The organism is Paenibacillus sp. B-A-8 (genome assembly GCF_048572915.1).
Taxonomy (GTDB): Bacteria; Bacillota; Bacilli; order Paenibacillales; family Paenibacillaceae; genus Paenibacillus_AQ.
The window spans coordinates 1-57,671 of the sequence record NZ_CP183882.1 but is presented as its reverse complement, the minus strand read 5'-3'; the positions used below and the strand labels follow the sequence as shown (position 1 = coordinate 57,671).

The window sequence follows — 57,671 nt, the reverse complement described above, 5'->3', positions numbered from 1 at the left end:
AGTATTCGAAGCCCACTTCCTGTTTCAAAATAGACTCCTTAAAAGCATCAATCTCTAAATATTGCGCTTGCTGTGGGGAGAGGAATTTCATGATTTTTTGATCCATCGCAAATTCCTTCTCTGTAATCGTTCCACCTTTATAAGTCGCTACTGCCTTGCTATCATCAGCACTACTACCGCATGCTGCGAGCATAGAAAAGGAAACCGCTGCTACCAATGAAACGAGCAGAACTTTCCATGATTTTTTTTTATTTAACGACATTGTGTAGTTCTCCCTTCGATTTAAAAGACTGTTTAGCTTCCTTAAGAAACTGTTCAAGCAAGTCAAGCAGCTGTTTATCACTTAAATCTTTCGATTTAACTCGGATACTGGCTTTAGCATCTCTATCGAATTGTACACGTCTTTCGAAGCTATTTCCAACTTTAGCGAGTTTTGCTGTATCCAGAGCGCCAAGACTCCCCTCGTAGAAATTCAGGGTAACATCATCACCACGTCTGATCATGGAATCAATACCATACATTTTCCCATACACTTTCAGACGAGCCACAGTTAGTAGATTAACAACTGCTTCAGGCAGTTCTCCGAACCGATCCAAAAGCTCATCCTCAAGCTCAGAAGCATCATCGAAGGATGTCACTGCCGCAACTTTTTTGTAGATTTCAATTTTCTGGATACTGTCGTAAATATACTCGGATGGCAGATACGCGTCAATCGACAAATCAATGACAGTATTGCCTTCTTTAAGGGACGTATCCTCCTCACCAAGTACAGTAACCTTACGCTTGCGAATTTCCTCCGCCAGCATTTGTGAGTATAGATCAAATCCTACGGATGCAATAAAACCATGCTGTTCTGCGCCAAGTAAGTTGCCGGCACCGCGAATAGATAAATCTCGCATCGCTATTTTGAAACCAGAACCGAGTTCCGTAAATTCCTTAATAGACTGCAGCCGCTTCTCTGCCACTTCCGTCAGAACCTTGTCCCGTTGATACGTGAAATAGGCGTACGCAATCCGGTTGGACCGGCCTACACGTCCACGCAACTGATACAGCTGAGACAAGCCCATCTTATCCGCATCATGCACAATAAGTGTATTTACGTTAGGAATATCTACACCCGTCTCAATAATACTTGTGCTGACCAGCACATCGTATTCTCCATCAAGAAAATCAAGGATCGTCTTCTCGAGCTCAGCTTCCGACATTTGACCATGTCCGATGCCTACCCTAGCCTCAGGAACTAGCATGGAAATTTGAGCGGCCATTTCTTGAATGCCCTGCACACGATTATAGAGATAGTAAACTTGACCGCCACGAGCTAATTCGCGCTCTACAGCTTCCCGCGTAAGTGTCTGACTATGCTCAACCACATAAGTCTGCACGGGAAAACGGTTCTCTGGTGGCGTCTCAATGACAGACAAATCACGCACTCCCAGCATCGACATATGCAGTGTACGAGGAATTGGAGTTGCTGTTAGGGTAAGAACATCTACATTCGTTTTTAACTTTTTCAGCTTCTCTTTATGAGTCACACCAAACCGCTGTTCTTCATCCACAATCAATAAACCGAGGTCCTTGAATACAAGATCCTGAGACAATAAACGGTGGGTACCGATAACCACATCAACCGTTCCCGCCCGAACGCCTTTAATCGTCTCATTCTGCTCCTTACGGCTGCGGAAACGACTTAGAACTTGAATATTCAGCGGATAATTAGCGAAGCGTTCCCGGAAGGTCTCATAATGCTGCTGAGCCAAAATCGTTGTCGGTACCAGCACAGCTACCTGTTTACCTTCAATCGCTGATTTAAAAGCTGCTCGGATAGCTACCTCCGTCTTCCCATAACCAACGTCTCCACAGAGGAGCCGGTCCATCGGACGATTCTGCTCCATATCCTTCTTAATTTCTTCAATCGCTCTAAGCTGATCCCTTGTCTCCTCATATGGGAACATCTCTTCAAATTCACGCTGCTCCTGCGTATCCTTCTCAAAACCATATCCTGCAGCACTTTGGCGTTCAGCATACAATTTTATTAGATCATCAGCAATATCCTGAACGGAAGAGCGGACCTTATTAGTCACCCGTGTCCATTCATTACCGCCTAGTTTATATACTTTCGGCTCTTTATCTTCTGAACCGACATATTTCTGAATCAAGTCAATTTGCTCAATCGGCACGGAGAGCTTATCGCCGCCCGCATATAAAATATGCATGTAGTCGCGATGAATCCCGCTGACCTCCAGCGTACCGATCCCCATATACTTACCGATACCGTGGTTCTGGTGAACGACATAATCGCCGATTTTCAGCTCAGTATAACTCTTAATCCGTTCAGCATTATCTATTCCCTTGGAGATCTTACGTGCCTTCCGCTGCTTCTGAGAGAACAGCTCTCCTTCCGTGATAACGGCTAAATGAATAGAAGGCAGTTCAAAGCCAGAACCCAGATTTCCTTGTACGATCGTTGGCTCATCAATACCGTAGTCATAGAGGACTCTGCGCACACGTTCAATCCGTTCTTCACTGCTCGCAAGCATCATTACCTTTACACCGGACTTCTGCCAACGCTCCATTTCTGATTTAAGCACGTTCATCTGACCATGGAAATCCTGCATCCCACGGCTAATAAACCCAAGAATGTTTTGTGGTTGAATATGCGGGACCTGACGCAAAAAGATCGACATAAACAGGCTTTGAAACGGACGTTTGTACATCACAACATCTGTTTCGACAGAGAGATCCAGATCCGGCAATGTTTTGCCATTTTGCATCAAATGCAGGTTCCATTCCGACTCATCTCGTTCGAGTTGTTTCGCTGTTTCAAGCAGTCTTGTCGGCTCATCGAGAATAAGGATCGTATCCTCCACCATGTAATCAAATAAATGAGAACGTTCAGGATATAAAAGACTGATATATTTATAGATTTCAGGGAAATAAGTCCCTTCACGCAACATCTCCAGCTCACGGCCTATTTCTTCCTTAAGTCGCAGCTTAGCCTGCCGATCCGCCATCTTCTCGAGCTGTCGCTCCAGCCTAACTGATGCTTCAGCGGAAGCAGCTTCTTGGCGAAACCTACTCGCTATGATCTCTTTAGCCGGTGTAATCTTCACACTACGTACCTTATCAATAGAACGCTGGTCCACTGGATCAAAAGTTCTTATGGAATCAACCTCATCATCAAATAACTCAACCCGATAAGCCAAGGGAGAAGTCATTGGATAAAAATCAATAATTCCGCCACGTACGCTTAGCTCACCACGGTTCTCAACCCGCTCTACTCTTTCATAACCCATCTCGATCATGGACATCAAGAATTCATCCAGAGCGAGCGTTCCATCCTGGGAAACCGTAACCTGCGCTTCTGCCATAACCTCTGGAGCAGGAAGCAGTCTGCGCACTCCTGAGTAAGGAACTACAACAATACCACGGAAGCCCTGAGCACATTTGGTCAGTACATCAATACGCTGAGCCAGAGTCTCGGGGCTTGATACAGCTGCTTCCGCAGCCACAAGTTCATTAGCTGGATAGAGCAGAACTCGTTCCGGCGAAAGCGCTTCCTGTAAATCATCGGCCATTTTCTGAGCCGAAAACATATTATGAGTCACCACAAGCAAAGGACGAGCCGTCTCTTCATGCAGTGCTGCAAGCATAATCTGTCTAGCAGAACCTGTAAGCCCCGATATGAGCTGCTCTTTCATACCTGCAGCGACACCTTGGGTGATAGACTGGAAATCGGGATCCTTGGAAAAAGCTTCTATAATACCTTGTAACAACAGGCGCACCTCTCTTACTAAACAGGCTAACGGAAGCCAAAGCCGCCGTCACCTATTATGATTGGAATCGAAAAGAAGCCTCAGCTGTAACGCCAAGGCTTGCGGATGACGATAGAGACAGGCGCTTCCACCTACTGAAGCGGACTTGTCAGCAGGCTAAGCTCCGGATTGTGCTCTAAAGCCTCCTTGCAATAGTCGCAAGTCACCTTTACCGTGATCTCACCTTCTGAATTATACGCTATTATATCTCTGCGCTCCGCAGGGGTCAAGGAATGAAGGCCCAACTGCACTTCTGTAACATCACTTCTATTAATGCTGCCTAGAGATGTCTTGCAGTGCCTACAAACATAGTTTATTGCCATCTATATGCCTCCTGAAGGTACTATATACCTTCAGTATGTCCGGCGAACATCATCTTTAGCCTTAATCACAAACAGAGTTTACAGATCAACCATTGAATTTAGCCATCGTCTGTTCGAATGAATTATGCAAGCTGAACTCCAGTGCATCACAAGTATTAAGGATCATTTGCTTCAGTGGATCGCCTTCTTTTTTAGGAAAAGACGAGAGAACATAATCCACTATGGCAAAACCCGGTTCAGGACGAGAAATACCCATTCGTACCCGATTAAAGCTTTGTGTACCTACATGCTGAATGATCGATTTAATTCCGTTATGTCCACCAGCACTTCCTTGATAGCGCAATCGGATTTTTCCAATTTCGGTATCCAGATCATCGTAAACAACGATCATATCTTCAAGTTTAACTTTGTAATAATCCATATAAGCACGAACGGCCTCACCGGATAAATTCATAAAGGTCATCGGTTTAATCAATACCGTTTTGACTCCACCAATCACGCCTTCACCGATTACGGATTTACATTTGCTTTGGTTGAAAGAAATTCCGTTTTGGGCCGCAAGCTCATCCAATGCCATAAAGCCAACATTATGCCTTGTTTTCGCATATTGTGTTCCCGGATTTCCCAATCCGACAATCCATTTCATTATCGAACCTTTCCTTTCCATTCGGGCTCCCAGCAAGAGAAGTCCGTTTTTGGTACAATAGATCTTATCTACATATCTCTGTGCAACCAGAGCGAAATTATACTCCGAAGACAGGTGATAACCAATGTTACAACCAGGTGGAATCTTAACACATCAACGTGATTTCCAGTACCATATCCAATATGCTGTGCCTGTGGAAATATACAGAGGCGACGTGCACATTGACATCGGTGTATTGACAGCAGTGGACGAAGGATTTGTGGAGCTGCAAGGGACTCTCTATAACCGCAGCATATTCACCTTTGTCTCCCGCGCCGGATATTGAAACCAGCGCTTCCACCTGCATCACGCCGATAAGGGTTACATCTCCGACTACGGAGGTGTAACCCTTTTGTACTATATCATTGATTTATATTTATTCAATCTCAAACAATTTACTAATCGACAACTCTTCATGGACGCGGATAATTGCCTCACCCATAAGTGGAGCCACGGACAACACTTTGAGCTTAGAGGTTGGGTTCGCGCTGCGAATTGGAATGGTATCCGTCACGATAATTTCTTTAATCGGAGAATTCTCCAGACGTTCATGAGCAGGACCAGACAATACTGGGTGTGTACAGCAAGCGTATACTTCCTTCACGCCGCCTTCCATCAAAGCATTAGCACCAAGTACGATGGTTCCGGCAGTATCGATAATATCATCAATCAAAATGGCTGTTTTGCCTTCAATATTACCGATAATGTTCATGACTTCGCTGACATTCGGCTCTGGACGACGCTTGTCTATAATTGCAAGCGGAGCGTTCAGGAAATCAGCAAGCTTTCTTGCACGTACTACACCGCCGTGATCTGGTGATACGACAACTGGGTTCTCAATTTGTTTGGAACGGAAATATTGAGCCAGAATTGGTACTCCCAGCAAGTGATCCACTGGAATATCAAAGAATCCCTGAATCTGCATAGCATGGAGGTCCATCGTAATTACACGGTGAGCGCCGGCTTTTTCAATCAAATTTGCTACCAGCTTGGCCGTAATAGGGTCACGGGAACGAGCTTTACGATCTTGGCGAGCGTAACCATAGTAAGGGATAACCACATTGATGCTTTTTGCGGAGGCGCGTTTGAGTGCATCTACCATAACTAAAAGCTCCATTAGGTTGTCATTAACTGGGCCGCAGGTGGATTGAACAATATACACATGACAACCCCGAACGCTTTCTGACAGCTTGACCTGAATTTCCCCATCGCTAAAGCTTGTAGTATGCGATTCACCCATCGGAATTCCGATGTAATCAGCAATTTGACTAGCTAGCTTAGGATTGGAGTTACAAGTGAAAATCTTTAATTTGGAATCACAATAAGTCATAAAATTTAAACCCTCCGTGACGGAATTTAGCTTTCCAAAGGCGCCGGCGCGGAAATATAAGTCCGTCCGGCGCTTCTTAGCAACGCTTTACGATGGACTCGAGTGGTCTTTCTTCGCTTTTGCACGGGAACGTATCTTCTCAGCATATCCCGGTTTGTTCTCTTGTCTTACTCTAGCAACAGCAAGATCGTTCTCTGAAACGGAACGCGTAATTGTCGAACCAGCTACAACAAAAGCCCCTTTGCCCACAGTAACTGGTGCAATAAGGTTAACGTTACTGCCGATAAAGGCATCGTCTTCAATTGTTGTCGTAGATTTATTATACCCGTCATAGTTAACAGTAATCGCACCGCAACCGACGTTTACATTCTTACCCACAGATGCATCGCCAATATAGCTAAGATGTGACACCTTAGAGCCGTCACCAATCGTAGCATTTTTGATCTCGACGAAATCTCCAACTTTCACTTCTTCTCCAAGTATAGAACCTGGACGCAAATAGGCAAAAGGCCCAACGGTAGTCCGTGCGCCGACTTGTGCTTGATTCAATACAGACTGCTTAATCGTTGCGTCGTCCATGATCTGACAATCCTCGATTTCGCTTGCCGGTCCGATCACACAATTCTCACCGATTACAGTTTTCCCCTTCAAGATGGTTCCTGGATAGATCGTTGTATCAGAACCAATGACCACATCTGCTCCGATATAAGTGGAGGCAGGATCGATTATGGTTACGCCACCCAGCATATGTTTGCGGTTGATACGTTGACGCATAATTGCTTCCGCATCTGACAAAGCTAGACGGTCATTAACACCAATAGACTCGTTAGCATCCTCAGTCTGAAAAGCTAGAACAAGATCACCTTGCTCACGCAGAATACTGATAACATCTGTTAAATAATATTCTTGTTGATTATTGCTGTTAGTAACCTTCTCTAACGCTGAAAATAACTTAATGTTATCAAAGCAATAAATTCCTGTATTAATTTCATGAATAGCAGCCTGTTCGGCATTACAATCTTTCTGTTCTACAATCTTCAATAAACCGCCATCTTCACTACGAATAATCCGTCCTAACCCGGATGGATCATCCATTACTGCAGTTAATACAGTCGCTGCTGCCTGACGTTCCTCATGCAGAGCCATTAATCCTATCAGCGTCTCCGATGTAATAAGCGGAGTGTCGCCATAGGCAACAATCGTTGTTCCCTCTTCACTACCGAGCAAATCCTTAGCCTGTTTGACAGCGTGACCAGTACCGAGCTGAGTTTCCTGCAGCACGTATTCCGCACCTTGCCCTACAAAGGCCTTAACTTTCTCTGCGCCATGCCCAACAACAACAACGGTGCGCTGGCATCCGGTAGCTTTTACTGTATCAAGCACGTGCCCTACCATTGGCTTACCGCAAACGGGGTGCAGCACCTTATATAATTTAGATTTCATTCGCTTGCCTTGACCTGCGGCAAGAACTATAGCCATTCTTTTCAAGAATGCCAACCTCCTACTCTTGAACTCACTACTGAATATATCTCATTCCGGGCAAAAAGAAAAGAGAACCATGAAGTCATGGTTCCCTTTTCTATAAACCCCATGTTAGAAAAGCATTTATCGCTGCCTTTCGAAGATGTCGTCAAATCCTTCACTAGCGGTAGCTTTTCTTGCAAGATCAAGCTGCTTAAGTCCTGAAGTGTATTCGGTATGATCTTATCAAAAACGGCGGATCCTACGCCACCCAAAAGGTAGCCGTCTTCCGAGGCAGCCTAAGCTCCCTCTTCAATAACTTCTTCTTCTTCAGTAGCGGCGCGATCGTACTCGGCTAAAACCGCGGATTGAATCTTCTCGCGTGTTCCCGAAGAGATCGGGTGAGCGATATCGCGGAATTCGCCATCCGGTGTACGCTTGCTGGGCATTGCAACAAACATCCCGTTATTACCATCGATGACGCGAATGTCATGAACAACAAACTCGTTATCGATTGTAATGGATGCGATTGCTTTCATTCTCCCCTCAGAGTTAACGCGGCGGAGTCTGACATCCGTAATTTGCATGTGTGTGTTCACCACCTTTTTCCATCAGAGACTTGGTGTATAATTCCACACAGCAAAGCGAATTCCTTCTTTTTGATTCCATAAAATACCTAAAAAAGAAATATATTTTTTAGGATCTGTTGTTTTCGACATGCATCGGGTGATTTTCTTAATATTCCTTACGTTTTCGACAATTTCCACGCTTTTTGAAAACGTAGAAACGTCAAACCATCAAGAGGAAAAATAGTTACCCGGATGCGCTGAAATCCGCCGCTCTTTCGAATCGACCTCGCTCAGCTTTACTAAAGACACATAGTCATGCAACAGGCGTTCTTCCGACTCTACTGCGCCTGACTCAACTAATACACCCACTCCAGCAACCTCGGCATTAAACTCTCCCAGTAAGTCGACCATCCCTCGAACGGTTCCGCCTGCCTTCATGAAGTCATCTACAATGAGTACCCGCGATTTCTCCTTGAGTGCACGTCTGGAGAGAGACATGGTGTGTATGCTCTTATGTGATCCAGATACATAGTTAATACTTACTGCCGAGCCTTCTGTAACCTGATGGTCACGTCGTACCAGTACTACTGGCAAGCCGAGCTGTGCTGCCGTTGCATAGGCTAACGGAATCCCCTTAGTTTCTACTGTCATCACCACATCGATTTCCGATCCATAAAAGGCCGTTGCGATGATCTTCCCCGCCTGCTCCATCAAAGATGGCAGTCCAAGCAGATCCGACATATACAAATAACCACCGGGCAGTATCCGATCTGTCTGTTCTAGCTGCACACATAAACGTTTAACAAAAGAGAGCGCCATTTCTTTAGGCATAACAGGAATATAACGTACTCCACCTGCTGCGCCGGCTAAGGTCTGAAGCTCACCGATGCCTTCACCTTCAAATACTTCTTTTATGATTGCCAAATCTTCACTGATGGAGGACTTAGCCGCTCCATACCGATCGGCAAATATAGACAGCGGCAGTAGGTCATGTGGCCGCTCAAGTAAAAACTGAGTCATGTCTACCAAACGTTGGCTTCTTTTTAATTTCTTCACGGAATGCTCCTCGCCAAAACCGAATATTTTATGAAAAATATATCACTTTTGTACGGGTTTACACAAGAGAAGCATATTAATTGAGTGATCTCACTGCATAGACTTCCTTGCAGAACCCTCGCAGTCCATTATAAATTCTTGCTACTTTAGACTGCTTGGACACTAAACCGAACACTGTAGGACCGCTGCCGGACATTAAGACTCCGTCTGCTCCGAGCTTAACCATCGCCTCTTTGAGCTGCTGTACCTCTGGATGCAGCTTTAAAGTAACATCCTCAAGCACATTACCCAGATGATTACACACGCCCCCAAAATCTCCAGCTTCGATCGCGTCCTGCATCTTTCTAGCCGAAGGATGAACAGCTATATTATTGCTCCGAACGCGTCCGTATACTTCCGCAGTCGATACATTGATAGGTGGCTTAGCCAATACTACCCAGCATTGCGGAGGGTTCTTAATCGGCGTCAGCTTTTCGCCACGACCTGTTGCCAAGGCAGTACCGCCTGTAACGCAGAACGGCACATCTGAACCAAGCTCAGCACCAAGCTCCTGTAGCTCCTGTGAAGGTATGCCTAGACGCCACAGCCGATTAAGGCCGCGTAGCGTAGCTGCTGCATCGCTGCTTCCGCCAGCCAGGCCAGCAGCGACCGGTATTCTTTTGTCCAGATGGATATGTACACCACTCTTCACGTTATAACGCTCTTTAATAAGCCTAGCCGCCTGAAAGGCCAGGTTCTTCTCATCTAGAGGAATATAACCCGCTTGACTTGATATTATAATAGTATCCCTTGGCAGCTCAGACAGCTCTAAGCGGTCTGCTAGATCCACCATGGTCATAATCATTTCCACCTCATGAAAACCGTCAGCACGCTTGTGCAGCACATCCAGCATCAAATTAATTTTCGCTGGTGCCTTTTCATACATTTTCAAGGCGTTCACCCACCTTCAGCTTTTCCCGTAAAAACAACTTAACATATTATATGAAAAACTTCTAATGAAGTCCAATAATAAAAGGGTGTCGCCAGTTGGACGCACCCTTATTCGTTAAATAAATGTTCACACCCTAAAGATTAAGATTTCCGGGCAGCTTGTTCAGCGAGCTGAATTGCTCTTTTTACCATATTGCCGGCATCCTTTGCCCGGATTCCTCCCCAGCCTTCACGTTCTACAGTTTCGTAAAAACCAAGCTCCTTGGCTAACTCCGTCTTTAGTTCTTCCGACATCGTGCCTCGTTTTCTTCGGCTCATTACGGAATTCCTCCCTTATGAAAGTAAATGATAAACCCATTGCTCAATTAGTATGCTTGCTAAGAACAAGGATCATTCACCGGACATGTTAACCGCCAAAAAGAACCGGCCGTCCTTTATCAAGGACAACCGGTTCTCGTAGAAATAAAAAACAGCCTCCAAAGGAAGCTGCCTGTGAGACATTAAGCTTTAATATACATAATCCGCATCTGCCCATCGTCTTCACAAACTGTGATTTCCACAGATTCAGTAAGGATATCGGCATAGCTATAGGAGACTCGCTTGAATGTTTGCTGCTCCTGATCCAGTTTGACAATAAATACAGAAGGGTACGTTTCTTCCAGGACACCGGTGCGTTCAACGGTTTTACGACGACCTCCGTTTGCACGCAACGTGATCTTATGACCGACGTGAGCTTCGAGACTGCGTTTAATTTCCAACAGCGCGTTATTAGCCATTGCCTGACGACCACCTCTTTTCTTGTCCATTATACAACTTTCTCAGGCGTTTGTCAAAGCAAATAAATAATTATAGATGATGAATATTTGGTTGTCAACGGAATTTTTTTGCGGGCAATCAGAGGCGAACTAATATCCTTGTTATCTGTAATGCGATTGCTACTAAGCAAGAAAACATATCCTTGTAGTTCTTTAAAGATAGCAGCTATTTCACGTAATAAATCCCCCAAAGTGGGGGGCTTCGATCCGTGCCCAGGTACTTTGCGGGTGCCCCAATATATATGCTCTGAACATAAAAAAAGGGTCAAGCATATCGCTCACCCTCTCTTCACATTATTCTATTTGGCCACTCCAAATTACCAATTAGCCTTGGAAAATAGACCTACCCCTGTCGATTAAATCGCAGAAGGTGTCACTTTTAGTGCTGACAGGTTCTGCAGACGCGGCATCCCAATACGGAAGCTGCCACGGGTCTCAATACCGCCGATTCCCTGATTACCACTAATGGTGTTGTTCAAAACATCACTCAGATTCACCGTATCCCTAATGGGCGTGAACGACGATTTTGCCGCTACGTATACTGGGTCTAAGGCATGGATCAATATCCGTCCAGGGGAACTGGCAAAGTTCGCCCCTGCCCCCAGCAGCGCTTCAAAATGTGACTGGCAAGCACCTGCAACAATCGTCAACGCATCAAAATTTCGCTCATAATCCCTAGCTACCCTAATAGCAGCTACGAAGTTTTGCGAATTTTTATAGCTGCTCAGACTGTGAAGATCGTAAGTATGCTGTTGCTTCAGCACCCCGTCATGACCGGTAATCACCACAATATCTGGACGCACGCGGGGCAGCAGCCGGTATAAAGTGTCAGCCATTGCGGACTCATGAACATGATGACCTTCAGCAGGGATCCGCAATTGCTCATATAAGCTTAGACTCTTATTCAAGTACGCCGGATCGCCATCCAGATGTAGTACTTTCCCCGGCACTTCAAAATAGGCAGCTTCCTTGGGCGATGGAGCCCATGCCCCCTCTGATAGAGCGCTCCCGCTCCGCTGACTTTGCTCCTGTCGGTCTTTCCGCAGCTGTGTCAGTGATTCATTCGCTTTAATCTGTGCTTGTTGTCCTCGTTCCGTAATTCGGGTAGGAGGCACTTGAACCAAGTCATTCAGAGGAGAATCCGCCAACAGACGGAAATCTGTGCCTTTAATGACGGCTCTGTCCTGCACAATATGATCTACACGAAAAGTCAAATCACCGCCATACGATTTACGAACGACCAAGTCTCCTAAATTCATTACAACCACCACCTCTACCCCATCGTATGGGCAAAGGCCTCAGTTGGTTCATAACTAGCCGTGTTTTTACTTATACGATTCCAGCAGCCAACAGAACACCGCTCAATCGGGCGTATTCTTCTAAACTTAACGTTTCTCCACGGCGGGTTGGTTCAATACCAGCTTCTGCAAGTAAAGCCTCCAGACGTTCACGTCCCTCTTCAGGGAAGTAACGAGCCTTGAGATTGTTAGCAATCGTTTTGCGACGCTGTGTGAAAGAAGCTTGGACGACCTCAAAGAAATGCTTCTCACTCTCAACTTCTACCGGTGGACGCTCTCTTACCTTTAGACGGATTACAGCCGACTCCACATTAGGTTGAGGAATGAATACTGTACGCGGTACAATGCAGACGAGCTCAGGCTCACTGTAATACTGCACGGCAATGCTAAGGCTTCCGTATTCCTTCCCTCCCGGAGAAGCAGCCATACGCTCCGCAACCTCTTTCTGAATCATTACAACGATGTTATCAAGCGGAAGCTTCTCTTCGAGCAGCTTCATTAGGATCGGTGTAGTCACATAATACGGCAAATTGGCAACTACGCTTACCTTGTTCACGGATGAAAAGTCTTCCTTGAACAGCTCCTGCAGGTTTACATTCAGAACATCATCATTACGAACCTTAACATGCGGGTAAGGGGAAAGCACGTCCCTTAAAATAGGGATCAACCTACGGTCGATCTCCACAGCGGTTATCGCACCGGCTGTTAGCGCCAAACGCTCCGTCAGTGCTCCAATCCCAGGACCGATCTCTAGAGCCCCTGAGTCGCTATCTAGCCCAGCAGCGTCTACAATCTTGTCCAATATATTTTGATCAATCAAAAAATTCTGTCCTAAGCTCTTCTTGAACTTAAATCCATAACGTTGAATAATCTCTTTTGTCCGTTTTGGAGTTGAAATTTCCTCTCTACCACTCATGAAGTAATGCCCCCCTGATCAATTTGGGCGAGAGCTCCGGCAAATTCCTCCCGCGTAATTCCAAACATCGCCAGCCGCTTGTACAGCTGCTTGCCATTACAATATCCGATTCCAAGCAAATTACCAAGTGCCATACGTCTTTCAGCTGCCCGAGGGTGTACAAGCATTCCAGCGGCCATTAGATCGTCAATTCCAATTATTGCAGGTGCTCCTTCAAAAGAGGTATGTACGTTTCGCAGCGCATGACGAATCGCCTCTGGAGAGGCGTTCTCCACACCGATATCTCCCTTACGGGTTGCGTCCTTCTCCGGAATGAAAGCATGCTTACAGCCCGGCACCTTTGCGGACACAATCTTACGAATTCGTTCACCCGCGTGATCCGGATCTGTAAGAATAATCACCCCTCTACGCTCCATAGCAAGCGCGATCTTCGCAATTACGGTCCGGTCTACCGCCGAGCCCCCTGTTTCGATCGTATCTGCTTCTACAGCGCGTTTAACAGCGACGGTATCACTCTTACCTTCAACGACAATTAATTCCTTAATCATATCTATTGACTCCTTCCAAAAAAAGCAAAAAAGAAGAGGTTTCGCTCCTCTTCTTTTGGTTAAAGAATTTATAAGTGATGAGCGGTTGCTCTGCGATCAACGAAATGATCATCTGGCGTTCCTTAACGGTTATCATCACTATAGCTTATCAAAGAATAATTTGCAAAAGCTTCCGAACTAATTTAACTCCGGCTTCACAGGTCCAATCACATAAACGGTACGTGATTTACGACCGAAATTACGCACATGGCTCAGTGAATCGTAATAGACGTCTACTTTATTGCCTTTAATGGCACCGCCAGTATCTTCAGCTCGGCGGAATCCAAGCCCCTCAATATATACCCACCAGCCAATAGGGATTACATTCGGGTCTACTGCAATTGTACGACCTTCCGTTACGCGTGTTCCGGAGGCAGTTTTGGTACCTATACCTGGCTCTTCTGATGAATAAGCTGTCATGGAGACGTTCTTAATCATCTTCTTGTACTCAAAGTCTACGCCAGCCTTGCTTGTGACGTTATTAGTCTTGGCGCTAACCTTAGCCGTTTTGGAAGTAGTGTTTGAATTGGAAGTTGTTGTAGTCTTAGCTACAGCCGGCTTAGGAAGTGGTTTGGTACCAACGGCAATAACTTTATCTTTCGTTACCGTTTGTACTTCCTTACCAATCATGCGCATAGAGGCCAGTTCTCCGTCTTGGTAGATCTTTTCAATATGCTGAATCATGACGCCTGGTTTGCCTGCCTGTGCCACTCTAACTGTTCCCACAGTAAGGGAGGGGTCTGCTGTCTTGATGACTCTGAAGGGTAAGTTAGTTGTCCGCTGTACAGTCTGTTTGTTGATGCGAACAATCTTAATCTCCATGTTGGCAGAAATGGCGGTGTCTAACGAAGGGAAAATCTTATCATGACCTTCTAGGGTGATGCCCATTTTGTCAATTGCTTTACCGATTGTATCCTCGGTTGTATATAACGTTTTTGTTGCTCCGTCCGCAGTAAGGCTAATTTTCTGCGCACGATTGATAACGACACGGTCACCGTCTTTTATTTCATCACTCAGTCCTAAAGATAGTTCATCATGCGGCTGCAGCGAAATTTGCTCTTTCTCCAGCACATCACCAAGAAGCGCTTCTCGCGTTTCAAGCGTCTGTGTCTGCCCGTCTATTACTAAAAATAATTGTTTGTTACTTTGACCGTGTACGTACAGCAGAATAAGTAGCGCGATAGCGACTGAAATCACGCCTGCAAGTAAAAGTACGCGAGTATTTACTTGCTCCCACCGTAGTGCGAAAGACCTGCTGGATGACTGCGAATCATGGGATACTTCTGGTTGGAATACGCCCATTCTCTCCATCCTCCTTACATAGCCCCGTCGTCAATTGTATATCATGAGGACTGAATTCCTTTGACGAAACTATTTGAGATTGTCACAGGACACGCACTTAATAACTTAGCGTCTCCTGCTCATGGATCGCCTGCTCGGCACAGCTACTCCCACCCCTGTTATATAACAGTATGTGGGCAACATTCTATTTATTCAAAAATAAAAAAGCCTAAAAAGAGTTCAATTGAGGACTCTTTCGTGGCTTCTCCAAATTCAGAATAGAGAATGCTTGTGCACGAGGTTGCCTCTCTTACTTGCGCTTACGGGGTTAGCTGTCGGGTTCGGACGAAAGAGAGACGCCCTATTTCAGGTCACCCGCTCATGGCGGTTGCCCTTAAATTCACCCCAAAGACCACGTGAAGAAATCAAATACTGTCCTGTGGCACGTCGAAGCCGTATTCAAAATACAGGCATGCGACAGGTCAATATTGGTTCCCCCGTTCTCCATACGGAGACTCAGCGAGACGATCCATGAATCAGTGGCTGTCACTATAACACAGCTCACATCACTGAAAAGATGATATCCTGTTTTGATGCATGTTGTAAAGGACGATTCAACCACGTTTAAGCAAAAATTTGGTTAAAATATTGTAATATTCAGCCGTTTTTATATTAAAAAAGTTTAATATATCGGCCATTCTCTATTTTTCGCCTGTTTTACTCCCGTTTTCACTCAATCCCAAATCGTTCCAGTGCGTTCGCATACGTTATTTTAGCCAATTCTTCCCATGTTAGCCCTTTAATTTCAGCTGCCGCCTCTGCTACCAACTTCACATGAGCACTCTCATTTCGCTTCCCGCGGAAGGGATGAGGAGTCAAATATGGAGCATCCGTTTCGATCAATAATCGGTCTAACGGGGTCTGCGCAAGCACTTCTTTTGGCACTCGTGCATTTTTGAACGTAATGGGTCCTCCAAACGATAAATGAAAACCAAGATTCAAGCACATTTTTGCTGTTTCCCAGCTTCCTGAGAATGAGTGCATTACGCCTCCAACCTCATTTGCCTTTTCTTCCCGCAAAATCCGTACAACATCTTCATGGGCATCACGGTCATGAATACAAATCGGCATCTTTAGTTCACGGGCTAGTCCGATTTGCTTGCGAAAAACCTCATGTTGCACATCCTTGGGAGAGGTATCCCAGTAATAATCCAGTCCAATTTCCCCAATAGCCACCACTTTTTTATGACTGCACAGAGAAGCGATCCAATCGAGATCTCCTTCTTTCATATCTATCGCATCCTGTGGATGCCAGCCCACTGCAGCATAAATATAATCATAAGATTCTGCCAGCTTCATCGTAGAGGGAATCGTCTCCCGATTAAATCCGATATTAATCATCTTACTAACGCCAGCCTCTACAGCACGAGCGATAACTTCTTCGCGATCCTCGTCGAATTGAGGTGCATCCAGATGCGTATGTGTGTCAAACAGAAACATTTTTGCCGTCACTCCTTGTTGTTTTTTAACATAAGACAGTGTGAATTTCACGCCATCTATTGTATCGTCTATTTCTACGAGAAGCAGTTATTGATTTCAAAAGACGAAAACATCGTTTCTTCTTGTCAAAAATCCCATATTTTCTTGTATTATTTTGCAAAAATCACTGCTATTGAAGATGGCAATCGTGTAAGCGCTTGTCTCAACTTATCTTGAGGAAAATACAAATGATACCTGCCACGATGAATGCCGCTAATAGAGCGTACAATATCCGACACCTCTGAAATTTCCCTCAGCTGATCATGTCGATCAAGCAGCAAGATTTGCTTATTGTCAAAGGCTTCTCCCGGACGGAACACATCATAGGGTAAATCTGTCGGAAAATCAATCTCCAAGTCATATTCCGGGTGAAGTCCCGCTGCCGCAAAACTGCTGCGAATTTCAGTAATCATATCTGTATCAAGATTCTCCATCTCAACATATTTATACAGTTTACGATGAATAAAACGGGTACACAAGTCGCTTAATAGCTCATCTTTTTCAAGCGTCCACTGCATAAAAGCCGTCTGTACCAGCGCCTCATCTAACATTAAATATTGCTTCACTGTCACCTCTCCACGGAACAAATCCTCCAGCGGATTAATCATAAAACTAAAATGGTACCCCTCTTGGAAAAGCTCCTTAGCTCTACGGAAAATTTGTCGCAAAATAATCTCAGAGCTGCGTGTCACCGGATGAAAATATACTTGCCAGTACATTTGATAACGCGACATTAAATAATCCTCAATCGCATGCATTCCCGATTCTTTTACCACAACCCGACCATTATAAGGACGCAGCATTCTCAAAATCCGATCAATATCGATCGTTCCATAGTTTACACCTGTATAGTACGCATCACGCAACAAATAATCCATGCGATCAGCATCTAGCGGACTGGAAACCAGATTAACAACGATTTCATGCTCATAAGTTTTGGAGATCACTGAAGCTACTTTACGAGGAAAATCCTCCTCCACATCACGCAAGATTTCAGTTATTTCTGTGTCCTCCAGAATAATACGACAAGTCCAATCCTCATGGTTCATTTCAAAAGCTTCTTCTATAGAATGAGAAAATGGACCATGCCCCAGATCATGAAGCAAAGCCGCACACAAGGTTAGCAGACTTTCTTCAGGAATCCAATCCTTATACCCGCTTCGTTCAAATTGCGAAATGATTCTACGTGTAATTTCGTATACCCCAAGGGAATGAGAAAACCGACTATGCTCTGCACCATGAAAAGTCAGATACGAGGTACCCAGCTGGCGGATTCGGCGTAGACGCTGAAACTCCTTTGTATTTATTAGTCGCCAAATAATAGTATCCTGCACGTGGATATAGTTGTGAACCGGATCTTTGAAAACCTTTTCTTCTGTAAGCGGCTGCTTCATGAGATCAACTCCTTTTTTAAATTTAATATGATTTTAACCAATTTAAGTATATAATAAGTAATTATGTCGTACTTTGTCGAATGATGACGATTTTAGTCTTGGTAAATCGACAAAGTTTATTTTTACACTTTTTTTAGAATTCGTGATTATGATAGGCAATTCAAAGTTTTTGTGAAAAAGTTCTTAATTAGCATATGAAAAAAGGTTGACTGTTTTGGGAATCGTTGGTATTATGAATATCATAAAACAGTGAACAATGTCGAATAATGGCGTTTTTGGGACATTGAGAGGAGTAACGATTGTTATGATGAAATCAACAGGAATTGTAAGAAAAGTAGACGAACTTGGTCGGGTAGTTATTCCCATTGAATTGCGCCGTACTCTTGGTATTGGTGAAAAAGACGCACTTGAAATTTACGTTGATGGTGAGCGCATTATGCTTAAGAAATATGAGCCTGCCTGCATTTTCTGTGGCAACGCTGAGAACGTAACTTACTTTAAAGGAAAAATAGTTTGTCATGAATGCATTTCTACTATTCCTACCCCTGTGACAAACTAAAATAAATAGTATATAATAGAACTAATCAAATTGTTAATTCTAACCTTTTCATATCTCCTTGACCTCCCGTGACCGCGGGAGGTATTTTTTTTCTGCTTTTACTTCAGTTTCCCGCCTCAAAAGGGTGTCTAAAAGGACTTATTCCCCTCTTTGTACAAAGTACATTAACCTACATGTAAATCTCTTAAGCACAATTAAACTTTGTATTCTTAGCCTCTCAGCATAAGAACCGGTCTATAACACTTACTGCTCAGCTTTATCAAGAAGCGCGTTATAAATATCCCGCTTTGCAACACCACGATCAGAAGCTGCTTTTTTCATAGCTTCTTTACGTGGTAAATCTGCCGCTTCGTAATGTGCAACATGCTCCTCAATACTTAACTGGCGCCACCAAGCCGATTCTGCCAATTCGGCATCTTCCTTACTCTCACCTTCAACAACGATTACATACTCGCCAAGCGGTGGATGTTCAGCAAGCCAATCCGCACATTCCTCAATCGTCCCACGTAAAAACTCTTCATATCTCTTCGTCAATTCACGAGCCAGTACAATTCGTCGATTGCCGAATGCTTCTTGGAGATGAGCCAGCGTCTTCACCACTCGATGTGGAGACTCATAGAACAGTATGGTCCCTTGTGCCGAACGAAGAGGACTTAATACCGCACGGATATCTTTACGTTCACGTGGTAAGAAACCGATAAAAGTGAACGTAGTCGTAGGCAAACCAGAAGCAATTAAAGCTGACAAAGCTGCGTTAGCTCCAGGTATAGGAATCACTGGTATACCGTGACTTATGGCAAGGGCTACAAGGTCTGCACCAGGATCAGAAATGGCTGGTAATCCGGCATCGCTGACGAGAGCCAAATTTTTTCCTTCTATTATATAGCGGATAAGTTCAGGTCCACTGGCAGCCTTATTATGCTCATGGTAACTGAACAGCATAGAAGGTGTAATTTCAAAATGGCTTAACAATTTTCGAGTTTGTCTTGTATCCTCAGCAGCTATAATATCGCATTCCTGCAATGTGCGAACAGCGCGATAGGTCATATCCTCTAAATTACCGATGGGTGTTGCCACCAAAAAGAGTGAACCTGTTGATTCCTGCTTATGTGTATTGTTATTGTTTTGGAAACTGCTTTGGCATGATATCGTCATGATTTACCCTCTTTAGCACCGTAGTAGATGTCCATAATTTCTGGACAGTATTGATTGTCCTCATTATATACAATGAGTGGTGGCTGTAAACGAACCTCTGGTTTGCCGTCACGAATCGCTTCAATTAATACCATGTTGGCTTCCAGATGCGCACGTGGATGTACAAAGCGAATAATCTTAGGCTCTAGCCTATATTTTCTCATAAGACTAATAATATCCACCAACCGTTGTGGCTTGTGAACCATACTTACCTTTCCTCCGGTCCGAACTAGTCGCACACAGGCTTGAATGACCTCCTCCAGTGTACACCCTATTTCGTGACGAGCCATAGCTTGATGCGTGTTCAGCTTTAGGTCACTACCGTTAAGCGGCATATAAGGAGGATTAACAGTTATCGCATCATATACGCCATGCCCTGCTACTTTATATAACTCACGTAAATCACCTTCATGGATCACAACCTGATCCTGAAGTCCATTCAAAGCCACACTACGCCGAGCCATATCCGCTAAACGAGGCTGAATTTCAATCCCTTCTATAGAAGCTTTTGTTCGGGTTGTCATCAGAATAGGTATTACACCGTTTCCAGTACAAAGATCCAGGACTCTCCCGCGTGGCGGGACGCTGGCGAAACGTGCAAGAAGTACAGCATCCATAGAAAAGCTAAATACTTCATCGCTTTGAATAATTCGTAAATCATGCGTTAGTAAATCATCCACCCGCTCCGTTGGTAACAAAGGAACAGGTATATCGTTATAAGAATTAGTCATGTAATAATCTCCTAAAAGTTTTGTTGAGCTAAGTTTCATTGAATATATCACTGAGATAAAACTTGCTTGGGAAGCATATGCTTTGTTTTGTTGAGTCTAGCTCCATTGAATTCGTTAACCTCATTTAGCCTAAATTCAAAAAAAACCGTAGGATCAATCTCCTACGGCTGGATATCCTCATTTATTAAGAAAAGAAAGACAGAACAGACAATCACCTTCCGTGCGTAAATGTCCAAAATAAACATTACAGATGTGAAAGCCTTCATGGTAAAGCCGGGCCAAGTTGTCATAACCTTCCCCGACAACCTCTTCTGTTCCCTCTCCGGCAGCTAAAAGAGCTTCCGCCTCCGCAGAATCTACGGTAGGATCCAAAGGTGCATCCCGCTTTAAAATTTTGCGAAGCTGTTCATTCTCCAGAGTTAACCTCTGATTAGCTTCCATCAGCTCTTTTACCGTCTGTTTCCATTCTCCAAGATTGGCGCGCATCGTTTCCATCTGTGCTTCCATATCCTGCATGTGTGCAAATATATTTTTCTTCTCCAAGTTTCCACCCCGAAAGTAACCTTATAATGGTTTACTTGACGACAACATCATCCATTGGAAGTTCCTTAACTTTGCCCACTTCAAACAACTGTACATGAACCGTACGGCTTCCGGCATTAAGTCCTACTACTTTGCCATCACCCAATGAGGTCACGACAATCTTGCCGACCGCTGGCATTTCTTCCTTTACACTCTCATAATTGTCATGCTCAAACTTCAAACAACACATCAGACGTCCACAAAGTCCTGAAATCTTCGTCGGATTAAGTGATAGGTTCTGATCCTTGGCCATTTTTATGGATACGGGTTCAAAATCCCCTAACCAAGATGAACAACAAAGCACTCGTCCACAAGGTCCAAGTCCACCAAGCATTTTGGCCTCATCACGCACCCCAATTTGCCGTAGCTCAATGCGGGTCCGGAAGATACTTGCTAGATCTTTAACCAATTCTCTAAAGTCGACCCGTCCTTCGGCCGTAAAGTAAAATATAATCTTATTACGGTCAAAAGTAAACTCTACATCGACGAGCTTCATTTTGAGACCATGGTCGCGTATTTTATTTAAACAGGTGGTAAACGCCTCTTTAGCGGCCCCTTTGTTCTCTTCAACCACGCGTGCGTCGGTTTCTCCGGCAATACGCATCACTTTTTTGAGGGGCAACACTACGTCGGATTCTTCCACCTCTTTTTTGCCTACGACAACTTTACCGTATTCAACCCCACGTGCTGTCTCCACAATAACATATTGATCCCGTTCAATCGGAAAATCAAGTGGATCGAAATAATATATTTTACCCGCTTTTTTAAAACGGACACCTACTACGCTGTACAAAAATTAACCCCCTTGTTTGCCGGTAAAAGGAACCTATGGGCATGTCCGCTCCCTGATGATTCATGCTTGTCCTTCCTCGTCGGTTAAAACGATACTTCCAGGTAAAGCGACATCCGGAGGATATATCATAACTAATCCTTTAACTTTCCAGTCGGATTAAAAACTGCTCCAGACACAACTGGGCATTGGCATTGGATCGCAGCTTCTTAGTACTCTCTGCGGCAAATCCCATATAAGCCACCCATTGTTCCGCACTCCGCTCACGGGCATGCCTGGAAATAAAGTCTAACTGATCTATGAAAACGATACTCTCATGCTTACGGTACAGGAAGTAGAGCATATCTTTAAACCACAGATGGAACATGCTGAAGAAGATATCCAAATGTTCAGCGAGCCCGGTCTTGAACAGCTTCTGCCCAGCAGTTGCTACCGCGGAGCTGCCCTTGCCTAAGGACTCCTTAGCTAATTGTAACATTACATTTCTCATTTCTGCAAACCAATTCTGTTCCAAAAGTTTCCTGCAACCATCAAGTCCTGAACTAAGTGATACTGCACATCGAGCTAAGGGTATAGGAACGCCCTCACTTGCCAGAGCTTGCAGCATAATATCCGGATTTAACGGACTAAATGGAATCCGCTGAGTCCGCGACTGAATCGTTGGCAATAAGGAACGGCTATTATCAGAAATTAAGATTCCAACAGCCGGAGCCGGTGGCTCCTCCAGAAATTTCAGCAGACTATTGGCAGCTTGTACTGTCATTTTGTCTGCTCCATCTATAATATATACTTTCGGATTCACACCCTCTGACCGATAGGAAAAGACGCGCTGCAGCTCACGGATTTGATCTATTTTAATACTTGCTCCATCTGGCTGCAGCAGTGACAAATCAGGGTGGTTTCCATGCTCTACTTTCCGGCACTCCAGGCATTCCCCACAGGCATCGTCCTTGCTCTGGGTACAAAATATTGCTTGGGCAAACATCAGCGCCGTTTTCATTTGTCCACTGCCTGCCGGTCCTGTAAATAAATAAGCATGACTCACAGCTTCTTTGCGCAAGGCATTTTGGAGAAGCCGCTTAGCGTTCTCCTGGCCTACTATATCATGAAAAGGCATAATTTCCTCCCAAAACTTTAAAAAGAAAGGTTGATTAACAACCCGCGAATTTCTCCAACACGTCCCAACAGATCTATCCGGCCTTGCTCACTATTCAGCAAATCATCTGCCATAGATAGCAAAGCCGAATCAATTTCCTCAAGCAGCTTGTAACGCTTGCCACGGCCACGTCGATCCCAACCGCGTGTTTCTTTCAGAGTAACGCCTCTTCGAGCCGTTTCTTCCAGAAACCTTTTGATCATCATCCGGTAAATGGTAAGTTCACGAATCGTCATAGACTTAGATAAACGATCCCCTTGAGACTGTATTTCTTTGATCTGGCGGTTTAGTTCATCTTTGGTTTTCTGCTCACTTTGCTGCTGAAAAACGTCAGAGAACGTTTTTTGCTGAACGGGTTTGTTAGCCCCTTCTGTATTTGTCATCTCACTCTTTAAGGGCCTATACCCCGGATTGATCTTCAAAGGTTATCTACCGCCCTTTTTGTAAATGACTTGCTAATTTATATTATACTTAATAATGTTCAAAACGATCTACAGGAAGTACGAATACAGTAGCTCCACCGACTTGCACCTCGACAGGAAGCGGCAAATACGAATCCGTTGTACCACTCATCGGTGTTACCGGAGTGACCAACTGCTCACGCACTTTACAGCTGTTACGGATTACGGTCAATACGGATTCAATCTGACCGTCTTCTACCCCGATCATAAATGTCGTATTACCCGCCCGTAAAAAGCCACCAGTACTTGCAAGTTTAGTAGCACGGAAATTGGCTTTGACTAGCTCGCTGGACAACCGGTTACTGTCCTTATCCTGGATAATTGCAATGATCAACTTCATCTTCGCATTCCCTCCCAATACTTTTATGGTGTATTACTACATAGAGTTTCTCGTAGTAACCCTTGCTTGATAAACAAACGCCTAGTTATATGTCACTTCTCTTAGTATATTAGACAAAACACCCTAAAAACCCTTTAATACTCTCTCTTCAAGTGTTCTCACGATATCTTGTTCTACCATATGAATAGGGCGATTAGCATCTAGAACTACTATTCTGTCCGGATTTGCTTCAACTAATAATTGATAGCCTTCGCGAACCTTCTGATGAAAGGAAAGACTCTCCAGATCCAGACGATTTACTTCCCGTTCTTGATTTGCTGCAATCCGTGACAGCCCTATCTCTGGATCTACATCCAGATAAAAGGTTAGATCCGGCATACGGTTTCCAATCGCAAAGCGATTAATACTCCATACTTCTTCAATTCCAAGCCCTCTCGCATGTCCTTGATAAACAAGGCTGCTGTCCACAAAACGGTCACAGAGCACTGTTAGCCCTTCTCTAAGAGCCGGCTCAACGACTTCGGCGAGATGTTGGCTTCTTGATGCAGCGTATAGCAATGCCTCTGTGCGCGCATCCATTGCTGTATGGGCAGGATCTAGAATAATAGAGCGAATCTTCTCGGCAATTTCAACGCCACCGGGTTCACGTGTTATTCGATAAGGCATGGACCGATTCTGTAAATAGGCTGCTACTCTACCTAATACCGTTGTTTTGCCGGAGCCATCGCCCCCTTCTAATGTAATGAAGAAACCTTCTTTTCCCACTTATGCTTCTCCGCCCTTCTGAATGTTGTATACCTTAATACGCTGTAAGACCGGATCAGCACAAGCCTGAAATTTGGCGCCTCCTTTGGCTAAACCAGCCAGCCTTCTTTGTATCTGATTTGTGATCACTTCACCCGGATATAATATCGGGATCCCCGGCGGATATGGAATAACCATCTCCGCCGCCACTCTCCCCACGCTACATTCAAGATCAATGCTTTCAATCTCACTAGCTAACACTGGCTTCAATGAAAAGGAGACAGGCTCCGAGATTTGTAAAGAATCGAAATTGTTCCACGTGGAAATATTACGAGCGTCTGGTTTGCTAAGCGTATGCGGTGATTCGGAAGGTTGTTCCGAATCTATTTCCCGCAGCGCCAGCAGCAATTGCTCTGCATCTTCAGCCCTTGATCCAAGGCTGAACAGCAGCACTACGTGCCGGTCATCACTCATCTCCGGCACACAGCCCTTAGCCTCGAGCTTGCGCTGCAGCTCGAAGCCGCTCAGGACCCCGGTGGCGTCATAAATGACGACTTTGAAGGGGTCCTGTGTCACGTACGCCGCCATAGAATCAGGCGGCGTATTTGGGTGCAGCGGCTCTGCCGGCTGCACCTGCCCATAGCGCGGCAGCTCCGCGAGCCCGCGCCGCAGGACGTCCACGGCGGCCAGCCCCGCCGTGAAGGCATCCTTGCCCCGGCTGTGCAGCAGCCGCCGGGCAAGATCCAGCGACGCCATCATAGGATATGATGGGCTGGAGCTCTGCACCATGGCGAGCCGCTGCCGGAGCAGGGCGCGGTCGAGCCGCGGCCCTTGAACATGCAGCATAGCGCCCATGGTCATCGCTGTGAGCATCTTGTGCGTGGACTGCACGACACCGTCCGCGCCACAAGCTAGTGCCCCGGCAGGCAGCGCCGGGTGCTGCCCGTAATGCGCCCCATGCGCCTCATCCACAAGCAGCGGTACACCGCTGTCGTGACAGATACGCGCGAGGGGCGCAAGATCACTGCCCATGCCGTAATAATTTGGCATGGTTACAAGTACGGCTGCGGCTTCAGGGTAGGCTGTAAGTGCAGCCTTAACAGCTTCTGCCGCCGGCGCCACTGCTAAGCCGCTAAGAGGGTCAATCAGCGGCTCCAGAAAAACAGCACGCACTCCAGCCAACATCAGCCCATGAATGACTGACTTATGCACATTGCGTTGAAGGATCATAAGCATTCCAGGCTCGGGACAAGCGGTTAGAATAAGAGCCAGATTGCCGGCTGTACTCCCACCCACTAGAAAAAAACTTTCCTCTGCTCCAAAGCAATCTGCTGCCAGCTCTTGCGCTTCCTTGATAACTCCCTCAGGATGATGAAGATCATCCGTTCCGGAAATTTCCGTAACATCATACTTCATTACCTCATCTAAAAAGCCAGCGCCTTCAACGCCATCATATGCCTTTCCATTTTTATGACCTGGCACATGATATGATCTATTACCCATAATTCTATATTGTTCCAGCATTTCGTATATAGGCGCCCTACAACGTTGTAATTTATTCATATTAAATTCCTTCCCATAGGGTTCCTTCTATTTTAACGTAAATATTCATAAACGCCTATGCTTCAGTACAAAAGCAACCCCACGGACAACAAAACGGCTTCTCCCGCCTGAAGAACGAGGAAGCCGTATACTAAATATCACTAATGCAGCCATCGTATCTTTCATCCAGACTGCTCTCTTAACCGCATCATTTAACAGAGTTACTCTACTTAAGCGTTCTTTTGCAATCCGATCTTCTTCATCCGGCCGATAAAAAAACGGTACTTGGCATCCTCAGCCTCGGTACGTATCATCTCAGCCTCACATTCCTCACAAATAAAATGCGAGACAATCACAATACCTTCCTCTTTTACCTGTCCACAAATGATACAAGCTTGCCCGGTTTGCTGTTCCATAACCATCCCACCTTGACTCTTTTAAGAACAGTATGATACACCTTCTATCATTTTAAACCTTTTCATAGTTTTTTCATATCCTTTGTATCGTGCTTTATATATATTCCGTTGCCGTTATATCGGTGAATTTCCGCACCAGTTTAATAAAATACAGCTAATCGCCGATATTAAGAACATACGAATTCACGAGGAGGTTAGACTATTATCTATGGAACCCACTACCAAAGGTGCAGCTACATTCTATCAATATAAACTAATTAAAAAAATCAATCTAACGGCACGCCTGCTGCCTATTTATATTATGCTTCCCCTATTAGTCCTTGTGCTTGAAACCGTATTTCTTTCCTGGTGGAGCATTCTCTACATCGTCATAGCAGCGCCTGTAGCCTTTTGGGTTCAATATGTCATTTCACGCTCGGTTCTTTTAATCTCAGGGCATCCCATTTCAAAAAGGTGGTCTGTCTCATTTAAACTGCCTTGGCTGGGGTTCATGCCTGATCAGCACATTAGTTACCGTATATTCCGAAAAGTACAACTACATAACTTCTATATCGGCCTTTGTATTGCAGCACTCTTTATTTTTTGGTCACCACCAGCATTTACAGTATCTCTGATCACTTGCCACTTATGGCTCTTACTGCCCCGTCTTTATACACTACTAAGATTGAATAAACAGGGTCAGGGAGGCATGCTGAAATTCAATCCAACCGATGTATCCTATTACTCTCAGTAAAGGGCAGTCCCTAATATAGCTCATACCATTTTCATATTAAAAAATAAATCGCCATCCTTAAAGGATGGCGATTGTTTATTTGGTCTTAAGGCCTTTAATAGAGGTCTTCTTTTCTTTAGGAATCATCACTACAAAATAATCATCATGCACTGTTAAATGAACCGTTAACCCATCCTTTAAAAAAACACCTGAAGAGTCACTATCATCATCTTCCTCTTCGGTCCAGCCCCAAGCTTTAATAGCCTCCATATAAGGATCCGGAATACCGTTCTTCTCCTTTAGGCCAGGTAAAGAATAACGTACATAATCCATAGCAACATTAGTAGTAGTCTGGTCGGGCGAGTTGGCCTCATGGGGGACAGGGAAGCTTTTCTCATTCAGTGCACCCTCAAAAGTATCCCACGTAGGTTCTTTGGTCCCGCAACTTGCTAGTATTAAAGTTAAAATACAAGAAATCATTATTAAACTAAATATTTTAAATTGTTTCATGCCTTAAATCCTCCTTACCTCTACAATGCATCTAAAGACACAAGAAAATTCAAAGTTAGAATTTATGAGTAGTTCCTTCGTATTAAAGATTTGCTAACTATTAGCACTTTTCTATTATACTTGTATCCAACGCGGCGTCGGTAACAAAAATGTCATTCCACAGTAACCTATTCTAATACTATTACTAGCCTTAAACAGTCGCATAATAAAAAAATAAAAAAGCCACTGCTGATATTATCAACAATGGCTTAATCTGCTTGGCAACGTCCTACTCTCCCAGGACCCTTCGGTCCAAGTACCATCGGCGCTGGAGGGCTTAACGGTCGTGTTCGGGATGGGTACGCGTGGAACCCCTCCGCTATCGCCACCAAACGGGCATTACAGCGTAATGCTCAGACTTCATCGCCTGAAAACTGAATCCGAATTGAATTTGCGTTTTAAGTATAGGATAAGCCCTCGACCGATTAGTATTGGTCAGCTCCATGCATTACTGCACTTCCACCTCCAACCTATCTACCTCGTCGTCTTCAAGGGGTCTTACTAATTGGGAAATCTCATCTTGAGGGGGGCTTCACGCTTAGATGCTTTCAGCGCTTATCCCGTCCGTACGTAGCTACCCAGCCATGCTTCTGGCGAAACAACTGGTGCACCAGCGGTACGTCCATCCCGGTCCTCTCGTACTAAGGACAGCTCCTCTCAAATTTCCTGCGCCCACGACAGATAGGGACCGAACTGTCTCACGACGTTCTGAACCCAGCTCGCGTACCGCTTTAATGGGCGAACAGCCCAACCCTTGGGACCTACTTCAGCCCCAGGATGCGATGAGCCGACATCGAGGTGCCAAACCTCCCCGTCGATGTGGACTCTTGGGGGAGATAAGCCTGTTATCCCCAGGGTAGCTTTTATCCGTTGAGCGATGGCCCTTCCATGCGGTACCACCGGATCACTAAGTCCGACTTTCGTCCCTGCTCGACTTGTAGGTCTCGCAGTCAAGCTCCCTTATGCCTTTGCACTCTTCGAATGATTTCCAACCATTCTGAGGGAACCTTGGAACGCCTCCGTTACTCTTTAGGAGGCGACCGCCCCAGTCAAACTGCCCGCCTGACACGGTCCCCGTACCCGATTAGGGCACTAGGTTAGAACCTAGATACGATCAGGGTGGTATCCCAACGGCGCCTCCACCGAAGCTTGCGCTCCGATTTCTACGGCTCCCACCTATCCTGTACAGATCGTACCCAAATTCAATATCAAGCTGCAGTAAAGCTCCATGGGGTCTTTCCGTCTTGTCGCGGGTAACCTGCATCTTCACAGGTATTAAAATTTCACCGGATCTCTCGTTGAGACAGCGCCCAAGTCGTTACGCCATTCGTGCGGGTCAGAATTTACCTGACAAGGAATTTCGCTACCTTAGGACCGTTATAGTTACGGCCGCCGTTTACTGGGGCTTCGGTTCATAGCTTCGGGTTACCCCTAACCACTCCCCTTAACCTTCCAGCACCGGGCAGGCGTCAGCCCGTATACTTCGCCTTGCGGCTTCGCACAGACCTGTGTTTTTGCTAAACAGTCGCTTGGGCCTTTTCACTGCGGCCCCCTCGTGCTATTCACACTACCGGGGCACCCCTTCTCCCGAAGTTACGGGGTCATTTTGCCGAGTTCCTTAACGAGAGTTCTTCCGCGCGCCTTAGAATTCTCTTCTCGCCTACCTGTGTCGGTTTGCGGTACGGGCACCTTCTCCTGGCTAGAGGCTTTTCTTGGCAGTGTGAGATCATGACCTTCGCTACTACAATTTTCGCTCCCCATCACAGCCCAGCCTTAATGATGTGCGGATTTGCCTACACATCAGCCTCACTGCTTAGACGGACATATCCATCAGTCCGCGTCACTACCCTCCTGCGTCACCCCATCGCTCATAGCGGATTACGGTGGTACAGTAATTTCAAACTGTTGTCCTTCGACTACGCCTTTCGGCCTCGCCTTAGGTCCCGACTTACCCTGAGCGGACGAGCCTTCCTCAGGAAACCTTGGGCTTTCGGCGGATCAGATTCTCACTGATCTTTTCGTTACTCATACCGGCATTCTCACTTGTATGCTGTCCAGCGCTCCTTACGGTACACCTTCAACCCACATACAACGCTCCCCTACCCCAGATACATTCGTATCTAGCCATAGCTTCGGTGGTGTGTTTAGCCCCGTTACATTTTCGGCGCAGAGTCACTCGACCAGTGAGCTATTACGCACTCTTTCAATGGTGGCTGCTTCTAAGCCAACATCCTGGTTGTCTGTGCAACTCCACATCCTTTCCCACTTAACACACACTTGGGGACCTTAGCTGATGGTCTGGGCTGTTTCCCTTTTGACAATGGATCTTAGCACTCACTGTCTGACTCCCGGCAATAAGTATATGGCATTCGGAGTTTGACTGAGCTTGGTAATCCTTGCGGACCCCGCACCCAATCAGTGCTCTACCTCCACTACTCTTATACCGAGGCTAGCCCTAAAGCTATTTCGGGGAGAACCAGCTATCTCCGAGTTCGATTGGAATTTCTCCGCTACCCCCACCTCATCCCCGCACTTTTCAACGTGCGTGGGTTCGGGCCTCCAGTGCGTGTTACCGCACCTTCACCCTGGACAGGGGTAGATCACACGGTTTCGGGTCTACGTCCACATACTGAGTCGCCCTATTCAGACTCGCTTTCGCTGCGGCTCCGTCTTCTCGACTTAACCTTGCATGTTAAACGTAACTCGCCGGTTCATTCTACAAAAGGCACGCCATCACCCATAGATAGGGCTCTGACTTTTTGTAAGCACACGGTTTCAGGTTCTATTTCACTCCCCTTCCGGGGTGCTTTTCACCTTTCCCTCACGGTACTGTTTCACTATCGGTCGCCAGGTAGTATTTAGCCTTAGCAGATGGTCCTGCTGGATTCATACGGGGTTTCACGTGCCCCGCACTACTCGGGATCCGTCTCGGAGAGAACACAGTTTAGGTTACAGGGCTTTTACCTCTATCGCGGGCCTTTCCAGACCTCTTCACCTACCATATTCCTTTGTAACTCCATGTGAGACGTCCCACAACCCCTAAGAGCAAGCTCTTAGGTTTAGGCTGTTCCGCGTTCGCTCGCCGCTACTGACGGAATCACTATTGTTTTCTCTTCCTCAGGGTACTTAGATGTTTCAGTTCCCCTGGTCTGCCTCTACATACCCTATGTATTCAGGTATGAGTAACTGCGAATTACCACAGCTGGGTTTCCCCATTCGGACACCCCCGGATCAAAGCTTGCTTACAGCTCCCCGAGGCAGTTTCGTTGTTCGCCACGTCCTTCGTCGGCTCCTGGCGCCTAGGCATCCTCCGTGTGCTCTTATTAGCTTAACCTTGATTTTTCCTAAGAAAAATCTCACTAATAACATTTACTTGTTTGCACAAGTTGCTAAAAGATGTTCTAAAACGCAAATTCGTTTCGGTATCCAGTTTTCAAGGATCAAGTCTTACTTGAGAGCTTAAACTCTCAAAACTGAGCAACGAGTGAGTAACAGGCCTAAACCTGAGATTGTGGAAGTTTAACTTCCGATTTGAATGTCTTCATTGCAGAAGACGATTCTCCATAGAAAGGAGGTGATCCAGCCGCACCTTCCGATACGGCTACCTTGTTACGACTTCACCCCAATCATCTACCCCACCTTCGGCGGCTGGCTCCCTTGCGGGTTACCCCACCGACTTCGGGTGTTGTAAACTCTCGTGGTGTGACGGGCGGTGTGTACAAGACCCGGGAACGTATTCACCGCGGCATGCTGATCCGCGATTACTAGCAATTCCGACTTCATGCAGGCGAGTTGCAGCCTGCAATCCGAACTGAGACCGGCTTTGATGGGATTGGCTCCACCTCGCGGCTTCGCTTCCCGTTGTACCGGCCATTGTAGTACGTGTGTAGCCCAGGTCATAAGGGGCATGATGATTTGACGTCATCCCCACCTTCCTCCGGTTTGTCACCGGCAGTCACTCTAGAGTGCCCAGCCTTACCTGCTGGCAACTAAAGTTAAGGGTTGCGCTCGTTGCGGGACTTAACCCAACATCTCACGACACGAGCTGACGACAACCATGCACCACCTGTCTCCTCTGTCCCGAAGGCCGCTGCTATCTCTAGCAGATTCAGAGGGATGTCAAGACCTGGTAAGGTTCTTCGCGTTGCTTCGAATTAAACCACATACTCCACTGCTTGTGCGGGTCCCCGTCAATTCCTTTGAGTTTCAGTCTTGCGACCGTACTCCCCAGGCGGAGTGCTTACTGTGTTAACTTCGGCACCAAGGGTATCGAAACCCCTAACACCTAGCACTCATCGTTTACGGCGTGGACTACCAGGGTATCTAATCCTGTTTGCTCCCCACGCTTTCGCGCCTCAGCGTCAGTTACAGCCCAGAAAGTCGCCTTCGCCACTGGTGTTCCTCCACATATCTACGCATTTCACCGCTACACGTGGAATTCCACTTTCCTCTTCTGTACTCAAGTCACCCAGTTTCCAGTGCGACCTTAGGTTGAGCCCAAGGTTTAAACACCAGACTTAAATGACCGCCTGCGCGCGCTTTACGCCCAATAATTCCGGACAACGCTTGCCCCCTACGTATTACCGCGGCTGCTGGCACGTAGTTAGCCGGGGCTTTCTTCTCAGGTACCGTCACTCCGATAGCAGTTACTCTACCGGACGTTCTTCCCTGGCAACAGAGCTTTACGATCCGAAAACCTTCATCACTCACGCGGCGTTGCTCCGTCAGACTTTCGTCCATTGCGGAAGATTCCCTACTGCTGCCTCCCGTAGGAGTCTGGGCCGTGTCTCAGTCCCAGTGTGGCCGTTCACCCTCTCAGGTCGGCTACGCATCGTCGCCTTGGTGGGCCGTTACCCCACCAACTAGCTAATGCGCCGCAGGCCCATCCCTCAGTGACAGATTGCTCCGTCTTTCATTCTTTCTTCAGGAGAAAAAAGAAATTATCCGGTATTAGCTACCGTTTCCGGTAGTTATCCCAGTCTAAGGGGCAGGTTGCCTACGTGTTACTCACCCGTCCGCCGCTAAGTTATTTTGAAAGCAAGCTTTCAAAATAACTCCGCTCGACTTGCATGTATTAGGCACGCCGCCAGCGTTCGTCCTGAGCCAGGATCAAACTCTCCAATTAGTATTGAAAAGAGCGATATGCTCATTTTGAAACATCTGACGAGAAAATTAATTCTCTAATTTGGATTTCACTTTCGTGATTTCCCACTCACTCGTTGTTCAGTTTTCAAAGATCAAGTTCTCGTTGGCGCCGTTTAATGTCTCAGCAGCAACTCTTATACTATATCATGTTCGGCTATTTAATGTCAAGCTCTTTTTTTAACTTCTTTTTCGAGCTCGGCATGTATATTTCTTGGCCGGACTTAGAATATATCATGTATAGAGATTGATTGCAACACTTTTTTTATAAAACTTTTACAGGTACATCATGTATTAAAGAATCCACTCACCCTTCTATTCTGCCGCCTTACATACATTCCTTACTTAGCGGCATAAGAAAGAATGTATACCCTATATATGAAATATGAAAAGGCAATTATATTTTTCTATAAACTACAAAGAAAAACAACTGCAAGGTTATCAGTTGTTTTAGAAAATAGCTTAGACGAATCTAGATTAAATCTGCTTCCTTCGCTCCAGTAACCACGGAAACGATACTCTTTCGAAGTACCTCTGCATTGTGAGCCTCGTACGGATTCACTTTGAAAATAACAGCATCTGCAATAAACCCCTCTGCAATTTGCCCCAGCTCGTTGCCACTACCTAGAATGTCAGCAGCGGTTTTTGTTGCAGACTGCCACGCTTCTCTTCGAGATAAACCATAATCAATCAACGTATCCAGTTCTTGAAGATTATAACCATGTAGTGCAGGTGTGGCATAATCTGTGCCGAATCCAATGCTTACACCTTCTCTTTTGGCATAATTAATAGCTTTGGAATGTGATTCGGCAGCACGGGCAGCTCGTTCGCAAATGATAGGGTTCAATGCTAGAACACCTTTCGGATCTGCAGCAATACGATAGATGGATGTTGTAGGTACAAAAGCTACCCCCGAGTTAGCAAGTCTTCCCGCCTGATCCTCTGTTAGAAACATCCCGTGCTCTATAGATTCCACGCCAGACTGGATGGACCAGTCTATCGTCACTCCTCCCCAGGTATGGACCAACACCTTTTTATCATGGGCATGTGCATTACGAACAATAAATGAGAACTCTTCTTCGGAAAAGATCGGATCAACGACTTTCTCAGTAGGTGCTCCAAGACCGCCTGTGGCCATGATTTTTATCCAGCCCGCTCCTGTTGCAAAGATTTCCGCCATCCGTTGTTCCAAATGCTTAAGACCAAGGGCATCTGCTGCACCAAGCATTTCGCTGCTGGTTTCCACTCTTAAAGGCTGTTGATACTGATGAACAAGATGCTGCACTGTGCTTGGCAGAATTCCACCTGCATCCCGTACAGTCGTTACACCCGTCCTAAGAGTAGCTTCAAAAGCCTGCGCCTGCATGGTTTCAATCTCGCGGGTATCGCGCTTCAATTGGTCCGCATGATCAAAGTCTGTCCAAGCAAGATGCGTATGAAGATCAATAATACCTGGACTTATCCATAGATCTGTATCTTTAAGCGTTGAGTTACCTTTATGTGGCTCCGCTTCAGTTATAGATGAAAAACGCCCATCTTTGATTACAACATCAAAACGTCTGCCTTCGATACCTGCTATATAAATATCCTTAAATGTCTGTAACTCTGGATGCTTATGAATCATCTTCATTCCCCCCAAGCCTGCCTAACAGCCTGTAATGCCTGATCAGGGTCTTCTTTCAACAACTCAGCAAGCGTTAATATAGCTTCCTCCACACTTTGCCGAGCAGCATTTGTTCCAAAATGATTAATTCGTAGAAGAAGCCCAAATAATTCTCCGTCTCCGGGAGCTACAATTCCTATGGGCTGTTCGATCTGCAAATCTTGCTTTCCAGAAATCCGTACCGTTGTAGTCAGTGTAGAATAATGTCTGCTATCCTTCTGCCAAGGTTCAAGCCCCAAGGATTGGATACCAGCTACAGCAGCTGCAGCAGCTCTCTCATGGCGTTTGATTACTTGATCCAATCCTTCTTCTTCAATTCGCATCAAAGCTTGAATCAAGGCTCTAGCCTCCAGTGTAGGAATATTTGGAGCAACTCGTATTGGCGCGGCCCCATCCAACGAAGGTTTGAGATCCAGCAAGGACAGAATGGAGTTACGCGGTGCATTTTTATTAGACTCAAGAAATTCCCAGCCACGTGGTGAAATACTGACGGCGCTAACACCGTTAGGTCCAGCCAAAGCTTTTTGCGCGCCTATCACAGCAAAATCAATTCCCCATTCATCGACCAGTAACGCCTCTCCCCCAACCGCAGAAACCGAGTCCGTTACAGTAATGAGATTGAACTCCTTTGCAATCTTAAATATTTCTTTAGCCGGATTAGATCCACCTGTAACCACTTCAGCCTGAACAAAGGAAAGGGCACAAGGGCTAAACTCTTTAATTGCGGAAGCAACCTGGTTGCCAGTGACCACTTCATCAAAAGGAACCTTTACTTCAACAACCGATGCTCCTCCCCGTTCAAGCCATTTTCCAAATAAACTTCCATAGGGACCTGTTACTATATTTACAATGGTTCGACCAGGTGCGGCTATTCCGGCAGCCACGGCCTCGATCCCCAAAATTGCCTCAGCTGGGATAATAACCGGTGGATGATCAGTAAACAAGATGTCGGAAATCAAATGTGTAAGCTTATTGTACTCAGCCATTGAAAGTGGCACATATCCTTTATGTTCTTGTTCTGGGCTCATAAGAAACCTCCTGATGTACTTGATTTTGGCATTTTGGGAACCGCCGACAACAGCTCGTAACTGTATTCATGTTTAGGTCGGATGAAGAATTGATCTTTCGGACTCTGCTCCACAAGCTTCCCATGCCGCATGACTGCAACTGTATCACTAATTGCATTGATTACTCCTAAGTCATGAGAAATAAAAAGCATGGTGAGATCAAGTTCAGCTTTTAGTGCATTGAACAGTTCGAGCATACTTAGCTGCACAGATACATCCAACGCGCTTGTAGGTTCATCTGCGATCAGGATGTTGGGCTCAACGCTTAATGCGCGGGCGATCGCTATCCGTTGACGCTGCCCCCCAGAAAATTCGTGTGGGAATTTGTCTAATGCCTTTTGCTCCAAATGAACTTGGTTCAGTAACTCTTTACATCTCTGCTCGACACCCGTACGTCCCACAATTTTATGAAACAATAAGGGCTCAGAAAGAATCTCTCTAATCGAATGTTTGGGATTCAGCGACGCATCCGGATTTTGAAAGATCATTTGGATTATTTTTCGCTGCTCACGGCTTCTTTTCTTTTTTAACTCTTGGGTACCTAACAGGATCTTTCCCTCATGCGGGGCAATCAGTCCAGCAATTACTCGTGCCAGCGTAGATTTTCCTGATCCAGATTCTCCAACAAGCCCAAGAGTGGTATGCTGCTCAAGATTCAGATTAATACAATCCAGCGCAGTAAAGCCGCCATAATGAACAGTTAAATCTTTGATTTGCAAGGCTAGTTCCATGAGTCTCTACTCCCTTCAAGCTCTGGCAAAGGAAGCACCGAATTAATCAGCATCTGTGTGTAAGGGTCGGATGGATTTTGCAAAATATCAAGGGTAGCGCCATGCTCAACAATCTGCCCTTGTTTCATTACACATAGGCGTGAGCACAAGTTGGCTGCAATCGCGAGATTATGCGTAACAAAAACCATGGCAAATCCCAGCTCCTGCTGGAGGTTGGTGATCGTTTCAATAATTTGTCGTTGAACCGTGACATCCAGCGCCGTCGTCGGCTCATCACAGAGAAGAATACCTGGCTTACATGCCAGTGCCAAAGCGATGACTACCCGTTGACATTGACCGCCTGACAGCTGGCTCGGATACCGGTCCTTTTTCTTTAAAGATTCGGGGAGACCAAGCCTTTCGAGCAGTTCCAGCGCAATCATTCGGGAAGCCTTTCGGCTTACTCTCTGTCTGTAATACACGACTTCAGCCAGCTGATTAACAACCATACAGAGCGGATCAAGCGCACCTCTTGGATCTTGAAAAACCATCGCACTGCTTACATCACTCTTAATGGTGCCGCCTATCTGCTCAACACCGTTTGGAAGTAGTCTCAGAATTGCACGCAGCGTAAGCGATTTTCCCGAGCCCGACTCACCTACTAATCCTAGACTCTCTCCTTTGCCCAGCGAAAAGCTAACATTGTTGACTAATCTCTCATTTGTCTTCGCTGCCAGTGTTAGTTGCTCTATTTCTAAAATGGGTTGTGTAGACATCATTTTTTCCTCCATAAGTCTGCCAGACCATCACCTAGGAGCGACAAAGCTATTCCTGTATACACCACTGCTAATCCTGGAACAGCCGATAGCCACCAAGCTGTAGTGATGAAGGGCTGTCCATCCGAGATCATTGTCCCCCAGTCTGGAGTTGGCGGTGTAATGCCGATCCCAAGATACCCGAGCGTCACAATGGCGACAAGCAATCCAATCATATCTGTCATAAGAACCACTACGGCTTGAGGAAGTACATTGGGAAGCAGATGACGCAAAATAATTCTTACTCCGGGTAGCCCTAATGTTTGAGCAGACGCCACCCATTCCTGATTGCGGAAAGATGCGCTGAGACCTCTGACGACACGGGCAAAGACAATCCAACCTACAAGGATAAACGTAATATAAATACCTCGTTCTCCTGCTCCACTGGCAAAAGCAACGATAATAACGATCAGATAAAAAGGAAAAGCGATAAATGTATCTGACAACAGCGAAATAACTGCATCAACCCATTTTCCGTAATACCCTGCTAGCATTCCTAGGAATACACCTGTGCAAAAGGGAATGATTTCTGCCAAGACCATGATTTTCAGATCAGTCCTCGCTGCATAGATCAGTCTAGTAAACAGATCACGCCCAAGTTGATCGGTTCCTAGCCAATGTTCAGCCGACGGAGGCTGCAGAAAGGCACTCAAATTTTGCTCGGATGGATCATAGGAACTTATATACGGTATAAACACAGTTAAGAGAATAAGGGCTGCAAACATAATCATTCCTACTAACAAAGAAGGGGTATTCCATATGCGCTTTAAGCCGCTTGTCATCTTGTTGCCTTCATACAATTGTGGCTCTAGTCTTATCGTTTTCATTGTTTTCCCTTCGTTCTGGGATCAAGCCACCAAGAAATGATTTCAATCAAGAGACTGATGATCACAACAGATAGCGCACAATAAAGTGCTATTCCTTGAATAACTGGAAAGTCCCGTTTCGAAATTGAAGTAAACAGCAAACTGCCAATTCCCTTAATTCCAAATACCTGTTCAACGACCAATGTGCCGCCGATTAGATAAGAAATATTCACACCCATCAGCATCAGTGTAGGAAGAGCAGAATTGCGCAACACATGTTTTAATAGAATAACCCTGTTTGGTATTCCCGCGGCTTTAAGGGTGACTACAAAATCCGATTCTAACACTTCAAGCATCTGCGCTCTTAAGGAACGGACCAGGGTAGGAATCTGTGAAAAAGCAACGGTGATTGCCGGAAGTGCAAGACTGTGCAAGGTTCCAACCCACCCTTCACTAACTCCCCCAACGGGAAACCAGCCAAGCCGGACGCTAAAGAGCAAAATTAAAAGTAAGCCAACCCAGAAGATTGGCATACCCAAAGTTATTGTAGGAAATATACGTATTAAATGGTCCAGCAGTTTATCCTTATGCGTAGCAGCTACCGTAGCAAGCAGAAGTGATACGACAATTGCCAACACACAGGCCATCACTATGAGCAACAAAGTAACAGGAGCCCGCTGCGTAATCAATTCTCTTGTTGATGTCCCCATAATAATGGAGTTTCCAGTATCTCCTTGCGTAAACAGCGTCTTCACAAATCGCATGAACTGCTCCCATAAAGGGAGGTCGAGCCCAAGAGTATGATGCATACTCTTGAGCGCCTCAGGGGTACTGTATTCTCCCAAGATCATTTTCGCTGGATCTCCGGGCACAATTCGGATGATGAAAAAGACGGCTATCATTACGCAGCAGATCACTGCCAATGCTTTTATAAGCGATATTACAAGCCAGTTGTAAGAGTCCTTACTTCCTCTAGGTTGATTTAACACCTGCTTAAGATTCATCATTGGCTGATGCGGACATCTTCGAAACGGGCGCTACCATTAGGTAGCACAACTAGACCATCCACTGAAGAACGAATACCTTTCAAAACATCTGGATAATAAAGCGGAATATAAGGTACTTCATCAGCAAGTGTCTGCAGCAGCTTGGTATAAATTTGCGCACGAGCATCGCCATCCGCTGTTTTTTGGCCCTCATATAGAAGCTTCGTTACTTCATCATTCGTATAATGGGTCCAATACGATTTGCTGAAGCCTTCCGGATCGGTTTGGAAGGCAATAATCGAATTCGCTTCCGGGGAATCAGCTTGACCGCTATTCAACATTGCGGCGAAATCATAAGCAAAGAATCGTTCACGGAAAGTGGCAAGCTCAATCGATTCAATCTCAATTTTAATCCCGATGGTTTGACCGGCTGCCTGAATAATTTGTGCCTCTTGCGCTCTTGTACTATTACCGGAGGCTACAAGTAACTTGGTAGTAAAACCATTAGGGAAAGCCGATTTAGCAAGCTCTTCCTTGGCTGCCTCGACATTGAAGTTCAGAGCCTTGATTGTATCATTGGCGTTATAAGGAATCGTTGTTGGCAGTAATGAGTTTGCTGTTTGTGCATATCCAAAGGTTAACGCTTTGGTCAAGCCTTCACGGTCAAGCGCCAGAGCCAGTGCACGGCGGACATGTACATCCGAAAAATGCTCATCCAGCGTATTAAAGAATAATTGCTCTGTCACCCAACTACCGTTAGTAATTACTTTAGTGTCGGCTCCATCTTTGATCTCATTAGCATTTTGCAAGGCCAAAGATTCAATAGCATTAACTTCCCCAGCCTTCAGCTGGTTGATCGCTTGGCTATCGTCCTCAATCAACTTATAAACAAGCTTATCAATATATGGTTTACCTTCTTGCCAGTAGAATTTGTTCTTAGTGAAAGTCAAATCACCCGCAGTGTCCCATGTTTCAACGACAAAAGGTCCCGTTCCGATTGGTTTCTTGAAGAATTCTTCTTCGGAAACTCCACCAAAATTATTAGGAACGATGCCATTGGAGAAATTGGACAGCTCTGAGATAAATGGTGTATAAGGTTCTTTAAGCGTAATAACAAGCGTTTTGTTATCTTGTGCTTTGATTGAATCAACCTTAGCGGATATTGCCAGCGGGCCGCCAACCTTCAAGTGCCGCTCAAGGGAGAATACGGCATCTTCCGCAGTCACATCCGTACCGTTTGAAAACTTCAGACCCTCACGAAGTTCAAAAGTATACGTCAATCCATCCTCACTGATACTATGTGACTTCGCAAGCCAATCTACAATTTCGCCCTTGCTGTCAAAAGCAACTAATGATTCAAATACTTTATCGATAGCAAAAGCATTGTTGGATGTAATCTGATTATGCAAATCCAGCGAGGTTACAGAAGCAGGGCGTCCATAGACGAAGGTTCCTCCTACTGCCGGCTCTGCTGTTTGAGGACTCTGAGTTGCTGTTGCTGGACTCGCACTTTCCTGCACATCTTTATTTGAAGCAGCCTTATTATTAGATCCAGAGCAACCTGCAATTACCATCAATAGCAAAATAGATATTGCCCCAAACAGAATCGGCTTCTTAAAAGATAAATTAAAATATGACATAATCCGCTCCCCCTACAATTCTTATATGTTTAGTATGAATTGTATTATGGGTTAAACACTGTAGTCTGTCAAACAAAATTTAAATCGTACCAACCCTTTAAGCAAATAGATACAACAAAAAGACCACTGTCGATGACTCAACAGTGGTCTTGCGTGCTTGGCAACGTCCTACTCTCCCAGGACCCTTCGGTCCAAGTACCATCGGCGCTGGAGGGCTTAACGGTCGTGTTCGGGATGGGTACGCGTGGAACCCCTCCGCTATCGCCACCAAACGGGCATTACAGCGTAATGCTCAGACTTCATCGCCTGAAAACTGAATCCGAATTGAATTTGCGTTTTAAGTATAGGATAAGCCCTCGACCGATTAGTATTGGTCAGCTCCATGCATTACTGCACTTCCACCTCCAACCTATCTACCTCGTCGTCTTCAAGGGGTCTTACTAATTGGGAAATCTCATCTTGAGGGGGGCTTCACGCTTAGATGCTTTCAGCGCTTATCCCGTCCGTACGTAGCTACCCAGCCATGCTTCTGGCGAAACAACTGGTGCACCAGCGGTACGTCCATCCCGGTCCTCTCGTACTAAGGACAGCTCCTCTCAAATTTCCTGCGCCCACGACAGATAGGGACCGAACTGTCTCACGACGTTCTGAACCCAGCTCGCGTACCGCTTTAATGGGCGAACAGCCCAACCCTTGGGACCTACTTCAGCCCCAGGATGCGATGAGCCGACATCGAGGTGCCAAACCTCCCCGTCGATGTGGACTCTTGGGGGAGATAAGCCTGTTATCCCCAGGGTAGCTTTTATCCGTTGAGCGATGGCCCTTCCATGCGGTACCACCGGATCACTAAGTCCGACTTTCGTCCCTGCTCGACTTGTAGGTCTCGCAGTCAAGCTCCCTTATGCCTTTGCACTCTTCGAATGATTTCCAACCATTCTGAGGGAACCTTGGAACGCCTCCGTTACTCTTTAGGAGGCGACCGCCCCAGTCAAACTGCCCGCCTGACACGGTCCCCGTACCCGATTAGGGCACTAGGTTAGAACCTAGATACGATCAGGGTGGTATCCCAACGGCGCCTCCACCGAAGCTTGCGCTCCGATTTCTACGGCTCCCACCTATCCTGTACAGATCGTACCCAAATTCAATATCAAGCTGCAGTAAAGCTCCATGGGGTCTTTCCGTCTTGTCGCGGGTAACCTGCATCTTCACAGGTATTAAAATTTCACCGGATCTCTCGTTGAGACAGCGCCCAAGTCGTTACGCCATTCGTGCGGGTCAGAATTTACCTGACAAGGAATTTCGCTACCTTAGGACCGTTATAGTTACGGCCGCCGTTTACTGGGGCTTCGGTTCATAGCTTCGGGTTACCCCTAACCACTCCCCTTAACCTTCCAGCACCGGGCAGGCGTCAGCCCGTATACTTCGCCTTGCGGCTTCGCACAGACCTGTGTTTTTGCTAAACAGTCGCTTGGGCCTTTTCACTGCGGCCCCCTCGTGCTATTCACACTACCGGGGCACCCCTTCTCCCGAAGTTACGGGGTCATTTTGCCGAGTTCCTTAACGAGAGTTCTTCCGCGCGCCTTAGAATTCTCTTCTCGCCTACCTGTGTCGGTTTGCGGTACGGGCACCTTCTCCTGGCTAGAGGCTTTTCTTGGCAGTGTGAGATCATGACCTTCGCTACTATAATTTTCGCTCCCCATCACAGCCCAGCCTTAACGATGTGCGGATTTGCCTACACATCAGCCTCACTGCTTAGACGGACATATCCATCAGTCCGCGTCACTACCCTCCTGCGTCACCCCATCGCTCATAGCGGATTACGGTGGTACAGTAATTTCAAACTGTTGTCCTTCGACTACGCCTTTCGGCCTCGCCTTAGGTCCCGACTTACCCTGAGCGGACGAGCCTTCCTCAGGAAACCTTGGGCTTTCGGCGGATCAGATTCTCACTGATCTTTTCGTTACTCATACCGGCATTCTCACTTGTATGCTGTCCAGCGCTCCTTACGGTACACCTTCAACCCACATACAACGCTCCCCTACCCCAGATACATAGTATCTAGCCATAGCTTCGGTGGTGTGTTTAGCCCCGTTACATTTTCGGCGCAGAGTCACTCGACCAGTGAGCTATTACGCACTCTTTCAATGGTGGCTGCTTCTAAGCCAACATCCTGGTTGTCTGTGCAACTCCACATCCTTTCCCACTTAACACACACTTGGGGACCTTAGCTGATGGTCTGGGCTGTTTCCCTTTTGACAATGGATCTTAGCACTCACTGTCTGACTCCCGGCAATAAGTATATGGCATTCGGAGTTTGACTGAGCTTGGTAATCCTTGCGGACCCCGCACCCAATCAGTGCTCTACCTCCACTACTCTTATACCGAGGCTAGCCCTAAAGCTATTTCGGGGAGAACCAGCTATCTCCGAGTTCGATTGGAATTTCTCCGCTACCCCCACCTCATCCCCGCACTTTTCAACGTGCGTGGGTTCGGGCCTCCAGTGCGTGTTACCGCACCTTCACCCTGGACAGGGGTAGATCACACGGTTTCGGGTCTACGTCCACATACTGAGTCGCCCTATTCAGACTCGCTTTCGCTGCGGCTCCGTCTTCTCGACTTAACCTTGCATGTTAAACGTAACTCGCCGGTTCATTCTACAAAAGGCACGCCATCACCCATAAATAGGGCTCTGACTTTTTGTAAGCACACGGTTTCAGGTTCTATTTCACTCCCCTTCCGGGGTGCTTTTCACCTTTCCCTCACGGTACTGTTTCACTATCGGTCGCCAGGTAGTATTTAGCCTTAGCAGATGGTCCTGCTGGATTCATACGGGGTTTCACGTGCCCCGCACTACTCGGGATCCGTCTCGGAGAGAACACAGTTTAGGTTACAGGGCTTTTACCTCTATCGCGGGCCTTTCCAGACCTCTTCACCTACCATATTCCTTTGTAACTCCATGTGAGACGTCCCACAACCCCAAGAGGCAAGCCCCTTGGTTTAGGCTGTTCCGCGTTCGCTCGCCGCTACTGACGGAATCACTATTGTTTTCTCTTCCTCAGGGTACTTAGATGTTTCAGTTCCCCTGGTCTGCCTCTACATCTCCTATGTGTTCAGAGATGAGTAACTGCGAATTACCACAGCTGGGTTTCCCCATTCGGACACCCCCGGATCAAAGCTTGCTTACAGCTCCCCGAGGCAGTTTCGTTGTTCGCCACGTCCTTCGTCGGCTCCTGGCGCCTAGGCATCCTCCGTGTGCTCTTATTAGCTTAACCTTGATTTTCCCGCAGGAAAATATCATACGATATCTCTCTTGGAATCATCTCACTAATAACATTTACTTGTTTGCACAAGTTGCTAAAAGATGTTCTAAAACGCAAATTCGTTTCGGTATCCAGTTTTCAAGGATCAAGTCTTACTTGAGAGCTTAAACTCTCAAAACTGAGCAACGAGTGAGTAACAGGCCTAAACCTGAGATTTGGAAGTTTAACTTCCGATTTGAATGTCTTCATTGCAGAAGACGATTCTCCATAGAAAGGAGGTGATCCAGCCGCACCTTCCGATACGGCTACCTTGTTACGACTTCACCCCAATCATCTACCCCACCTTCGGCGGCTGGCTCCCTTGCGGGTTACCCCACCGACTTCGGGTGTTGTAAACTCTCGTGGTGTGACGGGCGGTGTGTACAAGACCCGGGAACGTATTCACCGCGGCATGCTGATCCGCGATTACTAGCAATTCCGACTTCATGCAGGCGAGTTGCAGCCTGCAATCCGAACTGAGACCGGCTTTGATGGGATTGGCTCCACCTCGCGGCTTCGCTTCCCGTTGTACCGGCCATTGTAGTACGTGTGTAGCCCAGGTCATAAGGGGCATGATGATTTGACGTCATCCCCACCTTCCTCCGGTTTGTCACCGGCAGTCACTCTAGAGTGCCCAACATTACTTGCTGGCAACTAAAGTTAAGGGTTGCGCTCGTTGCGGGACTTAACCCAACATCTCACGACACGAGCTGACGACAACCATGCACCACCTGTCTCCTCTGTCCCGAAGGCCGCCACTATCTCTAGTGGATTCAGAGGGATGTCAAGACCTGGTAAGGTTCTTCGCGTTGCTTCGAATTAAACCACATACTCCACTGCTTGTGCGGGTCCCCGTCAATTCCTTTGAGTTTCAGTCTTGCGACCGTACTCCCCAGGCGGAGTGCTTACTGTGTTAACTTCGGCACCAAGGGTATCGAAACCCCTAACACCTAGCACTCATCGTTTACGGCGTGGACTACCAGGGTATCTAATCCTGTTTGCTCCCCACGCTTTCGCGCCTCAGCGTCAGTTACAGCCCAGAAAGTCGCCTTCGCCACTGGTGTTCCTCCACATATCTACGCATTTCACCGCTACACGTGGAATTCCACTTTCCTCTTCTGTACTCAAGTCACCCAGTTTCCAGTGCGACCTTAGGTTGAGCCCAAGGTTTAAACACCAGACTTAAATGACCGCCTGCGCGCGCTTTACGCCCAATAATTCCGGACAACGCTTGCCCCCTACGTATTACCGCGGCTGCTGGCACGTAGTTAGCCGGGGCTTTCTTCTCAGGTACCGTCACTCCGATAGCAGTTACTCTACCGGACGTTCTTCCCTGGCAACAGAGCTTTACGATCCGAAAACCTTCATCACTCACGCGGCGTTGCTCCGTCAGACTTTCGTCCATTGCGGAAGATTCCCTACTGCTGCCTCCCGTAGGAGTCTGGGCCGTGTCTCAGTCCCAGTGTGGCCGTTCACCCTCTCAGGTCGGCTACGCATCGTCGCCTTGGTGGGCCGTTACCCCACCAACTAGCTAATGCGCCGCAGGCCCATCCCTCAGTGACAGATTGCTCCGTCTTTCATTCTTTCTTCAGGAGAAAAAAGAAATTATCCGGTATTAGCTACCGTTTCCGGTAGTTATCCCAGTCTAAGGGGCAGGTTGCCTACGTGTTACTCACCCGTCCGCCGCTAAGTTATTTTGAAAGCAAGCTTTCAAAATAACTCCGCTCGACTTGCATGTATTAGGCACGCCGCCAGCGTTCGTCCTGAGCCAGGATCAAACTCTCCAATTAGTATTGAAAAGAGCGATATGCTCATTTTGAAACATCTGACGAGAAAATTAATTCTCTAATTTTGGATTTCACTTTCGTGATTTCCTACTCACTCGTTGTTCAGTTTTCAAAGATCAAGTTCTCGTTGGCGCCGTTTAATGTCTCAGCAGCAACTCTTATACTATATCATGTTCGGCTATTTAATGTCAAGCTCTTTTTTCAACTTCTTTTTCGAGCTCGGCATGTGTATTTCTTGGCCGGACTTAGAATATATCATGTATAGAGATTGATTGCAACACTTTTTTTAATATAATCTATAAATAAGAGACTGTGCTACTAATCATACTAAATATACTCGTATGCACTAAGCAGCACAGCCTCAGCTCTGAAGTCTTTCAATACTTACTACACTAAGAAATAATCTCTTGAATATATAGATCCCGCTCCAACATTAAGTTAACAATTGTACCCTCTACCTTAATCATAGGACGTGTAGGATTCGCACGATCAGTGAATATGATCTCCCCGTGACGCCCATCGCTCAAACGTATTCTGGTTCCATTAAATAAATCAGTGCTCTTCTGTATAAAGGTCTGTACAACGACTGGGTCGAGCTTACCAAAGCTTTCTGTCATAATCTGCTCTAATACTAGATAAGGGGACTGTGCCTTTCTATAAGCTCTTTCCAAAGTCATAGCATGGAATATATCTGCAACCGCAACTACTTTAGCGTAAAAGTGAATCTGGCTACCTTCTAGCTTAAGTGGATAACCAGACCCATCAACCTTCTCATGATGCTGCAACGCCGTTAGTCTTACCCCTTCATTAATCGCTGTGACATTACGTAATAATTGATAGCCATATGTAGTATGTCTTCGAACCTCTTCTATCTCAGCACTATTAAGTGACTCCGGCTTATGTAAAAGAGAACTATCTACTTTTGCGTTTCCGATATCATGCAGCAATCCAGCAAAAGCGATCTGCATCCAATCCTTTTGCGGATACCCGCACCACTGAGCAATCTTATATGATGTTAACGCGGACAATACGGCATTGTGATAGTTGTAATCCTCGTCTTTTAGCGTACGTGGAGAAAACTTCAAGACATGATAATCCTTCAAATGACTAATTAGTACCTCTAACTGACTCCGTAACTCAAAAATAGGAAGAGAGGCTGCCGTTACCGAACGATAGCTTGTCCTAATAAGTCCGATCATTTTGTCATATTCATCGTGTAGTGGGGAATTGTTCTTAATCAGCATTGATTCATTTATAATGGCTCCGGCTTTAAGTGATGTTTGCTTCGAGTTTTTTTTGGCAGCATCAGAGTTGCCCTCTCCTTGAACACCCTCGATCTCCACTTGCCCAACTAAGAAAGCTTCCAAAATTTCTAGATCACGGGGGAGTAGTATTTTTCCCTTGGTAAACAAAATCCCACCCAAAGGTGTAATTACATCTTTGATTATCTTTGAGCCCGCTTTAACTTCTCCAACCAATACATTTGGCATATACTCAGCCCCTTAATTTCTATAACAATAAGCTCAGGATTACCCAAATCTAATATGACAGATAATTTCTGAGAAAACAGTACTTTATATACTGATTTATACTCTATCGGCTAATTATAGTACGGATAAAAGGAAGCGACTAGTGCAATGAAAACTATTCTTTTAAAAATTACTCATTACATTTCATAAAATAACTAACTATTAATTAATCACAGTAAAAAGAGCAAGGGGTTCTGTAATAGAACCCCTTGCTCTTTATTGAATATAAACTATTCTAAGTTATCCTCTTGATCTTCAACGATTGTTTCCGGCTGATCTATATCGCCAGATTCATCAACTGTTACTTGGTCCTCGAGGCCTTCTATATCTTCAGACATTTCGTCCTCTTCATTCTTATCGGCTCTGCACAGGGTAGCCACAGCATCATCCTCGCGGATGTTAATTAGCTTAACCCCTTGCGCATAACGACCCATAGTAGAAATTCCATCCATGCTGGTACGAATCAAGGTACCGCTTGTAGTAATGATCATTAAGTCTTCGTCGTTCTTAACAACTTTAAGACCAACTACAGGTCCATTCTTCTCAGTGAGATTAATGGTCTTGATTCCTTTACCGCCACGAGTCTGGGAACGATAGTCGCCGGCTGGTGTCCGTTTACCATAACCCTTGCTAGTAACAATCAGAACCTCAAGCTCCTTATCGACACAGTCCATACCAATGACATGGTCATTACTATCGAGTGTAATACCCTTCACGCCAGTTGCGCTACGACCCATAGAACGAACATCATTCTCTGAGAACGTAATCGACATTCCGCGTGCTGTACCGATAATAAGATTTTGCTGGCCATCTGTCAGCTTAACCTCAATCAGGGAATCCTCTTCCCGAAGATTAATAGCGATAAGTCCGCCTTTGCGGATGTTATTGTAATCCTCAAGTGGCGTCTTCTTCACGATACCTTCGCGGGTAGCAAAGAACAAGTACTTGTCACTATCGCTCTCTTCCACCTGGATAACGGCACTAATCTTCTCACCTTGTTCAATTTGAATTAGGTTGATGATTGGTGTCCCACGCGCAGTACGTCCCAGCTCTGGGATCTCATAAGCCTTAATCCGGTACACCTTACCCTTATCGGTAAAGAACATCAGATAGTTATGAGAGTTACTCACGAAGAGATGCTCCACAAAATCTTGGTCCTTGGTGTCCATCCCCATTACTCCGCGGCCCCCACGCTTCTGGCTGCGGTAAGTGCTGACAGGCAGACGTTTGATGTATCCAGTATGCGTAATAGTGATAACAACCTCTTCACGTGGAATAAGGTCTTCATCGAGAATACTTTCTTCACCAACCGTAATCTCTGTCCGGCGATCATCAGAATATCTATCACGAATATCCTGCAACTCGTTGCTGATGATTTCCAGTACGAGATGCTCATTGGCCAAAATTTCACGGTACTCTGCAATTTTAGCTAACAATTCGTTATATTCATTCTCGATTTTTTCCCGTTCCAGACCGGTCAGACGCTGCATCCGCATGTCGAGGATTGCTTGAGCCTGCTCTACACTGAGGCTAAAGGTGCTCATCAATCCGTCACGAGCTATATCCGTTGTCCGCGAAGCGCGGATTAACGCAATAACTTCATCCAGATGATCCAGCGCAATACGCAGACCTTCTAAAATATGAGCGCGTGCTTCAGCTTTTTTAAGATCAAATATTGTACGACGACGAATAACTTCAATCTGGTGCTGCAAATAATGATAGAGCACATCACGCAGATTAAGAATTTTCGGCTCATTGTTGACGATGGCAAGCATGTTGATCCCAAATGTGGATTGCATTGAAGTATGTTTATATAGATTGTTCAACACAACATTTGGATTCACATCACGTCTCATCTCAACAACTACACGCATACCGTTACGGTCAGACTCATCTCGAAGATCCGTTATACCCTCGATCCGTTTCTCACGTACTAATTCTGCGATTTTTTCAACCAGTCTTGCCTTGTTTACCTGATATGGCAGCTCATGTACAATGATGCGAGCCTTACCGTTGTTCTCTTCAATTGTTGCCTTGGCACGCATGGTCACGGAACCACGCCCCGTACGATAAGCCTGACGAATGCCCTCACGACCCAAAATATATCCAGCCGTAGGGAAGTCAGGGCCTTGGATATACTCCATCAATTCCATAGGTGTGATATCGGGATTCTTAATCATCGCCTGCACACCATCGATAACTTCACCTAGGTTATGCGGTGGGATATTAGTAGCCATACCTACAGCAATACCAGATACCCCGTTCACGAGCAGGTTCGGATAACGAGCTGGCAATACAACTGGCTCATGCTCTTCACCATCATAGTTGGGTGCGAAATCAACTGTTTCTTTGTTCAAATCTCGAAGCATTTCGCCTGCAATCTTGGAAAGACGGGCTTCTGTATAACGCATCGCTGCAGCCATATCACCATCAATCGAACCAAAGTTCCCGTGACCGTCCACAAGCATATAGCGCATAGAGAAATCCTGAGCCATCCTTACCATTGTTTCATAGACGGCTGAGTCACCGTGAGGGTGGTACTTACCGATAACCTCACCGACGATTCTTGCCGATTTCTTATGAGGCTTATCCGCAGACATTCCAAGTTCCGACATCGCAAACAAAATGCGTCGGTGAACCGGCTTGAGTCCGTCCCGCACATCTGGCAAAGCCCGACTAACAATGATGCTCATTGCGTAATCCATAAAGGATTCACGCATTTCCACGCCAATGTCCCGATCTTTGACTTGTGGGTTATTTTGTTCAGCCATGAATTGCTGGACCTCCTTCAGTTAAAAAACCGCTACCCTTAATTATATTACTTTCACAAAAGTAGCACAATTAAACATGATAGCCTTTTATCTTCTAATATTGATTTCTTTTGCGTTGGTTAGGGTATTCGCCCTTTCCGCAAATGTCTTTAGTACATAGACTGTAAAGACAAGAAACACGGTTTTATTATCCTAGTATCGTTCGATAAGGCATAACCCCATATCCTTATATTATACCATTGTTTAGGTAGCTTGTCCTGATTTTCAGCCGTCAAAGATTATGCTTCCAAAGCAAGTTTTGTACAAAGGAATTCAAAAGACCAAATGCTGCAAAAAATTGTTAAGGAGGAAGATAATGAAGATTCAACGTGTCCCAAGTAAATGGGCAAAAACAAAAGTCATTCTTCAAAATCAATCTCTATCTCTATATGTACCGGATACTCGTAAATACGATTTAAGTGTTCTTAAAGAAATGCTTGCGTTATATACAATGGTCTATATTAAACCTGACCGCGGAAGCTTTGGCATTGGTGTAATGAGAGCCGAGCAGCGTACGGTGATTTTGAGCCCTAGCCAGCGGAAGTCTGAAAAAAATGCCACCACCGATAACGAGGAGATAGAACAACAAGAAGCACAGCTTCTATATATTTTAAGATATGCAAAAACGGCAGAAGTTTTCTTCTCCCCCGAAGAGCTGCATGAAGCCTTACAGAAACGAATTCAGAACCGTACCTACCTGATCCAAAAGGGAATTGACCTTCTACGTTATCAAGACCGCCCCTTCGACCTTCGAGTTCTTGCCCAAAAAAGTCCGTCAGGCGCATGGGAAACGACAGGAATGCTCGGAAGAGTGGCTGCCCCTCAGAAAATCGTCACCAATTATCATAACGGAGGCAGTATTGTGTCAGTAAATACATTATTAAAAAGTCATATGAACCCTTCTGAAACACTCTCCACCGTTAATCAATTAAAATCTTTAGGCGTACAAATTGCAGGCCAATTGGAAACTACTTATCCAGGGATTAAAGAAATCGGTCTGGATATTGCCATGGATCAGCATATGGATATGTGGCTGCTTGAGGTCAACACCCTTCCATCCATAGTTATATTTAAGTTATTTCCTGATAAATCTATCTATCGTAGAATACACCGCTATGCTGTAGCATACGGGCGTGTAAAAGCTAGAAAATCTCCATACACTACCCGCAACAAACAAATCACCAAGGCCTAAAAAAACAGCTCTGAAATAAAAAAACCTCCAGCATTCTAATTCCATTAGGAACAGAAGCCGGAGGTTTTGTTAAAAATATAAGTAGGTATAAGTTTCACGTTATACATTATCCTTATATTTTATTCTTACACATCAAGATATCTGACGTCTTTCGCATGCTCATGGATAAAGTCACGTCTTGGTTCAACATTATCGCCCATCAGCGTATCAAAAATACTATCAGCGAGCATCGCATCTTCAATCGTTACTTGCAACATCATACGCGCTTCAGGATCCATCGTCGTGTCCCACAGCTGGGTAGCATTCATTTCACCCAAACCTTTGTAGCGCTGGACATTGACCTTAACATTTTCTCCAAAAGAAGCGATAATCTCATCGCGTTCCTTCTCGCTTCCTGCATAACGGATCACTTTGTTGCGCTCTATCTTGAACAATGGCGGTTGTGCGATATAGATATAACCTGCATCTACTAGCTTCCGCATGTAACGGTAGAAGAATGTCAACAACAGAGTTCTAATATGAGCTCCATCGACGTCGGCATCCGTCATAATAACGACTTTATGGTAACGAGCCTTTGATAGATCAAAATCATCACTGATCCCTGTACCCAGAGCCGTAATGATCGCCCGAATTTCCGCGTTGGATAGAATACGGTCTAAGCGAGCTTTTTCTACGTTTAGGATCTTACCACGCAGTGGTAGAATCGCTTGGAAATGACGATCCCGGCCTTGCTTGGCCGATCCCCCCGCAGAGTCACCTTCGACGATATACAATTCGCTGATAGACGCATCCTTGGATGAACAGTCTGCAAGTTTACCAGGTAGTGCACTGACTTCAAGCGCACTCTTACGGCGTGTTAACTCACGAGCCTTACGAGCAGCTTCTCGTGCACGTGAAGCTGAAAGCGACTTTTCAAGGACACGGCGAGATACTGCTGGATTCTCTTCTAGGAATTCCTGCAATTTCTCTCCGAACAGTGATTCTACAATTCCGCGTACTTCACTATTTCCGAGCTTAGTCTTCGTTTGACCTTCGAACTGAGGCTCTGGAATTTTGACAGAAATAATCGCTGTCAATCCTTCGCGCACGTCGTCACCAGTCAGATTTGAATTACCATCCTTCAGCACACCCGCTTTACGGGCATAATCGTTGATGATACGTGTTAGCGCACTTTTGAAGCCGGATTCATGCGTTCCGCCCTCATGAGTATTAATATTATTCGCAAAAGAGTAGATGTTCTCTGTATACGAATCATTGTATTGGAGAGCTACTTCAACCTGGATCATATCTCGTGAGCCTTCCACGTAGATTGGTTCCTCGTGCAGCGCTTCTTTTTTCTCATTCAAATATTTCACATATTCAACGATACCACCCTCGTATTTGAACACGTTGGTAACATCGGTCCGCTCATCATGCAGTGAAAGCTCGATTCCTTTGTTAAGAAAAGCTAGCTCACGAATACGTGTAAGCAATGTCGCATATTCAAAGACCGTGGTTTCAGTAAAGATTTCAGGGTCTGGATGAAAAGTTGTAGTCGTACCTGTCTCGTCCGTATCTCCAACAACCTTGATCTCATACTGTGGTGCACCACGTCTGTATTCCTGCTGATAAACATGCCCATCACGCTTAACATTAACAACAACCTTCTCAGACAAGGCATTTACTACGGAGATACCCACACCGTGTAAGCCGCCTGATACTTTATATCCGCCGCCGCCGAATTTACCGCCTGCATGCAGTACTGTCATTACAACTTCAAGCGTCGACTTTTTAAGTTTTTCATTTTCACCTACAGGTATGCCACGTCCATTATCGATAACAGTAATCCCGTTATCCTCATGAATAATCACTTGAATCCGGTCACAATAACCTGCTAGGGCTTCATCGATACTATTATCTACGACCTCCCACACCAAGTGATGGAGACCTTTAGAACTAGTGGAACCAATATACATGCCCGGACGTTTCCGGACAGCTTCTAGCCCTTCTAGTACCTGAATCTGGCTCTCATCATATGTCGGTTGATTCATTGACATGCCTTCACCTACTTCTTTCAGATTATCTCTTTGTTACTAAACGCAAGTTATATCTCGAGCAAAATTTTGGCTCTTTTTTTGAGAGTGGAGGAGGAAATGGGGGAGTAATACACGATATTTTTAGTTACGACAATAGATTTTGCTTCCTCTTCACCAATCCGCTCAAGCTTCTTGTCCTGCTCAGAGTGAATGACGAATTGCTTAGACACCTTGGAAGATTTCTCAATCGAAATATCAAATATTGCAATTAACTCCGAAGAGCGAATAATCTTCTCCCCGCCCAAATGAATATACATGATCTTCCTCCGCTCTTTATAACTCCACTTTTCCATCATGAACATGATATAGGCTGGCGCCTTTTAATTTATCGGCATTCAGACCCTCAATTCCGGTAGCGGTAATGAATGTCTGTACCTTGCTTTGAAAGGTTTCAATAAGCTGGGTCTGTCGGTAAGGATCAAGCTCGGATAAAACATCATCAAGAAGCAGCACAGGATATTCTCCGATTTCTTCATGGATCAGCTCGATTTCCGCCAGCTTGAGCGATAAAGCCGTGGTACGCTGCTGTCCCTGAGAACCGTAGACCTGAGCTTCCCTTCCGTTGATAAAAAAGGACAGGTCATCCCGATGGGGACCCGTCAGCGTCATGCCGCGCCTGATTTCTTGTTCTCTCGTTTGTGATAACTTTAACATAAAATTGTCTAATAAGACAGCTTCATCTTCCTCATCACGATCGCCGAAAGAGGGGACATAGAGCAATTTCAGTTCTTCTCCGCCGTTCGTAATCCCCCGGTGTATGCTTTCAGCCCATATTTGCAGCTTCTTTATGAATTGTTTCCTTTTTTTTACGATTTTAACACCGTGCTCCACAAGTTGAGCATCCCAGATTTCCAAAAGATCTTTTCCCGCTGCCTCTTTCCCCCACAACTGCTTCAGCAAATTGCCCCTTTGTAAGAGAATCTTTTGATACTGCTGGAGGTGAAATAGATAACTGGGCTGGACTTGGCCAATCTCCATATCAAGAAAACGCCGTCTGATGCCAGGTGTGCCTTTTACAATCTCTAAATCTTCCGGTGCAAACATGACCACATTAAGTGATCCTACAAACTCACTAAGGCGCCGTTGTTCTAAACCGTTAATCTTAGCTTTTTTACCTTTGGCAGAAAGGGTGAGCTCTAGCTTGAGATCGCCGTACTTACGTTCTACCTCGGCAATGATCTGAGCAGCGTCTCCAGGGGCATCGAATGAAATAAGTTCGCGATCTTTCGAGGTGCGGTGGCTTTTGGTCATCGCCAGGACGAACAATGCCTCCATGAGGTTTGTTTTGCCTTGGGCGTTCTGACCCAGAATCAGATTGACATCGCCCAGGCTCTCCAGACGCAGCAGCCCGTAATTTCGATAATGCTGCAGACCGATATTTTTAACAAACACGAAATGGTTCCTCCCCTAGCCTACTCCTCTTTAACTCCTCCACCTTCAACCTGAAAGGTGCCGTTATCCTGCACTTCAATTTGGTCACCCGGATACAGCTTTCTTCCACGTCGTTCCTCTACTTCTCCGTTAACCAGTACATGTCCTTCTTGCAGTAAAGCTTTAGCCATTCCACCTGTGGATACACAATCAGAAAGTTTCAGGAATTGATCCAGCTTAATATATCCACTGTGGATAAGTATTTTTTTCATGGTTTTTATCCTTTCAGCCACTTATCCACATGTTCATGAATGTTGGCATTAATTTGTTGTACGGTAAGGCAAAATGATATACAAGCTATTCGTTTGGTCAAGTGGCTTCAAAATGATCGGACTCATCATCCCTGTAAATGCTATGACAAGCTGCTCACTCTCAATAACTTTTAAGACATCGAGCATATATTTGGAGTTGAAAGATATTTTGAGAGGTTCACCTTTGAAATCAATGACTTCAAGTTCCTCACGAACTTTACCAAGCTCAGAAGAGCTAGAAGAAATTTCAATGCCGCCTTGTTCAAGCGTCTGCATGCGCACTATATTGGTTTTTTCTTCACGGGACAGCAAATAAGCGCGATCAATTGATTCGCTTAATTTTTTTGTGTCCAAAGTTAGTTCTGTTTTGTAGGTTGTTGGAATAATTCTAGAAGTATCCGGATAAATTCCATCAAGGATCCGTGAATAGAACAGTACTTTGTCGATTTTAAAGAGAACTTGATTGTCCGCAACCACAATATCAACGAGCATATTTTGATCAGGGATAATTTTACTTAGCTCATTAAGGGTTTTACCGGCGATTACGATATTTGCAAATTGGACATTCTCCGTACCTTCTAGTCTTGCTGCTCTTGTAGCTAAGCGGTGACGGTCTGTCGCTGTAAACTTAAACTCATTATCAGCCAGATTCCACAGTATACCTGTTAAAATCGGAGTTGTCTCTTGGGTAGAAATAGAAAAAGCGGTTTGTTTAATCATATTTTTCAGCAAATCACCTGGCAGGGAGATGGTATCGTTCTCCTCAATACTCGGTAACACCGGGAATTCTTCAGGGTCTAAACCTACGATCTGAATCTCCGTGGATCCAGAAGAAATATACGTTTGGAATCCTTCTTTAACTTCCATGTGAATCTCTTTGGAGGGCAGCTTCTTAATAATCTCGACGAAAAACTTAGCGGGAAGAACTACACTTCCTGGCTGGTCTATCTTCACGATCGTATGGCTGTCATTCTCTGCTGGAATAAACGATTGGATGGAAATATCGGTGTCGCTTGCAGTTAGTGTGACGCCTTGATGGCTAACTTCCAGCTTAATACCGGTCAGAATTGGGATCGTCGTTCTACTGGAGATAGCTTTGGATACGTGTTGAATGGATTCGTTGAGCTCGTTTTTAAGAATGCTTATTTTCATGATTTCACTCCTAGCTGAAAAATTGGGGATTTCGTTGAATTTGCTGTTCTTTATTACGCGTCTTTACATGATGAATTATTATAGTTATTTAATAGTATTAGTAGTAGGGGCGTCTAATATGTGGATAACCCTATCAAATAGCATAAAATTAAGCCTACCCACATGTGTATAGATTGTGTATAGGCTCTTTGTTCCTCTTAGGAAGGATTTTTAATTTTCTCCGCAAGATTATTTACCACTTTGTACAACTCCTGATCGACCTTTAATGACTGTGTAATTTTATCATGCGCATGAATTACGGTCGTATGGTCACGTCCACCGAATGCCTCGCCAATCTTAGGAAGCGAATAATCCGTTAGTTCACGGGAGAGATACATTGCGATTTGACGTGGAAATGCTACGGCTTTCGTACGTTTTCGTGCTTTGAAGTCTTCAAGGCGTAAATTGTAGTATTCACCGACTTTTTGCTGAATATCAGCGATGGTAATCATCTTAGGCCGGCTGGAAGGAATAATATCCTTGAGTGCTTCAGCTGCCAAATGAGTGGTTACATCCTGGTTGGTTAGCGATGAGTAAGCAACAACCCGGATTAATGCACCCTCGAGTTCACGAATATTGGTGTCAATCTGGTTAGCAATATACATCATGGCCTCATTAGGGATATCAAGGTTCTCTGCTTTCGCCTTTTTGCGCAAAATCGCAATTCGGGTCTCTAGATCAGGTGGTTGAATATCCGTAATCAAGCCCCATTCAAACCGGGAACGTAGGCGTTCTTCCAGTGTGGGAATTTCCTTTGGCGGTCGGTCGCTGGAGATGATAATTTGCTTGCGTTCTTCGTGGAGCGCATTGAACGTATGGAAAAACTCCTCCTGCGTGGACTCTTTTCCAGCGAGGAATTGAATATCGTCAATAAGCAAAATGTCAACGTTACGATACTTATTGCGGAAGCTTTCACCGCGGTTATCACGGATTGAATTGATAAATTCATTCGTGAATTTCTCTGAAGAGATGTAAATAACCTTGTTATTTGGGTTATGTTCCAGAACATAGTGCCCAATGGCGTGCATTAAATGGGTTTTGCCCAGTCCTACACCACCGTATAAAAACAAGGGATTGTATGCTTTGGCGGGTGCCTCGGCTACTGCCAGTGAGGCTGCATGCGCAAAACGGTTGCCGGAGCCGATTACAAAAGTGTCAAAAGTGTACTTGGGATTGAGTAGATGCGTTTGCGCTTCTTCTCGTGATACTACGGGAGTGGGAGCCGATTGTTGAACCACAAGCTCAGGCGGCTTGCTTTCTTCAATCACGAATTTTACATCCACTTGTTTCCCTGTAACTTCGTAAACCGTAGCTCCTACTAGTTTGGTGTAGCGACTTTCCAGCCATTCTACTGCGAACGTTGTAGGTGCCGAAATAATGAGAACCTGGGAGTTGAAGGTTACGGCTTTGGTAGCCTTAAACCAGGTATCAAAGCTCGGCTTGCTTAATTTGGTTTGAATAATCGATAAAATTTGCTGCCATAATTCGGAAGTATGGCTGTCCAC

Annotated in this window: 47 protein-coding genes, 6 rRNA genes and 1 riboswitch (1 of these 54 running past the window's edge); of the genes, 4 read left to right on the top strand and 49 right to left on the bottom strand. The window is 45.6% G+C overall.

Annotated features, from left to right (window positions below; translation table 11 throughout):
* From ACN6MV_RS00265 to pth, 4 genes are all read right to left on the bottom strand, one after another.
* A protein-coding gene (locus ACN6MV_RS00265; RefSeq protein WP_419885503.1) for a foldase protein PrsA crosses the window boundary here: on the bottom strand, positions 1 to 262 show its start. The gene continues 767 nt to the left of window position 1, outside the view; the window shows 262 of its 1,029 coding nt (coding positions 1-262); it begins with the start codon at positions 260 to 262; the stop codon falls past the left edge of the window.
* Positions 249 to 3,773: a transcription-repair coupling factor gene (mfd, locus tag ACN6MV_RS00260; RefSeq protein WP_339288717.1), complete on the bottom strand. Its 3,525-nt coding sequence runs from the start codon at positions 3,771 to 3,773 to the stop codon at positions 249 to 251. The genes ACN6MV_RS00265 and mfd overlap by 14 nt, the downstream gene beginning before the upstream one ends.
* A 131-nt stretch (positions 3,774 to 3,904) precedes the next feature.
* Entirely contained in the window at positions 3,905 to 4,135 is a 231-nt protein-coding gene (locus ACN6MV_RS00255; protein WP_076121189.1) for an anti-sigma-F factor Fin family protein, read from the bottom strand.
* Between the two features lie 85 nt (positions 4,136 to 4,220).
* A complete protein-coding gene (gene pth, locus ACN6MV_RS00250) occupies positions 4,221 to 4,781 on the bottom strand; it encodes an aminoacyl-tRNA hydrolase (protein WP_060621480.1) in 561 nt (186 codons plus the stop codon).
* Positions 4,782 to 4,905: 124 nt separating this feature from the next.
* Here pth and ACN6MV_RS00245 point away from each other — a divergent pair, with 124 nt between their 5' ends.
* On the top strand, positions 4,906 to 5,106 hold the full coding sequence (locus ACN6MV_RS00245; protein WP_076121190.1) for a hypothetical protein: 201 nt from the start codon (positions 4,906 to 4,908) through the stop codon (positions 5,104 to 5,106).
* 90 nt (positions 5,107 to 5,196) lie between these two features.
* Here the strand turns inward: ACN6MV_RS00245 and ACN6MV_RS00240 are convergent, their stop codons facing one another.
* The 13 genes from ACN6MV_RS00240 to ACN6MV_RS00180 form a co-directional block, all read right to left on the bottom strand.
* Positions 5,197 to 6,150, bottom strand: a complete 954-nt coding sequence (locus tag ACN6MV_RS00240; RefSeq protein ID WP_036678796.1) for a ribose-phosphate diphosphokinase — start codon at positions 6,148 to 6,150, stop codon at positions 5,197 to 5,199.
* Between the two features lie 87 nt (positions 6,151 to 6,237).
* Complete coding sequence (glmU, locus tag ACN6MV_RS00235; RefSeq protein WP_375105320.1) at positions 6,238 to 7,629, bottom strand: bifunctional UDP-N-acetylglucosamine diphosphorylase/glucosamine-1-phosphate N-acetyltransferase GlmU; 1,392 nt, start codon at positions 7,627 to 7,629, stop codon at positions 6,238 to 6,240.
* Between the two features lie 281 nt (positions 7,630 to 7,910).
* Entirely contained in the window at positions 7,911 to 8,198 is a 288-nt protein-coding gene (gene spoVG / locus ACN6MV_RS00230; protein ID WP_020425826.1) for a septation regulator SpoVG, read from the bottom strand.
* A gap of 210 nt (positions 8,199 to 8,408) precedes the next feature.
* Positions 8,409 to 9,236 carry a pur operon repressor gene (gene purR, locus ACN6MV_RS00225; protein WP_042123117.1) on the bottom strand — a complete coding sequence of 276 codons (828 nt, stop codon included), beginning with the start codon at positions 9,234 to 9,236 and terminating at the stop codon, positions 8,409 to 8,411.
* Between the two features lie 76 nt (positions 9,237 to 9,312).
* A complete protein-coding gene (gene ispE, locus ACN6MV_RS00220; protein WP_339288713.1) occupies positions 9,313 to 10,167 on the bottom strand; it encodes a 4-(cytidine 5'-diphospho)-2-C-methyl-D-erythritol kinase in 855 nt (284 codons plus the stop codon).
* A gap of 140 nt (positions 10,168 to 10,307) precedes the next feature.
* Complete coding sequence (locus ACN6MV_RS00215; RefSeq protein WP_042123112.1) at positions 10,308 to 10,484, bottom strand: small, acid-soluble spore protein, alpha/beta type; 177 nt, start codon at positions 10,482 to 10,484, stop codon at positions 10,308 to 10,310.
* Between the two features lie 182 nt (positions 10,485 to 10,666).
* Positions 10,667 to 10,942: a biofilm formation stimulator Veg gene (gene veg / locus ACN6MV_RS00210; protein WP_019914493.1), complete on the bottom strand. Its 276-nt coding sequence runs from the start codon at positions 10,940 to 10,942 to the stop codon at positions 10,667 to 10,669.
* Between the two features lie 395 nt (positions 10,943 to 11,337).
* On the bottom strand, positions 11,338 to 12,240 hold the full coding sequence (gene yabG, locus ACN6MV_RS00205) for a sporulation peptidase YabG (RefSeq protein WP_076121194.1): 903 nt from the start codon (positions 12,238 to 12,240) through the stop codon (positions 11,338 to 11,340).
* Between the two features lie 70 nt (positions 12,241 to 12,310).
* Complete coding sequence (rsmA, locus tag ACN6MV_RS00200; protein ID WP_419885502.1) at positions 12,311 to 13,195, bottom strand: 16S rRNA (adenine(1518)-N(6)/adenine(1519)-N(6))-dimethyltransferase RsmA; 885 nt, start codon at positions 13,193 to 13,195, stop codon at positions 12,311 to 12,313.
* Complete coding sequence (gene rnmV / locus ACN6MV_RS00195) at positions 13,192 to 13,743, bottom strand: ribonuclease M5 (protein WP_042123102.1); 552 nt, start codon at positions 13,741 to 13,743, stop codon at positions 13,192 to 13,194. The genes rsmA and rnmV overlap by 4 nt, the downstream gene beginning before the upstream one ends.
* 177 nt (positions 13,744 to 13,920) lie before the next feature.
* A complete protein-coding gene (locus ACN6MV_RS00190; RefSeq protein ID WP_419885501.1) occupies positions 13,921 to 15,084 on the bottom strand; it encodes a ubiquitin-like domain-containing protein in 1,164 nt (387 codons plus the stop codon).
* 281 nt (positions 15,085 to 15,365) lie between these two features.
* Positions 15,366 to 15,595, bottom strand: a riboswitch (cyclic di-AMP (ydaO/yuaA leader).
* 197 nt (positions 15,596 to 15,792) lie between these two features.
* Complete coding sequence (locus ACN6MV_RS00185) at positions 15,793 to 16,563, bottom strand: TatD family hydrolase (RefSeq protein WP_042123099.1); 771 nt, start codon at positions 16,561 to 16,563, stop codon at positions 15,793 to 15,795.
* 149 nt (positions 16,564 to 16,712) lie between these two features.
* Entirely contained in the window at positions 16,713 to 17,996 is a 1,284-nt protein-coding gene (locus ACN6MV_RS00180) for an HD domain-containing protein (RefSeq protein ID WP_419885500.1), read from the bottom strand.
* 304 nt (positions 17,997 to 18,300) lie between these two features.
* On the opposite strand from ACN6MV_RS00180, the gene ACN6MV_RS00175 reads away from it, so the two are divergent.
* Complete coding sequence (locus ACN6MV_RS00175; RefSeq protein ID WP_042123095.1) at positions 18,301 to 18,555, top strand: AbrB/MazE/SpoVT family DNA-binding domain-containing protein; 255 nt, start codon at positions 18,301 to 18,303, stop codon at positions 18,553 to 18,555.
* A 243-nt stretch (positions 18,556 to 18,798) separates the two neighbouring features.
* Here ACN6MV_RS00175 and rsmI read toward each other — a convergent pair whose 3' ends face one another.
* From rsmI to ACN6MV_RS00125, 10 genes are all read right to left on the bottom strand, one after another.
* Positions 18,799 to 19,710 (bottom strand): 16S rRNA (cytidine(1402)-2'-O)-methyltransferase, encoded by a 912-nt coding sequence (gene rsmI / locus ACN6MV_RS00170; RefSeq protein WP_042123093.1) that lies wholly within the window; start codon positions 19,708 to 19,710, stop codon positions 18,799 to 18,801.
* Positions 19,707 to 20,480, bottom strand: coding sequence for a tRNA1(Val) (adenine(37)-N6)-methyltransferase (locus ACN6MV_RS00165; RefSeq protein WP_419885499.1), 774 nt, complete (start codon positions 20,478 to 20,480; stop codon positions 19,707 to 19,709). Before ACN6MV_RS00165 ends, rsmI begins: the two co-directional genes overlap by 4 nt.
* A 177-nt stretch (positions 20,481 to 20,657) precedes the next feature.
* Positions 20,658 to 21,023 (bottom strand): DNA replication initiation control protein YabA, encoded by a 366-nt coding sequence (gene yabA, locus ACN6MV_RS00160; RefSeq protein ID WP_042123089.1) that lies wholly within the window; start codon positions 21,021 to 21,023, stop codon positions 20,658 to 20,660.
* A 31-nt stretch (positions 21,024 to 21,054) separates the two neighbouring features.
* Positions 21,055 to 21,855: a PSP1 domain-containing protein gene (locus tag ACN6MV_RS00155; protein ID WP_042123087.1), complete on the bottom strand. Its 801-nt coding sequence runs from the start codon at positions 21,853 to 21,855 to the stop codon at positions 21,055 to 21,057.
* Between the two features lie 139 nt (positions 21,856 to 21,994).
* A complete protein-coding gene (gene holB, locus ACN6MV_RS00150) occupies positions 21,995 to 22,969 on the bottom strand; it encodes a DNA polymerase III subunit delta' (RefSeq protein WP_042123085.1) in 975 nt (324 codons plus the stop codon).
* A 17-nt stretch (positions 22,970 to 22,986) separates the two neighbouring features.
* Positions 22,987 to 23,430 (bottom strand): YaaR family protein, encoded by a 444-nt coding sequence (locus ACN6MV_RS00145; RefSeq protein ID WP_042123083.1) that lies wholly within the window; start codon positions 23,428 to 23,430, stop codon positions 22,987 to 22,989.
* A gap of 49 nt (positions 23,431 to 23,479) precedes the next feature.
* Positions 23,480 to 23,809 carry a cyclic-di-AMP receptor gene (locus ACN6MV_RS00140; RefSeq protein ID WP_042123080.1) on the bottom strand — a complete coding sequence of 110 codons (330 nt, stop codon included), beginning with the start codon at positions 23,807 to 23,809 and terminating at the stop codon, positions 23,480 to 23,482.
* A 123-nt stretch (positions 23,810 to 23,932) separates the two neighbouring features.
* Complete coding sequence (gene tmk, locus ACN6MV_RS00135) at positions 23,933 to 24,574, bottom strand: dTMP kinase (protein ID WP_042123078.1); 642 nt, start codon at positions 24,572 to 24,574, stop codon at positions 23,933 to 23,935.
* A complete protein-coding gene (locus tag ACN6MV_RS00130) occupies positions 24,575 to 26,116 on the bottom strand; it encodes an aminotransferase class I/II-fold pyridoxal phosphate-dependent enzyme (protein WP_419885498.1) in 1,542 nt (513 codons plus the stop codon). It lies immediately after the preceding gene.
* Positions 26,117 to 26,325: 209 nt separating this feature from the next.
* Positions 26,326 to 26,511: a sigma factor G inhibitor Gin gene (locus ACN6MV_RS00125; RefSeq protein ID WP_042123074.1), complete on the bottom strand. Its 186-nt coding sequence runs from the start codon at positions 26,509 to 26,511 to the stop codon at positions 26,326 to 26,328.
* Positions 26,512 to 26,719: 208 nt separating this feature from the next.
* On the opposite strand from ACN6MV_RS00125, the gene ACN6MV_RS00120 reads away from it, so the two are divergent.
* Complete coding sequence (locus tag ACN6MV_RS00120) at positions 26,720 to 27,244, top strand: hypothetical protein (protein ID WP_042123072.1); 525 nt, start codon at positions 26,720 to 26,722, stop codon at positions 27,242 to 27,244.
* A gap of 75 nt (positions 27,245 to 27,319) precedes the next feature.
* On the opposite strand, the gene ACN6MV_RS00115 is transcribed toward ACN6MV_RS00120, so the two are convergent.
* The 16 genes from ACN6MV_RS00115 to gyrA all read right to left on the bottom strand — a co-directional run bounded on the left by ACN6MV_RS00115 (position 27,320) and on the right by gyrA (position 49,987).
* Positions 27,320 to 27,733: a hypothetical protein gene (locus ACN6MV_RS00115; protein ID WP_042123070.1), complete on the bottom strand. Its 414-nt coding sequence runs from the start codon at positions 27,731 to 27,733 to the stop codon at positions 27,320 to 27,322.
* 255 nt (positions 27,734 to 27,988) lie between these two features.
* Positions 27,989 to 28,105, bottom strand: a 5S ribosomal RNA gene (gene rrf, locus ACN6MV_RS00110).
* 72 nt (positions 28,106 to 28,177) lie between these two features.
* Positions 28,178 to 31,106: ribosomal RNA gene (locus tag ACN6MV_RS00105) — 23S ribosomal RNA — on the bottom strand.
* A gap of 233 nt (positions 31,107 to 31,339) precedes the next feature.
* A 16S ribosomal RNA gene (locus ACN6MV_RS00100) occupies positions 31,340 to 32,897 on the bottom strand.
* The 16S, 23S and 5S rRNA genes sit together here, the layout of an rRNA operon.
* Positions 32,898 to 33,386: 489 nt before the next feature.
* A complete protein-coding gene (locus ACN6MV_RS00095) occupies positions 33,387 to 34,538 on the bottom strand; it encodes an amidohydrolase family protein (RefSeq protein ID WP_419885497.1) in 1,152 nt (383 codons plus the stop codon).
* Between the two features lie 2 nt (positions 34,539 to 34,540).
* Positions 34,541 to 35,605 (bottom strand): aminotransferase class V-fold PLP-dependent enzyme, encoded by a 1,065-nt coding sequence (locus tag ACN6MV_RS00090; protein WP_419885496.1) that lies wholly within the window; start codon positions 35,603 to 35,605, stop codon positions 34,541 to 34,543.
* The gene (locus tag ACN6MV_RS00085) at positions 35,602 to 36,375 is read right to left on the bottom strand and encodes an ABC transporter ATP-binding protein (protein WP_042123065.1); all 774 of its coding nucleotides are present in this window, start codon (positions 36,373 to 36,375) and stop codon (positions 35,602 to 35,604) included. The genes ACN6MV_RS00090 and ACN6MV_RS00085 overlap by 4 nt, the downstream gene beginning before the upstream one ends.
* On the bottom strand, positions 36,366 to 37,133 hold the full coding sequence (locus ACN6MV_RS00080) for an ABC transporter ATP-binding protein (RefSeq protein WP_419885495.1): 768 nt from the start codon (positions 37,131 to 37,133) through the stop codon (positions 36,366 to 36,368). The genes ACN6MV_RS00085 and ACN6MV_RS00080 overlap by 10 nt, the downstream gene beginning before the upstream one ends.
* Positions 37,130 to 37,996, bottom strand: a complete 867-nt coding sequence (locus ACN6MV_RS00075) for an ABC transporter permease (RefSeq protein WP_139328659.1) — start codon at positions 37,994 to 37,996, stop codon at positions 37,130 to 37,132. The genes ACN6MV_RS00080 and ACN6MV_RS00075 overlap by 4 nt, the downstream gene beginning before the upstream one ends.
* Positions 37,993 to 38,982 (bottom strand): ABC transporter permease, encoded by a 990-nt coding sequence (locus tag ACN6MV_RS00070; RefSeq protein ID WP_419885494.1) that lies wholly within the window; start codon positions 38,980 to 38,982, stop codon positions 37,993 to 37,995. The genes ACN6MV_RS00075 and ACN6MV_RS00070 overlap by 4 nt, the downstream gene beginning before the upstream one ends.
* Positions 38,979 to 40,601: an ABC transporter substrate-binding protein gene (locus tag ACN6MV_RS00065; protein WP_042123059.1), complete on the bottom strand. Its 1,623-nt coding sequence runs from the start codon at positions 40,599 to 40,601 to the stop codon at positions 38,979 to 38,981. Before ACN6MV_RS00065 ends, ACN6MV_RS00070 begins: the two co-directional genes overlap by 4 nt.
* Positions 40,602 to 40,756: 155 nt before the next feature.
* Positions 40,757 to 40,873 (bottom strand): 5S ribosomal RNA (rrf, locus tag ACN6MV_RS00060).
* 72 nt (positions 40,874 to 40,945) lie between these two features.
* Positions 40,946 to 43,873: ribosomal RNA gene (locus ACN6MV_RS00055) — 23S ribosomal RNA — on the bottom strand.
* A gap of 259 nt (positions 43,874 to 44,132) precedes the next feature.
* Positions 44,133 to 45,690, bottom strand: a 16S ribosomal RNA gene (locus ACN6MV_RS00050).
* A gap of 389 nt (positions 45,691 to 46,079) precedes the next feature.
* Positions 46,080 to 47,177 carry an HD-GYP domain-containing protein gene (locus tag ACN6MV_RS00045; RefSeq protein WP_076120624.1) on the bottom strand — a complete coding sequence of 366 codons (1,098 nt, stop codon included), beginning with the start codon at positions 47,175 to 47,177 and terminating at the stop codon, positions 46,080 to 46,082.
* A gap of 269 nt (positions 47,178 to 47,446) precedes the next feature.
* Complete coding sequence (gene gyrA / locus ACN6MV_RS00040; protein WP_076120623.1) at positions 47,447 to 49,987, bottom strand: DNA gyrase subunit A; 2,541 nt, start codon at positions 49,985 to 49,987, stop codon at positions 47,447 to 47,449.
* Between the two features lie 355 nt (positions 49,988 to 50,342).
* Here gyrA and ACN6MV_RS00035 point away from each other — a divergent pair, with 355 nt between their 5' ends.
* Positions 50,343 to 51,218, top strand: a complete 876-nt coding sequence (locus ACN6MV_RS00035) for a YheC/YheD family protein (RefSeq protein WP_419885493.1) — start codon at positions 50,343 to 50,345, stop codon at positions 51,216 to 51,218.
* A 125-nt stretch (positions 51,219 to 51,343) separates the two neighbouring features.
* On the opposite strand, the gene gyrB is transcribed toward ACN6MV_RS00035, so the two are convergent.
* From gyrB to dnaA, 6 genes are all read right to left on the bottom strand, one after another.
* Positions 51,344 to 53,254 (bottom strand): DNA topoisomerase (ATP-hydrolyzing) subunit B, encoded by a 1,911-nt coding sequence (gyrB, locus tag ACN6MV_RS00030; protein WP_042123053.1) that lies wholly within the window; start codon positions 53,252 to 53,254, stop codon positions 51,344 to 51,346.
* A 47-nt stretch (positions 53,255 to 53,301) separates the two neighbouring features.
* The gene (remB, locus tag ACN6MV_RS00025; protein WP_036677731.1) at positions 53,302 to 53,550 is read right to left on the bottom strand and encodes an extracellular matrix regulator RemB; all 249 of its coding nucleotides are present in this window, start codon (positions 53,548 to 53,550) and stop codon (positions 53,302 to 53,304) included.
* Between the two features lie 16 nt (positions 53,551 to 53,566).
* Positions 53,567 to 54,685 carry a DNA replication/repair protein RecF gene (gene recF / locus ACN6MV_RS00020; protein ID WP_042123050.1) on the bottom strand — a complete coding sequence of 373 codons (1,119 nt, stop codon included), beginning with the start codon at positions 54,683 to 54,685 and terminating at the stop codon, positions 53,567 to 53,569.
* Positions 54,686 to 54,705: 20 nt separating this feature from the next.
* Positions 54,706 to 54,936 carry a S4 domain-containing protein YaaA gene (yaaA, locus tag ACN6MV_RS00015; RefSeq protein WP_042123047.1) on the bottom strand — a complete coding sequence of 77 codons (231 nt, stop codon included), beginning with the start codon at positions 54,934 to 54,936 and terminating at the stop codon, positions 54,706 to 54,708.
* 48 nt (positions 54,937 to 54,984) lie between these two features.
* Entirely contained in the window at positions 54,985 to 56,127 is a 1,143-nt protein-coding gene (dnaN, locus tag ACN6MV_RS00010; protein WP_042123045.1) for a DNA polymerase III subunit beta, read from the bottom strand.
* A gap of 197 nt (positions 56,128 to 56,324) precedes the next feature.
* Complete coding sequence (gene dnaA / locus ACN6MV_RS00005; RefSeq protein WP_042123043.1) at positions 56,325 to 57,671, bottom strand: chromosomal replication initiator protein DnaA; 1,347 nt, start codon at positions 57,669 to 57,671, stop codon at positions 56,325 to 56,327.

What these genes read in the sequence shown, in the direction of transcription:
- ACN6MV_RS00255 (WP_076121189.1), bottom strand. Translation starts at nt 4,135, where the DNA reads ATGGCAATAAACTATGTTTGTAGGCACTGCAAGACATCTCTAGGCAGC.
- pth (WP_060621480.1), bottom strand. Translation starts at nt 4,781, where the DNA reads ATGAAATGGATTGTCGGATTGGGAAATCCGGGAACACAATATGCGAAA.
- ACN6MV_RS00245 (WP_076121190.1), top strand. Translation starts at nt 4,906, where the DNA reads ATGTTACAACCAGGTGGAATCTTAACACATCAACGTGATTTCCAGTAC.
- ACN6MV_RS00240 (WP_036678796.1), bottom strand. Translation starts at nt 6,150, where the DNA reads ATGACTTATTGTGATTCCAAATTAAAGATTTTCACTTGTAACTCCAAT.
- glmU (WP_375105320.1), bottom strand. Translation starts at nt 7,629, where the DNA reads ATGGCTATAGTTCTTGCCGCAGGTCAAGGCAAGCGAATGAAATCTAAA.
- spoVG (WP_020425826.1), bottom strand. Translation starts at nt 8,198, where the DNA reads ATGCAAATTACGGATGTCAGACTCCGCCGCGTTAACTCTGAGGGGAGA.
- ACN6MV_RS00215 (WP_042123112.1), bottom strand. Translation starts at nt 10,484, where the DNA reads ATGAGCCGAAGAAAACGAGGCACGATGTCGGAAGAACTAAAGACGGAG.
- veg (WP_019914493.1), bottom strand. Translation starts at nt 10,942, where the DNA reads ATGGCTAATAACGCGCTGTTGGAAATTAAACGCAGTCTCGAAGCTCAC.
- yabG (WP_076121194.1), bottom strand. Translation starts at nt 12,240, where the DNA reads ATGAATTTAGGAGACTTGGTCGTTCGTAAATCGTATGGCGGTGATTTG.
- rsmA (WP_419885502.1), bottom strand. Translation starts at nt 13,195, where the DNA reads ATGAGTGGTAGAGAGGAAATTTCAACTCCAAAACGGACAAAAGAGATT.
- rnmV (WP_042123102.1), bottom strand. Translation starts at nt 13,743, where the DNA reads ATGATTAAGGAATTAATTGTCGTTGAAGGTAAGAGTGATACCGTCGCT.
- ACN6MV_RS00190 (WP_419885501.1), bottom strand. Translation starts at nt 15,084, where the DNA reads ATGGGCGTATTCCAACCAGAAGTATCCCATGATTCGCAGTCATCCAGC.
- ACN6MV_RS00185 (WP_042123099.1), bottom strand. Translation starts at nt 16,563, where the DNA reads ATGTTTCTGTTTGACACACATACGCATCTGGATGCACCTCAATTCGAC.
- ACN6MV_RS00180 (WP_419885500.1), bottom strand. Translation starts at nt 17,996, where the DNA reads ATGAAGCAGCCGCTTACAGAAGAAAAGGTTTTCAAAGATCCGGTTCAC.
- ACN6MV_RS00175 (WP_042123095.1), top strand. Translation starts at nt 18,301, where the DNA reads ATGATGAAATCAACAGGAATTGTAAGAAAAGTAGACGAACTTGGTCGG.
- rsmI (WP_042123093.1), bottom strand. Translation starts at nt 19,710, where the DNA reads ATGACGATATCATGCCAAAGCAGTTTCCAAAACAATAACAATACACAT.
- ACN6MV_RS00165 (WP_419885499.1), bottom strand. Translation starts at nt 20,480, where the DNA reads ATGACTAATTCTTATAACGATATACCTGTTCCTTTGTTACCAACGGAG.
- holB (WP_042123085.1), bottom strand. Translation starts at nt 22,969, where the DNA reads ATGCCTTTTCATGATATAGTAGGCCAGGAGAACGCTAAGCGGCTTCTC.
- ACN6MV_RS00140 (WP_042123080.1), bottom strand. Translation starts at nt 23,809, where the DNA reads ATGAAGTTGATCATTGCAATTATCCAGGATAAGGACAGTAACCGGTTG.
- ACN6MV_RS00130 (WP_419885498.1), bottom strand. Translation starts at nt 26,116, where the DNA reads ATGAATAAATTACAACGTTGTAGGGCGCCTATATACGAAATGCTGGAA.
- ACN6MV_RS00125 (WP_042123074.1), bottom strand. Translation starts at nt 26,511, where the DNA reads ATGGAACAGCAAACCGGGCAAGCTTGTATCATTTGTGGACAGGTAAAA.
- ACN6MV_RS00120 (WP_042123072.1), top strand. Translation starts at nt 26,720, where the DNA reads ATGGAACCCACTACCAAAGGTGCAGCTACATTCTATCAATATAAACTA.
- ACN6MV_RS00115 (WP_042123070.1), bottom strand. Translation starts at nt 27,733, where the DNA reads ATGAAACAATTTAAAATATTTAGTTTAATAATGATTTCTTGTATTTTA.
- ACN6MV_RS00095 (WP_419885497.1), bottom strand. Translation starts at nt 34,538, where the DNA reads ATGATTCATAAGCATCCAGAGTTACAGACATTTAAGGATATTTATATA.
- ACN6MV_RS00090 (WP_419885496.1), bottom strand. Translation starts at nt 35,605, where the DNA reads ATGAGCCCAGAACAAGAACATAAAGGATATGTGCCACTTTCAATGGCT.
- ACN6MV_RS00085 (WP_042123065.1), bottom strand. Translation starts at nt 36,375, where the DNA reads ATGGAACTAGCCTTGCAAATCAAAGATTTAACTGTTCATTATGGCGGC.
- ACN6MV_RS00080 (WP_419885495.1), bottom strand. Translation starts at nt 37,133, where the DNA reads ATGATGTCTACACAACCCATTTTAGAAATAGAGCAACTAACACTGGCA.
- ACN6MV_RS00075 (WP_139328659.1), bottom strand. Translation starts at nt 37,996, where the DNA reads ATGAAAACGATAAGACTAGAGCCACAATTGTATGAAGGCAACAAGATG.
- ACN6MV_RS00070 (WP_419885494.1), bottom strand. Translation starts at nt 38,982, where the DNA reads ATGATGAATCTTAAGCAGGTGTTAAATCAACCTAGAGGAAGTAAGGAC.
- ACN6MV_RS00065 (WP_042123059.1), bottom strand. Translation starts at nt 40,601, where the DNA reads ATGTCATATTTTAATTTATCTTTTAAGAAGCCGATTCTGTTTGGGGCA.
- ACN6MV_RS00045 (WP_076120624.1), bottom strand. Translation starts at nt 47,177, where the DNA reads ATGCCAAATGTATTGGTTGGAGAAGTTAAAGCGGGCTCAAAGATAATC.
- gyrA (WP_076120623.1), bottom strand. Translation starts at nt 49,987, where the DNA reads ATGGCTGAACAAAATAACCCACAAGTCAAAGATCGGGACATTGGCGTG.
- ACN6MV_RS00035 (WP_419885493.1), top strand. Translation starts at nt 50,343, where the DNA reads ATGAAGATTCAACGTGTCCCAAGTAAATGGGCAAAAACAAAAGTCATT.
- gyrB (WP_042123053.1), bottom strand. Translation starts at nt 53,254, where the DNA reads ATGTCAATGAATCAACCGACATATGATGAGAGCCAGATTCAGGTACTA.
- remB (WP_036677731.1), bottom strand. Translation starts at nt 53,550, where the DNA reads ATGTATATTCATTTGGGCGGGGAGAAGATTATTCGCTCTTCGGAGTTA.
- yaaA (WP_042123047.1), bottom strand. Translation starts at nt 54,936, where the DNA reads ATGAAAAAAATACTTATCCACAGTGGATATATTAAGCTGGATCAATTC.
- dnaN (WP_042123045.1), bottom strand. Translation starts at nt 56,127, where the DNA reads ATGAAAATAAGCATTCTTAAAAACGAGCTCAACGAATCCATTCAACAC.